This is a genomic window from Faecalibacillus intestinalis, assembly GCF_003024685.1.
Classification (GTDB): domain Bacteria; phylum Bacillota_I; class Bacilli_A; order Erysipelotrichales; family Coprobacillaceae; genus Faecalibacillus; species Faecalibacillus intestinalis.
This window is the reverse complement of the sequence record NZ_PYLQ01000015.1, coordinates 1-57,671: the sequence shown is the minus strand read 5'-3', so window position 1 is coordinate 57,671 and position 57,671 is coordinate 1. Positions and strand designations below refer to the sequence as shown.

The following is a 57,671-nucleotide window of genomic DNA, read 5'->3' as shown; positions in this document are numbered from 1 at the left end:
TGTTGCTCATTTTTTAAAAGTGCATCAATATGCACGTCTTATTGGAAAATTAGAGCATTTAGAAAAAAGAGAACAAGAAATACTCGAAGTAGCTGCTATTGTTCATGATATAGCTTGTCCAATGTGTCGTGAAAAATATGGAAATTCTGCAGGATATTTACAAGAACAAGAAGGACCAGCTTTAGTAAAAGATTTCTTAAAAAATTATTCTTTAGATAAAGCTTTTATTGAACGTGTGGCTTATTTAGTAGGACATCATCATACGTATAAAGATGTAGATGGTTTAGATTATCAAATTTTATTAGAAGCTGACTTTTTAGTAAATGGTGATGAATCGAATTTAACTAAAGAAGCTATCGAAAAAATGAAAAAGAATGTTTTTAAAACAAAAACAGGAATAGAACTATTAAATCATATTTTTGAATTATAAAATATGTTATAATGAAAGTCCTTGGCAGGGGCGTGAAAAAGCAATGTGAAAACATTGTTTTTTCTTTTTAAGAAATAATTTTGTTTTTTATAAAGGCTTTGTTATAATAGTCGCAAAGGTAGGTAGAAAAATGTATAAATTAATAGCATTAGATTTAGATGGAACATTAACAGATAAAAATAAAAATATTTTAGAAGAAACAAAACAAGAACTTATTAAATTAGCACAAAAAGGTGTTATTATTGTTTTAGCTTCTGGAAGACCAACAGCTGGTATCTTTAAAGAAGCAAAAGAATTAACTTTAGATCAAGTAGGAGGATATTTATTATCTTTCAATGGAGCAAGAGTATTAGATTATAAAACAAATGAAGTTGTCTATGAACAAACATTATCAAGTGAAATAGCACATGAAATGTATGATCGAGCAAAAGCCTTTGGTTTATCTCCGCTTACATACAATGCAACTGAAATCATTACAGAAGATATAGGAGATCATTGGATTCAATTAGAAAGCTTTACAACAAAAATGAATATTAAACATGTTCAAGATTTTAAAAAAGAAGTGAACTTTGATGTCAATAAAGTATTAATTACTGGAGAACCAGCATATGTTGCTCAAATTCTAGATGACTTTAAAAAACCTTATGAAGGTAAAATGTCTATTTATAGAAGTGATCCTTATTTTATTGAATGTATGGCAAATGGAATTGATAAAGCTGCTTCTTTAGATGTTTTATGTAAGAAATTAGGAATTAAACAAGAAGAAACAGTTGCTTTTGGTGATGGTTATAATGATTTATCATTAATTGAATATTGTGGATATGGTGTTGCTATGGAAAATGCTGTAGATGAAGTAAAAGAAAGAGCAAACTACATTACTTTATCTAACAATGATAATGGAATTGCTTATTGTTTAAAACAATTAGAAGAAAAAGGACTTATTTAAACTCTTAAGAAATTAAGAGTTTTTTAAAATGATAAAAAAACAAATCGCTTTTCATAGCACAGAAATAGAAGAAATGTATACCCTTTATCAACAAGCATTTCCAAAAAATGAACAAATGGATTTAACTCGATTATTTGATGAATTACATTTAGGCGCTATTTATGGTTATTATCAAGAAAATCAACTTGTAGGTTTTGCTATTTTATGTATTCAAAGTCAAATAGCGCATATTTTATATCTTGCTGTAAAAAAAGAATATCGTGATCAAGGTATAGGAAGCTATATTCTTAATGATCTAGCAAAACAATATGATTCTAAAAAGATTATTGTAGATATTGAAAAAATTAAAGATACTTCTAATAAAGAACAAAGAATAAAAAGAAAACAATTTTATTTAAAAAATGATTTTAAAGAAACAGATGTCTTTTATACTTGGCAAGGAGAAGATTATGTTATTTTAAGTAAAAATGGAATTGTTCAAAAAAAAGAATTTTGGAATTTTTGGGATTCCTTAAAGAAGGAGAAAAAATGAAGTTAGTTGCACCTAAACTATCCTATATAGAAAAAACAAGTTTTGAAGAATGTTTAAAAAAAATGAAATTTCAAGATGTTCATATTGATCAAAATATTCAACAAAGAACAATAATTCAAGATTTAACTTTTGATGGTTGTCTCTTTGAAAATATTGATTTTACTAAAGTTTCATTAAAGCATCTTGATTTAATAGATGTTACTTTTGATAAATGTGATCTATCAAATCAAAATTTTGATCATCAATATTTAAATCGTGTACAATTTAAAAACTGTAAATTAACAGGAACTTCTTTTATTGAAACAAATTTAAAAGATGTTTTATTTGATCATTGTCAGGGACGTTATAGTAATTTATCATCAAGTCAATTGTTAAATGTTATGTTTGATCATTGTGATTTACAAGAAGCATCATTTTATGATGCAAACTTTAAAAAAATACAATTTAATGAAACAAATTTAATACAAAGTGAACTTGCTTCATTACATCATAAAGGATTAGATTTATCTACATGTCAAATACAAGGGGCAATGTTTGATCTAGCAAGTTTAAAAGGATTGATTATTAATGATTTTCAAGCTGTAGATTTAATAGGGATCCTTGGTGTTAAAGTAAAATAAAAATGTTGTCATTTGGCAACATTTTTATGCTATATAAGCAAGTAATAATTTTAAAGTATTTTCTACAGCTTGAAGATGTGTTCTTTCCATACCATGACTAGCTGCTACACCTGGGCCAATTAAAGCGCCTTTAATATTTTGACCACCACGTAAAGCGGCTGAAACATCACTGCTGTAATAAGGATAAATATCAATAGCGTATTGTAACTGATGTGTACTTGCAAGTTCAATGAGTTTAGAAGTTAAATCATAATCATAAGGGCCACTACCATCTTTAGCACAAATACTGACATCATATTCACTACAAGCTAAATCTTCACCAATACACCCCATATCTACAGCAATCAATTCATCAATATTAGGATGAATATAACTACTTCCGTGTCCTACTTCTTCATAAGTAGAAATAATAATAATGAGATTATGTTTGGGTTTAATATGATTATTAGCTAAATGCTTAAGCATTCCAAATAAAATAGCGACAGATATTTTATCATCTAAAAAACGTGATTTAATAAAACCAGATTCTGTAATTTCAGTTTTAGGATCATAAGCAATATAATCACCATTTTGAATACCTAAAGCTTGTACATCTTCTTTATTTTTAACTACTTCATCAATTCTTACATGCATATTTTCACAATCTCTTGGTGCACTTTTAGCATCTTTATAAACATGAACAGCAGGATAATTAGAAAGAATTGTTCCTGTATAACATTGACCATCTCTTGTATGAATACGACAATATTCACCATCCAATGTAGGAATAATTGGACCACCAACATTTGTAAAAGCTAATGTACCATCACTTTTAATACTTCTTACCATTAATCCTAAAGTATCAACATGTCCACAAAAACCAATCGTATAATCATCTTGACCTTCAACATAAATTTCAAGATTTCCTTTATGCGTTTTCTTTGTTTGAAAACCTAACTTTTCAGCTTCTTTTTGACAATAGTGAATTACTTTCTTACTATAGCCAGAAGGGCTATCTATTGCCATAATATCCTTTAAAAAATCTAATATATATTTATTCATATCAATTCCTCCATAGGTATTATAACATATTAAATTGTATCTATTTTTATACATTTTAATTGACAAGTATGTTGGACTTTGTTATTCTTGAAAAGACAAAATAGAAGAATTGGTAGAGGTGCATGAATCAAGAGTAATTGTTGATAATGTTTGGTGACAGTCAACAATGAAAGGGAAACGTGCCGAAGAAAATAACAGCACCAAATGTTATTTATCTGGGAAATTATAAAATATATAATTTCTTGTCACTTTTTAGTGGAGAGCTATCTTGTATGTAAAGTACTTTGATATTCTCAAGGTACTTTTTTTATGGAGGAAAAGAATGAATTATGTAAAGACAATATGGGCTTTATTACCGCCTGTAATCGCAATTATTTTTGCTTTAAAAACAAAAGAAGTTTATATTTCATTACTCATTGGAGTTGTTTCAGGAACTTTATTACTGACAAATTTTCATCTTGTTGAAAGTTTAAATTTATTGTTTGATACAGTTGTTAATTGTTTAAGTAAACCTTCTAATATTGGAATTTTAATATTTTTAGTAATGTTAGGAATTATTGTAACTTTAATGACTAAAAGTGGAGGAAGTCAAGCTTATGGAAAATGGGCTAAAAAGAAGATGAAATCTTCTAAACAATCTTTGTTTTCTACTTTTATTTTAGGCGTTGTTATCTTTGTTGATGATTACTTTAACTGTTTAACAGTTGGAAGTGTTATGCGTGAAATTACAGATGAATTTAAAGTTTCAAGAGCAATGCTTGCCTATATTATTGATAGTACGGCAGCACCTGTTTGTATTATTGCACCTATTTCATCATGGGCTGCAGCTGTAAGTGGTTATACCTCAGGGGATGGTTTTCAATTATTTTTAAATACAATTCCTTTTAATCTTTATGCTCTTTTAACAATTGTCATGGTTTGTTATGTTATTGGCAGTGAGTTTCATTTTGGAAAGATGAAAAAACATGAATTAGCTGCTCAAAATGGCGATGTTTGTTTTGGGGATGATTCTTATCAGACAAATGAAGAAATTTCTTATAATCAAAAGGGGAAAGTTCTAGATTTGATTTTACCTGTTATTGTTTTAATTATGAGTTGTATTATTGGGATGATTTATACTGGGGGATTCTTTGATGGAAAAGATTTAATTACTGCTTTTAGTCAATGTGATGCTTCAAGAGGGCTTGTTTATGGTACATTTGTTACTTTGATCTTTGTCTTTATTTTATATATTCCAAGAAAAATTATTTCTTATAATGAATTTGTAGAATGTATTCCTGAAGGTTTTAAAGCAATGGTTCCGTCTATTTTGATTTTGGTTCTTGCATGGTCTTTAGGAGATTTAGTTTCTAATCAGTTACAAGCAGGAGCATTTGTTTATAATACGTTACAATCTGCTTCTATTTCAACAGCTATTTTACCAGCATGTTTATTTATTGTTGGGGCAGGTCTTTCTTTTTCAACAGGGACATCTTGGGGAACTTTTGGTATTTTGATTCCGATGGCAACTTCTTTATTTCCAGAAGGATCAACAATGTTGGTGATTTCCATTGCTTCCATTCTTGCAGGTGCCGTTTGTGGTGATCATATTTCACCTATTTCAGATACGACAATTATGGCTTCTACAGGGGCAAAGTGTAATCATCTTTATCATGTAACCACTCAAATTCCATATGCCTTAGTTGTCGCAAGTGCTTGTTTTATAGGATATCTTGTTGCTGGATTTACACAAAATGTATTATTAACACTATTTGTTGCTTTTGTTTCATTAAGCATCATTATTTTTGTAATTCGTCTTTATCAAAAAAAGAGTTCATAAAAACATTTGAACATCAAAATATATTGTGGTATAGTGTTGCGGGTGATAAAAATGAAAAAGAGTAAGATATCTTTAATAATGAAAATCATTGCAGTAGTCGCATCTCTTTATGGAATGTTACAATCATTAGATCATTGGATGTTTTTTACGTATTTTACGAATTTATCCAATATCTTTATAGATATTATGTTAGTGATCTTCATTATTTATGATCTAAAAAAAGTAAAATATATACCACAAGGGATGTACCTTATTAAATTTATGGCAACGATTTCCATTACATTAACGTTCTTTGTTTATATGTTGTTACTTGCACCAACGAATAGTCAAGGATTTATTGGTGCCTATTTAAATAATGGAGCAGGAAGTTTATGTGTACATTTTATTACACCAGTTCTTGCTATTATTGATTTTCTATTATTTAGTGAACACTATAGACCAGATGAAAAACATGTTTATTATTCAGTAGTACCACCACTTGTTTATGTAGGTTATGTGATTGTTTTAGGAAATGTTTTTCATATAAGATGGTACAAGGATATGTTGGCTCCTTATAATTTTTTAAATTATGGTGCACCAACAGGATGGTTTGGATTTGATTTATCTTTATTAGGTTCAAAAACATTAGGTATTGGAACTTTCTATATGATTGTTGTTTTATTAATTATTTTTATTGGTTTAGGTACTTTATTTTTAAAATTAAAGAGAACAAAGAAAGATTTATATTAATCTTTGTTAGAATAATTAAAAGATTGTAATAATTTGGGATTACCCCTTTTATTACAATTTTTTTGTTATGATACACAGGCAAAAATGATATTATTTTAGTTTTTTGAAAAAAACAAAAGAAAAAATTGAATTGTGATAAGATAGTAAGGATTTATAGAGGGGGAAATTTATGGATATCATGGTTGTCTTTCAAACAATGTTAAAATTGTTTTTATTACTTATTTTAGGATTTGTTTTATTTAAATGTCATATTTTTGATGAATATACAAATAAAAAAATATCAGCTTTAATTGTCAATGTTGCTTCACCAATGTTGATTATTAGTTCTATTGCGGGGGTTGAAGGAAGTAATAAAAGTATTGTCTTTTTAATGATAGGTGCAGGTATTTTAATGTATATCGGTTTTATTATTTTAGGGAAAATCATTAATCGAATCTTTCCATTTCCTAAAAAAGATTGGCCTGTTTATGAATGTATGGTCGTTTTTGCGAATACAGGATTTATGGGATATCCTGTTTTATTAGATGTTTTTGGACAAGAAGCTGTTTTCTATGCATCACTTATTCATATGGCTTTTAACTTTTTTGTGTATACATACGCTATTATGTGTCTAACAAAAGGAGACGATAGTGAATTTAAATTAAATTTTAAACAATTATTAACACCAGGAATTATTTTGATTTTTGTAGGAATATTTATTTACTTATTCGATATTCAACTTCCTAGTGTACTTATGGATACGATTAATAGTGTTGGTTCACTTACAGCTCCACTTTCAATGATGATGATTGGTTCATCATTAGCTGTTTATCCTATTAAAGATAGTTTTACAGATTGGCGTAGTTATGTCTTTGCTTTTGTTCGTTTAATGATTGTTCCTTTTGTAACAATGATCATGTGTCGTTTATTACACATTGATGCTTATTATGCTAATATTACAATTATTACAAATGCGATGCCAGTAGGATCAATGGTTTTAATGCTGGCAACACAATATAATGCAAATGTAAAAATCGTTACAAGAAATATTGTTGTTTCAACTTTATTATCAGTGATTACAATTCCAATTGTTGTCGCAACAATGTTATTATAGGAGAAAAATATGAATTATAAAATTTATGATCAATTGCCTCAAGAAGCAAAAAAAAATAGAATTAAAGTTTTTATGGAAGAACAAGGATTTAAAGATGAATTTGATGATTTAGATGAAGTATGTAAACATCTTGTTGTTTTTGATCATCAAAAAGCAATTGGAACGTGTCGCTATTATTATGATGATCCTTTACAAGCAAATGTTATTGGAAGAATAGCAGTGATTAAAGAATATAGAGGTAAAAAGGTAGGACAATATATTGTTAAAACTGCTTGTTCTTTAATTCAAGGAAATGTTTGTTTACATGCGCAATTACAAGCTAAACCTTTTTATGAAAAATTAGGCTTTAAAGCTTATGGTGAAATAGATTATGATGAATTTTGTCCACATACTTGGATGAAAAAAGAGATGTGAAAACATCTTTTTATTATGTCAATAATTGACAATTGAAAGAGCTTACGCTACAATTTAGACAAAGGAGACACATAGTCTCATTATTTAATGATTTAATATGGTACAATAAGTCTCAATTAAGAAAAAGAAAGGAAAAATTCAAATGAAAATCAAAAAAATATTTTTATCAATGTTGTTGATGATCGTAGCTATATGCTTTTGTCCAACAAAAGTATTTGCGACAAGTACGATAGAAAGAACAACAACATTAGACGTAAGCAAATTTATTCAAGATGAGGAAAATAAAGAAGAAGGATGGAGTTGGAATTCAACTACAAATACATTAACATTAACAAATGTGAATTTTAATACGGGTGATAACATGAGCATTGTTTTACCATCTGATAGAGATATACATATTGTATCAAATGGAAATAACAAGCTTATATCTAGCAAAACAGTCATTTATGGCAAAAAGGATGGTCCGGGATTTATTATATTTGGTGGCAATGGATTATTAGAATTAAACTCTAAGAAAGAATTACCAACAATAGATGCTAATGATCTTTTATTTGAAAGTGGAACAGTTAATGCTATTGGAGGCAGCATAATTACTATGCAAACTATAAAAGTTGACGGTGGATATGTCAAAGTTGATACCTCACAGGTAAGTGACGATGGTTGGACAGATGGACTCTATGCATGTGGAAGTATCGAAATATCTAGTGGGACAGTAGATATTATTTCAAACAGAGTAGGTATATTTGCTACAGGAACAGGACATCCAAATCCAACGACAGGAATAAAGATAACTGGAGGGAATATTGATGTATCAGCCAAATTATATGGAATGTGTTCAGGAAATAATACATACAAAAAAGACGTTTACATTGAAACAACAGGTACAATAGATTTTAAAGACAGTTCAATAGGTATAGCGTTGGCAAATGGAAATTTAACAATAAAAAAAGGAAACATTATTTTAAAAGAAGGCAACCAATTATATGTGAATTCTAAAAGTAACACGCAAGGAACAGTAACAATTGAAAAAGCTGATTATACAAAAGTTAATGAAGCAAAATCAAAAGTACCAGCTGATTTAAGCGTTTATACGGATGAATCGGTAAAAGCATTACAAGATGCTTTAGCAGCTGTTGTAGAAGATAAGGATGTTACTGAACAAATTGCTGTTAATGGTTATGCAACATCAATTGAAAATGCTATTGTAGGTTTAAAATATAAACCTGCTGACTATACAAAAGTCAATGAAGCAAAAGCTAAAGTACCAAATGATTTAAATATCTATACAGATGAAACAGTAAAGACATTAAAAGATGCTCTTGCTTTAGTAGAAGAAGGAAAGAATATTACGGAACAAACAACAGTAGATGGTTATGCAGATGCAATTAATAAAGCTATTGAAGGACTTGTAAAGAAAAATATTTCTTATAAAGTTATTGAAGGTGAAGGAGAAACTTTTGTTAAAGAAAGTGGAAAAGATATTTCAATAAGAATAGATCATGAATATACAGAAAATGTAAAAGTAGAAGTAGATGATCAAGAAGTTGATAAAGTACATTATAAAGTAACAAAAGGTTCTACAATTATTACTTTTGATGATATGTATTTAAATACACTTGCTGTAGGAACACATCATGTAAAAGTAACATTTAAAGATGGTTATGCAACAACAACTTTAATCATTAAAGAACAAACAAAAGATAATAATGAAAAGAAAGATACCATATCAAATAATCAAGAAAATGTAAAAGCTGAAAATAAACAAGAAGTTAAAAAGGTAAATACAGGTGATAATACAAATATTATAGGTATTACTTTATTATTGGTAGGAAGTTTGATAGTTTTAATTTATTTAAATAAAAAGAAAACAGCTTAATTAAGAAGATATCGTCATAGTAGGCGATATCTTTTATTAGGTATATTAATAGATATAAAAAATCTTTGACAAATAAATGATGAAGTGGTTTAATACAAATAAATACAGTGAAAAGAAGTAGTAGATGATCAAAACATAAGTAGAGAGCTTTTGGTTGGTGAAAAAAAGTTATGTTTGATGATTGAATTCCTCTTGGAGTAGAGTATTGAAGTAAGTAGATATCTCCGGGAACACCCGTTAACGTGTATGAGTATGTAGGTACTTAGTAAGGTTATTATTGTGAAATAATAACGAAGTAAGGTGGTAACGCGATGGTCTCTTTCGTCCTTATGGGATGAAGAGACTTTTTTATTAATATATGGGGGAAATAAAAATGGAAAAAAGAATTACAGGACATACAGAATTATTAGGTTTAGTAGCAACACCAATTAGACATTCTAAATCACCAGTGATGCACAATGCTGCTTGTCGTGCTTTAGGATTAGATTATGCTTATTTAGCTTTTGATATTCAACCAGATCAATTAGAAGATGCGGTTAAAGGTTTCAAAGCTTTAAATGTAAGAGGATGGAATGTATCTATGCCTTATAAAACAACAATTGGACAATATTTAGATCATATTACACCAATTGCTAAAATGTGTGGCGCTATTAATACTGTTATTAATGATCATGGTGTTTTAACTGGAACTATTACAGATGGAACAGGTTATATGACAGCTTTAAAAGATCAAGGAATTGATATTATTGGTAAAAAGATGACAATTGTTGGTGCAGGTGGAGCAGCTACTGCAATCGTCATGCAAGCTGCATTAGATGGTGTTAAAGAAATTAGTATTTTTAACATTAAAGATGCTTCATGGGAACGTGCTTTAGAAAATGTAGAAAAAATCAATTCACAAACTCAATGTAAAGCACAATTATTTGATTTAAATGATCATGAAACATTAAGAAAAGAAATCAATGAGTCAGTTATTTTTACAAATGCAACAAATGTAGGTATGGGTAAATTAGAAGGGAAAATGGTTTTACCAGATACTTCTTATTTAAGAAAAGATTTAATTGTTTCAGATGTTATTTATATGCCAGAAAAAACAAAATTATTAGAAGAAGCTGAAAAAATAGGATGTAAAACAATTAATGGTCTAGGAATGATGCTTTATCAAGGAGCTGCTTCATTTAAATTATGGACAGATCAAGATATGCCAATTGATGTTGTAAAAGAAGCTTTAGACTTTTAAAATGTTATGCAGTGCATAGCATTTTTTTATTTGACAAATAGAATATTTTATTATACTGTTGATATATCAACTAATGGAGGCATACTATGATTAAAATTGTTGCAGAAAATTATATTAAAGAAGAATATCAAGAAGAATTTTTAAAACTTACAAAAGAACTTATTATTTTAAGTAGAGAAGAAAAAGGAAATATCTCTTATCATCTTTATCAAGATATTAATGATGATAGTCATTTTACTTTTATTGAAGAATGGCAAAACCAAGAAGCAATTGATGAACATAATCAAACAAAACACTTTACAACAATTGTTCCTCAAATCAAAAGCTTTGCTTCAAAACCTTCAAGAGCAATTAAATATAAAGAGGTGCAATAATGAATACATTAGAAACAATTTTTACAAGAAAAAGTGTTCGACAATTTAAAAATCAAAAAGTAGATGAAAAAGACATCAAAACAATCTTAAAAGCAGGAATGTCAGGGCCAACATGTGTTAATTCAAAAGATTGGTCATTTATTGTAATTGATGATCAAGAAGTTTTAAAACAAATGTATGAAGCGAATGGTGTACCAGCGAAACCATTACTTGAATGTGCTTTTGCTATTTTAATTTGTGGAGATTACTCAAAAGCATTTAAATTCTCTAAAGATTATTTTGCTGTAGATGGTTCTATTGCTGGACAAAATATGATTTTAGCAGCTTGGTCTTTAGGTATTGGAAGTGTTTGGCTTGGTACATGGCCACAAATGGATCGTGTTTTTGCCCAAAGTAAATTGTTTGATTTACCAAATGATCAAATTCCTCATTCAATTATTGCTTTTGGTTATCCTCTAGATGAAATTAAAGAGAAAGAAGAATATTATGATGAATCTGTTGTTCATTATAATAAGTGGTAAAAATGGTTAAAGAAATTATTAAAGATGAATTCTTTTTAAAACAAAAATCAAAGTCATGTACAAAAGAGGATTTATATATCGCCAATGAATTATTAGAAACAATTCAAGCTTACAAAGAACAATGTGTTGGTATGGCAGCGAATATGATTGGATATTTAAAAACAATGATGGTTGTTTTAGATCAAAATAAATATCTTATTTTAATTAATCCTGTTATTTTAAAAATAAATGGAAAAACGTATCAAACAGAAGAAGGTTGTCTATCATTACAAGGTGTAAGAAAGACACAAAGATATGAAAGTATCAAAGTAAGTTATTTAGATCAAAATTTTAAAAAGAAAATTAGAACGTTTAAAGGGTATACAGCTCAAATCATTCAACATGAGCTTGATCATTTTGAAGGAAAAATCATATAAAAAATCAGCAATAGCTGATTTTTTTAATGACATATTTCTTCAACAAGTTGATTAATTGCCTCTTGATTTTCATCTTTATAAGTAGATTTAATTGTGACCGTATTTTCACAAATAGTAACATTTTTCATTGGAGTAAGCATTTCTTTCATCACTTTATTTGCAAGAGGAGCCCAAGAACCATTTTCAATAAGTCCAACAGTTTTATTTTGATATCCTTTATGTTGTAATCTATGTAAGAAATCTTCCATTGGACTAAAAACACCACCATCATAAGTAGCTCCGGCTAAAATCATTTTAGAATATCTAAAAGCATCTTCAACTGCTTCAGCCATGTCATCTCTTGTAAGATCAGTGAAGGCAACTTTAACACCTTTTTCTTTTAATAAATCAACTACTTTTAAAGCCACTTCTTTGGTATTTCCATGGATAGAAGCACTTGCCACTAAAACCCCTTCATCTTCACTTTGATAACTACTCCAAATTTGGTATTTATCAATATAATATCCTAAATTATCTTTTAAAATAGGACCATGTAAAGGACAAATCATTTTAATATCTAAAGTGCTGGCTTTTTTTAATAAAGCTTGTACAGGAGCACCATATTTACCAACAATATTAAAATAATAACGTCTTGCTTCACAAGCCCAATCTTCATCATGTGATAAAGCCCCAAATTTACCAAAGCCGTCTGCTGAAAATAACACTTTTTCAGTTGTTTCATATTCTACCATGACTTCTGGCCAATGAACCATTGGCGCCATGATGAATTTTAAATGATGATTTCCTAAATCTAATTCTTCTCCTTCTTTAACCACAATACATCTTTCATCTAATCCTTCAATATTAAAAAATTGAGGAAGCATCGCTTTTGCTTTGGCACTTAAAACAAGTTTTGCTTCTTTATACTTTTCTGTAAATAATTGAATATTTGCGGAATGATCAGGCTCTAAATGAGAAACAATCAAATAATCAGGAACACGTTCCTTTAATTCCTTATCTAAATTATCAAACCATTCTTTTGTCTTTCTTGCATCAACTGTATCCATAACTGCAATCTTTTCATCTAAAATAAGATAAGAGTTATAACTAACCCCATGAGGTACAATATATTGACTTTCAAAAAGATCAAGTGTTGTATCATCAACCCCAATATATTTAATAGATTCACTTATTGTTATATTATTCATAAAAATCCTCCTTTTTTATGTATTATATCACTAATATAAAGGAACAAGATATAAATTATTGATTATGTTAATTTTTATCATATCAATTCTTACAAATTGTAATTTGAAATTATAATGATACAATAAAAATAAATATATATATTTAGATGTTTGGAGGATAAGTATGAAAAATATATTTGAAGTATCTCCTGAAAGCCATTATAAATTTGAATTGAAGAAATTAGGAAATATTAAAAAAGGAAGAGAACATTTAGGAGAAGAAATGCTTGTACTTGTTTATTGATTGTTAGAATATTGTATGAATGATGTTTTATTTAAGAATTTTGGAATTGAAAAAACAGATGAAATCTTTAAACAAGCTAGTTATCTTATAGAATGTGAATTTGCGAAAAATGCTTTACCTCTTGACGTTGATGAAAGTACATTTATTAGTACGCTTGTGCAAGCATTAGAAACATTAAAAGTCGGTATTTTGAGACTGGAAAACTTAGTACTTTAGAAACACTTTTAAAAGTAAAACTAGGAAGTTTATCAAAAATTCTAGAAGAACAATTATCAAATATAAGCATTGAACAATTAGATGAATTAGCAGTTAATATTCTTAATATTAATAGTGAAGAAGATGTTATGAAATTACTTCATTAAAAGGGAAATCATGTTTCACTTTTTTTATAATAAATTTTATTTTTTAGCACTTTAGTGTTGACAGTGCTAAAAATATGAATATAATAAAATTAGCACTAGGGATAAAGGAGTGCTAAAGGAGAGTGATAACATGGATATCGAAAAATTTACAGCCAAGATGCAAGAGGCAATTCAAAAAGCAAGTCAATTAGCATTAAGTTATAAGCATCAAGTAATTGACATTGAACATGTATTGTATGTTTTATTGAATGATAGTAGTGGTATTTTTCCAAGGGTGTTATCTAAGCTAAATAAAGATAAAAATCATTTCATTCAAGTATTAGAACAAAGGTTTCAACAAAAGCCGACACTTGAAAATATTGATGTCAATAGCATGAGAATAAGCTATAGCTTAAATGATTTACTTGCAAAAGCAAATAATCAAATGACATCGTTTAAAGATGAATATATGTCAGTAGAACATGTCATTATGGCATTATTTGAAATAAATGAAAATTGGATCAAAGATTTATTGAACCAAGAAGGTATGAATAAAAAGGATACAAAAAAGGTAATTTTAGAAATGCGGGGTGATCATATGGTAGATAATCCAAATCCAGAAAATACTTATGAAGTATTAGAAAAATATGGACGTGACTTAACAAAAGATGTGGAAAATGGAAAATTAGATCCAGTTATTGGGCGTGATGATGAAATTCGTCGTGTGATTCAAATCTTGTCACGTAAAACAAAAAATAATCCAATTTTAATTGGTGAACCAGGTGTTGGTAAAACAGCCATCGTTGAAGGATTGGCATGGCGTATTTATAAAAATGATGTACCAATTTCTTTACAAAATAAAACTTTATATGAACTTGACTTAGGTTCACTTGTAGCAGGTGCTAAATATCGTGGTGAATTTGAAGAAAGATTGAAAGCTGTTTTAGGTGAAATTAAAAAAGCAAATGGAAATATCATCTTATTTATTGATGAAATCCATCAATTAGTAGGTGCTGGTAAAACAGATGGTGCGATGGATGCCGCTAACTTATTAAAACCAATGTTAGCTCGTGGTGAACTTCATTGTATTGGAGCAACAACCCTAGATGAATATAGACAATATATTGAAAAAGATGCGGCTCTTGAAAGACGTTTCCAAAAGGTACAAGTTGATGAACCAACAATTGATGATAGTATTGCTATCTTACGTGGTTTAAAAGATTCTTTTGAAAGACATCATGGGGTTAAAATCAATGATAGTGCTATTATTGGTGCTGTTAATTTATCACAAAGATATATTACCGATCGTTTCTTACCAGATAAAGCAATTGATTTAATTGATGAAGCTTGTGCTTCTATTCGTATGGAAATTGATTCTTTACCAGAAGAATTAGATGGTATTACACGTGAAAAGAATCGATTAGAAATGGAAAGAATTTCTATTGAAAAAGAAGATAGTAATGAAGATAATGTAAAACGTTTAAATGATATTAAAGAACGTATTGCTTCTTTAACTGAACAAGAAACAGCATTAAAAGCAAAATGGAAAGAAGAAAAGTCTTCATTAGATCATATTAAAGAATTAAAGAATCAAAAAAATAAACTTGTAGCTTTACAAGATAAATATATGCAAGAAGGTAATTTACAAGAAGCTTCTAAACTTCAATATGGTGATATTCCAAAAATCACCAAAGAAATTGCTGATCTTGAAGCAAAAGAATCGGATGATGCTTTACTTCAAGAAAAAGTAACTGTTGATAATGTCTCAGAAGTTATTTCAAGATGGACAGGTATTCCAATGAATAAATTAATGGCTTCTGAAAGAGAAAAACTTTTAGCCTTAGATGATACATTAAAAGTACGTGTTATTGGTCAAGATGATGCAATCACTAAAGTAACAGATGCTATCTTACGTAGTCGTGCTGGTATCAATGATGAAGAAAAACCAATTGGTTCCTTCTTATTCTTAGGTCCAACTGGGGTTGGTAAAACAGAAGTGGCTAAAGCATTGGCTGAACAATTATTTGACACTGAAAAGAATATTGTACGTATTGATATGTCTGAATATATGGAAAAATTTAGTGTCTCACGTTTAGTAGGTGCTCCACCAGGATATGTAGGTTATGAAGAAGGAGGACAATTAACAGAAGCAGTAAGACGTCATCCTTATAGTATTGTATTATTGGATGAAATTGAAAAAGCACATCCAGATGTATTTAATATCCTACTTCAAGTTTTAGACGATGGTCGTATTACAGATAGTAAAGGAAATACAGTGAGCTTTAAAAATACAATTATTATTATGACAAGTAATATTGGTTCTCAATATTTATTAGAAGGTAATAATGAAGAAAACAGAAAACTTGTAAAAGAAGAATTAAAAGTGCACTTTAAACCAGAATTTTTAAATCGTATTGATGAAATTGTTATGTTCAATTCATTAGATGGTTCTGTAGTAAGAAAAATCATTGATAAATTTATTGGTCAATTAGTTCATCGTTTACAAGATAAAAAGATTACAATTTCTTTAACTGATCAAGCTTATCAAATGATTCAAGAAGAAGGATTTGATCCAATCTATGGAGCAAGACCATTAAAGAGATTTATTCAATCTCAAATTGAAACAAAACTTGCTAAAGAAATTATTAAAGGAACAGTTCATCAAGGACAACATGTAGAAGTTGATTATCAAGATGGATTTGTTTTAAAAGCTCAATAAGGAAGTAGTATAAAAGCTACTTCTTTTTTTATAAAACTATTTTGTATTTAGAAAGAAAATAATAACTAATTAAGTACGAGAAATCGTACTTTTCTTTTTGAAATTGTAGGAATATAAATAAAAATGTAAAATTGTTTTTTCTTGGGGAAATATTATGCTAGAATATGTTGGGGTGAAAGACGATGCAAAAATATTTTATAAATGAAAATATCGAATTAAATAAATCTTTCAAAATAGAAAGTAGTGATCAACATCATATAGAAAAAGTAATGCGTAATAAAAATGGTGATCAAATTATTTGTGTAGACTTAAAACATATTCAATATTTATGTTCAATTGAAAATGTTCAAGAAGGTACAATTTTACCAATTGAAAAATTAGATATTAATAATGAATTAGATGTAGAAGTTACACTTGTTTATGCTTTACCTAAAGGAGATAAATTTGAATTTGTTTTACAAAAAGCTTGTGAGTTAGGAGTTCATCACATTATTCCATTAAGTTCTAAAAGATGTGTTGTTAAACTTACTAAAGACAAATTCAATAAAAAACTGCCCCGCTATCAAAAAATATTAAAAGAAGCAAGTGAACAATCAGGAAGAAATAGAATACCTTCAATAGAAGAAGTAAAAACAATTAAAGAATTAAAACCCTATTTAAAAGATTATAATTTAGTGGCTTATGAAGAAACTGCTAAACAACATGAACATGGTGAATTATTTCATACTTTACAACAATTAAAAGCAGGAGATCAATTATTGATTATTGTTGGTTGTGAAGGTGGCTTTGATGAAAGTGAAATTCAAGAATTAAATGAGATGGGTGTTAAATGTTGTTCATTAGGTAACCGTATTTTAAGAAGTGAAACAGCACCACTTTATTTAATGAGCGTCATTGGTTATTCAAGGGAGCTTACAAAATGATTAAATTATTAAAGAAATATGGGGTAGAGTTAAAATTAAAAAAATGTGATTTGTTTCGTCTTATTGAAGGACAAAAAGATACTTTTCTTGAAGATGGTTTTGCTTTTAAAATGACAAATGAAGAAGAAATGTTTAAATATGAAGTGATTTTAAATGGTATTTATAATAAGACAAAAATAGAAGGGGAATATAAGAAATTTGTTTATGAGACACAAGATGCTATTCAATATTTAAATTATGAAGAAAAACAAAAAATGTTTAATAGTATTATTAGTGAAACGTTAAAAAATTTAAAACTCATGAAAGCTGATCAACAAATTATTTTAATTCCTTATTTAGAACCTTTTATAAATGAAAGATATTTAAATAATTATATGTTATTAACATTAAAACAACATCAATTGTATGTTAAAAATTATCAAAGAAATATAGAAATTCCTTATCAACTTTATGGTTTAAAAGTATTACGTTCTGCTTTTTCTTCTTTAAAAGGAATAGCTGAAGATGAAAATTATGAATATTATTATTATGATGGTTTAAAGAAAATCTATATTTTTGATAAGAAAGAATATGGTTTAGTAGATAGTTTTCCAATAGTTGATAAATATTTCCAAGGAAATACATCTTTAGATGATATAAGAGAAGTTATGACTTATTATAAACAACCTCAACAATTTATAAATCAATTACATGAATTAAATTATTTAAGTGATAAAGTACATAAAAAAATTATGAAAAAATTAAAGTAGGTGAAAGAATGAAAGTTGCATTCCATACATTAGGATGTAAAGTTAATTCCTATGAATCTCAAGCAATGTTAAATATGTTTGAAGAAGCAGGATATGAAGAAGTTGATTTTAAAGAAGTGGCAGATGTTTATGTTGTTAATACATGTACTGTCACAAATACAGGAGATAGTAAATCTCGTCAAATGATACGCAAAGCAATTCGTAAAAATCCTCAAGCAACCGTTTGTGTTGTTGGATGTTATAGTCAAGTAGCACCTCAAGATATTGAAGCAATTGAAGGTGTAAGTATCATTTTAGGGACACAATTTAGAAATGAAATTGTTGATTTAGTAGAAAAGTATCAACAAACACATGAAAGAATTGTGAAAGTTTCTGAAGTTAAACAATTAAGAAAATTTGAAGATTTAAATATTGATCGTTTTTTACATACAAGAGCTTATTTAAAGATTCAAGATGGATGTAATAATTTTTGTACATACTGTATTATTCCTTATGCTAGAGGAAGAGTGCGATCTAGAAAACCAGAAAGTGTTATTAAACAAGCAAAGGAATTAGTAGCTAAAGGATATGTAGAAATTGTTTTAACAGGGATTCATACAGCAGGATATGGTGAAGATTTAGAAAATTATAGTTTTTATGATTTATTAGTAGATTTAACAAAAATAGAAGGATTAAAGAGACTTCGTATTTCTTCTATTGAAACAAGTCAAATTACTGATGATATTATTGATTTAATTTCAAAATCTAAAATTATTGTGGATCATTTACATGTACCGCTTCAAGCTGGATGCGATGAAACACTTAAACGTATGAATAGAAAATATAATTGTGAACAATATTATGAAAAATTATCAAAAATTAGAAGATTGATTCCTGATATTGTTTTTACAACAGATGTCATTGTTGGTTTTCCTGGAGAAAGCGAAGAAGAGTTTGAAAAAACTTATGAATTTATTAAAAAAGTAGGATATACACAACTTCATGTTTTCCCTTATTCTATGCGTAAAGGAACACCTGCAGCTCGCATGGTACAAGTTGATGAAAAAATTAAACATGAAAGAGTTAATCGTTTGATTGCACTTTCTCATGAATTAAATGAAAATTATGCAAAATCTCAAATTGGTAAAACTTTAAGAGTTCTTTTTGAAAAAGAAGATCATGGATATTATGTGGGACATGGAGATAATTATTTACTTATAAAAGTACAAAGTGATGAACAATTGATAGGACAATTGAAGAATGTTATAATTGATTCATATGATGAAATGTTAATTGGAAGAGTGGTATAATGAAACGATTAAATGAGTTGTTTGATATTGATAATGATATGAAAATATATTCAATTCATAGTGATTCAAGATATGTAAAACCCTATTCTATATTCTTTTGTATTGAAGGATTGAGTGTAGATGGACATCGGTATGTAGATGATGCTATTTTTCAAGGAGCAAAAGTTATTGTTCATAGCAAGGATATAGAAAAACAACCAGGCATTATTTATATTAAGGTAGCAGATGCTTTAGATGAATTAAATAGAGTTTCTAATGTATTCTATGATTATCCAAGTAAGAAAATGCGTGTTGTTGGAGTGACTGGAACAAGTGGTAAAACAGTTGTTGCTTCAATGGTTAAAAGTGTGATGGACCATTATTGTAAAGCAGCTTACATGGGAACAATTTCTTTAGAGTATGATGGGGTAGAAGAACAGTGCCCTTATACGACACCAGAAACTTTATATGTACAAAAGAAATTGTTTGATATGGCAAGACGTGGTGTTAAGGTTGTTGCCATGGAAGCAAGTAGTCATGGTTTGGCACTTAAAAGAATTGATGCAGTCGATTTTAATATTGCTGTTTTAACAAATATTTCTGATGAACATTTAGATTTTCATGGAACTAGAAGACAATATATTGAAAGTAAGAAAAAATTATTTTCAATGTTATCTACAAATTCGATTGCTGTTTTAAATAAAGATGAAGAAGTTTTTGCTGAATTTAAAGCAGCTACGAAAGCAAGAATTATGACTTATGGTATTAAAAATGAAAGTGAAATTATGGCTAAAAATATAGAACTTTATATTGATCATAGTGAATTTGATCTTTCATTAAAAGGGAATCTATATCATATTGTTTGTCCAACAATTGCTGATTTTAATATTTATAATGTTCTAGCAACGGTAGGAGTACTTGTTGGTTTAGGATTTGATGATCGCATGATCATTGAAGCCATTAGTGATTTAAAACCAGTTAATGGAAGAATGGAGCTTATTCCTAATAAACATAAAATTACGATTATTGTCGATTATTGTTGTCATACAAAAGATTTTGAAAATGTTTTTAAATTTGCAGATCGTGTTTCTAGAGGAAATATTATTGCTGTTTTAGGAGCACCAAGTAAAAGACATATGGCAAGAAGAAAGAAAATAGGAGCATTGGCCAATAGATATTTAGATCATGTGATTTTGACTGAATTAGATGATCGAGGAGAAAATATTGAGGAAATTTGTAAAGAAATCCAAAGTGAAATTACAGATATTCCAAGTATTATCATTCCTAATCGTGCAGTGGCTGTAGAACAAGCTATTGAACAGGCAAGTCCAGGAGATGTTGTTTTATTATTAGGAAAAGGTCATGAAAAATTTATTGCCTTAGAAGTTGGTCAAAGAGAGTATGAAGGAGATAAAGCGATAGCATTAAAAGCTATTAAAAGAGTATACGAAGGAGAAGGAGAAAATGAACTACAACAAAATGATTGATCATACTGTTTTAAAAGCAGATACACCTTTAGAAACAGTTAAAAGAATTTGTGATGAAGCAATGGAATATGGTTTTGCAAGTGTTTGTATTAATCCATGCCATGTTGCTTATTGTGCAGACTATCTAAAAGATAGTGATGTCAACGTATGTACAGTTATTGGTTTTCCATTAGGAGCTAATACAAGTGCAGTGAAAGCATTTGAAACAAAAGATGCGATTGCTAATGGGGCTGATGAAATTGATATGGTAATGAATATCGGAGCTTTAAAAGATAAAAATTATGATTTAGTAAGAGATGATGTTAAAGCGGTAGTTGAAGCTGCTAATGGAACATTAGTAAAAGTTATTTTAGAAACTTGTTTACTTACAGAAGATGAAATTAAAAAAGCATGTGAATTATGCGTAGAAGCAAAAGCTGATTATGTAAAAACAAGTACTGGTTTTTCAACAAGAGGGGCTACAATTGAAGATGTTAGAATCATGAAAGAAGCTGTTCATGGAAAAGCAAAAGTAAAAGCTGCAGGTGGTGTTAGAACACCTGAAGATATGGTGAAAATCGTTGCTGCTGGAGCTGATCGTATTGGAACAAGTGCAGGATGTTCTTTAGTTAAAAAATAAGTTGGATGTAATTTTAATTTTTTAATGTTATTTACAAAATATAGGTATAAAATGAAAAATATGTAAATGGTATTCGAAATGAATATCATTTACTTTTTTATTCCAAAAATAATATATAACTAAAGAAGAAATGAGGGATTATATGGGAAATACACCAAAGAAAATAAAAGTAAGAGGTGCAAAAGTACATAACTTAAAAAATATCAATGTTGATATACCATTAAATCAAATAGTTGCTATTACAGGTGTTTCAGGGTCAGGAAAATCATCACTAGCCATGGGTGTTCTTTATAGTGAGGGTTCAAGAAGATACTTAGAATCTTTATCAACTTATACAAGAAGGCGTATGACGAGTGCTACGAAGGCACAAGTAGATGAAGTTCTTTATGTTCCTGCGGCTTTAGCACTTCACCAACGACCAGCTGTTCCAGGTATTCGTAGTACGTTTGGAACAGGGACAGAACTTTTAAATAGTTTAAGACTCATGTATTCACGTCTTGCTAAGCATTGTTGTAAAAATGGCCATTATATTGAACCAACTTTAAATGTGGCGTCTGAAAAAGAAATCATCTGTCCAATTTGTAAAGAAAAAATACATGCACCAAGTGCTGAAGAGTTAGCTTTTAATAGTCAAGGAGCTTGTCTTAAATGTGGTGGAACAGGAATTGTTAGAACTGTTGATATTGATTCGCTTGTTCCTGATAAAACACTTACCATAGATGAAGGAGCAGTCGTTCCATGGAACTCATTAATGTGGACTTTGATGACAGATGTTTGTCGTGCTATGGGAGTAAGAACAGATGTGCCTTTTAATCAATTAACTGATGAAGAAAAAAATATTGTTTATTATGGACCGGCGGAAAAGAAACATATTTTTTATAAGGCTAAAAATACAGATCATGCAGGAGAAATGGATTTTACTTATTTTAATGCAACTTATACAGTAGAAAATGCTTTATCAAAAGTTAAAGATGATAAAGGAATGAAAAGAGTTGAAAAGTTTTTAAAAGAAGAAATTTGTCCAGAATGTCAGGGAACACGTTTATCAAAAGAAGCAAGAAAACCTTTGATTAGAGGAATTGGTTTAGATAAAGCTTGTCAAATGCCATTAAATGATTTAGTAGAATGGGTAAGAGGTATTCCAGATTCAATGCCTGATGAAATGAAGCCAATGGCTCGTGAAATCTGTGATTCGTTTTTAGATGTTTCTAAAAGGCTGTTAGATTTAGGATTGGGCTATCTTTCTTTAGATAGAGCTGCTTCTACACTTTCAACAGGAGAAAGACAACGTATGCAACTTGCTAGAGCAGTAAGAAATCGTACAACAGGTATTCTCTATGTTTTAGATGAACCTTCTATTGGATTACATCCTTCTAATATTTATGGACTTATAGGAGTCATGAATGATTTAATTCATGATGGAAATTCTATTTTATTAGTAGATCATGATACTGAAATTATTAAAGAAGCGAATTGGCTCATTGAAATGGGACCAGAAGCAGGAAAAAATGGAGGTTATGTTTTTACGGAAGGAACAATAGAACAAATTAAAAATGATAAAAAGTCAATGATTGGGCCATTCCTTACAAATCATTATGATGAAAAAATGCGTCCAATATCTCCAATTGAACAACTATTTGAATTTGGAAAAATTCATCTTTCAACAAATCAAATACATACAGTCCATCCTTTAGAAGTAGATATTCCTAAAGGAAAATTAACGGTTGTTACAGGAGTGTCAGGTTCTGGAAAAACAACGATGATTCTAGAAAGCTTGTTACCAGCGATTCAAACTAAAATCAATGACTCATCATTACCTGATCATATTAAAGATGTTCAAATGGAAGGAATAGAACATATTAAACTGATTGATGCTTCACCTATTGGTATTAATATTCGTTCGACTGTTGCTACTTATATTAATGTTCATGATGAACTTAGAAAAAGATTTGCCAAAACAGAAAGCGCTAAGTCTAAGGGGTATAAAGCAGGAGATTTTTCTTATAATACAGGAAAGCTTAGATGTCCAACTTGTGATGGAACAGGGACATTAAGTTTGGATGTACAATTCTTGCCAGATGTTCAGGTGACTTGTCCTGATTGTCATGGTTCTAGATATAATAAAGAAAGTTATTTTATTAAATATAAAACGTCAAAAGAGAAAGAGTATTCTTTACCTGAATTGATGGAAATGGATGTGAGTTTTGCTAAAGAAGCTTGTCAAGATTTAAAAGGTGTTTATCGAAAACTGGAAGTATTAGAAAACTTAGGTTTAGGATATTTGACATTGGGTGAGGAAACACCAAGTTTATCTGGTGGAGAGGCACAACGTTTAAAACTTGCAAGTGAAATGAGTAAGTCTCAAAATGATTCAATTTTTATCTTTGATGAACCTACGATTGGATTACATCCTTTAGATGTTCAAATATTAGTTAAAGTTTTTCAATCACTTGTAGATCAAGGTGCGACAGTCGTCGTCATTGAACATGATCGTGATGTGATGAAAAATGCGGATTATATAATTGATATGGGGCCAGGTGGTGGTCGAGATGGTGGAATGATTGTAGCTACTGGTAGTGTTGAAGAAATAAAAAATAATATAAAGAGTATTACAGGTAAATATTTATAAAAAAATAGAAGTTCAATGTGAACTTCTATTTTTGTCTTGCTGAAACAATAAAGTGTAATGCAAAATATGCCACTTCATCTTCAGTAAATCTTTTATGATAAATAGATTCAATAGCGTCATTTAAGATTTCTGCCATTGCAAATTCTTTAGGATGTCTTTCTTTAATCTTTGCAGTTAAAGGATTTTCGATTTGACTATCATCTAATAATCGATCAAGTGCAGGTGTTAAATGTAATCCTAAAGAAACAAGTAATTTTTCATTATTTCTTAAATCTATACCTTTTTGTTTAAATAAAGAATCTAAAGTGTTTTGTAGAACATCAATAATTTCATCATCTAATAAATTAACACCAGCATTAAATTCAACATCTAATACGTTATTTTTAGATAGGTACATTGAAATAAGTGCTAATTCTGATTCTGGAAATTCAATATCAAATTTTTTACTAAGAATATTACAAATTTCAACTGCTGAATCATAGTTAGTGTTTGCTTTATATGATGTGATTTGTCCTTGACTTAAAGGAATGTAATTGTTTGTTTTGATTCTAAGTATTGCAATTGCAAGATGTACAACGAGATTTTGCGTAAATTGTGGAGATAATGTTAAATGATTTTTCTCAATTACTTCATTTACTGCTTCGCGACATACTTGTTTTGATAATTCTAAATCTTTATCAGCAGCGCTTGATAAAGCTTGGTTTGTTAATGTCATAAAAAAGCCTCCTAAAATGTCTACGTAAACTATATACTAAATCAATTAGAAAAGCTAGGAAAAAATAAATATTATTTATAAGAGCATATGATTGGATTTTAGGAATGATTCCTGTTATACTAAACTTGTAAAGTAATTATGTAAGCGCTCATCATTTTCTTTAAGTTTTTGTTGTCTATGCAAAATGTAAGTGCTATAATTATGAAGGAATTTTGATTTAGGAGGAAATAAACAAAATGGCTTTAACAGATAAATTCAATGAAGAATGGAACGGATTTAAAGGAAGACTTTGGAAAGAAGAAGTAAACACTCGTCAATTCATTCAAGATAACTATAAACCTTATGATGGAGATGAATCATTTTTAGCTGGTCCTACAGATGCTACTAATAAACTTTGGGGAAAACTTCAAAAATTACAAAAAGAAGAAAGAGCTAAAGGTGGAGTATTAGAATGTGAAACTAAAGTAGTAAGTGGACTTACTGCTTATGGTCCTGGATATATCGATGAAGAAATGAAAGATTTAGAAAAAGTTGTTGGTTTACAAACTGACAAACCTTTAAAAAGAGCTTTCATGCCTTATGGTGGTATCAAAATGGCAGAACAAGCTGCTGCAACTTATGGATATGAACCAGATGAAAAATTACATGAAATTTTCACAAAATATCATAAAACACATAACCAAGCAGTATTTGATGTTTATACACCAGAAATTAAAAAAGCTCGTCATAATAAAGTAATTACAGGTTTACCTGATACATACGGACGTGGACGTATTGTTGGTGACTATCGTCGTGTTGCTTTATATGGTGTTGATTTCTTAATTGAACAAAAAGTAAATGATTTCAATCATTGTGGTAGTGGATCAATGACTGAAGACATTATTCGTAAAAGAGAAGAAATTGCTGAACAAGTAAAAGCATTAAAAGGTATGAAAGAAATGGCTGCTATCTACGGATATGACATTTCTAAACCAGCTAAAAATGCTCATGAAGCATTCCAATGGTTATACTTTGGATATTTAGCTGCAATCAAAACTCAAAATGGTGCTGCAATGTCAGTTGGACGTATTTCTACTTTCTTAGATATCTATGTAGAAAGAGATTTAGCTAACGGAACATTAACAGAAGAAGAAGCACAAGAATTAGTAGACCATTTCGTTATGAAATGTAGAATGGTTAAATTTGCTCGTATTCCTTCTTACAACCAATTATTCTCTGGTGACCCAGTATGGGCTACACTTGAAGTTGCAGGTTTAGGAACTGATGGACGTTCAATGGTTACTAAAAACTGTTTCCGTTTCTTACACACATTAGAAAATATGGGTCCTTCACCAGAACCAAACTTAACTGTATTATATACAAAAGCATTACCAGAAAACTTCAAACGTTTTGCTGCTAAAATCTCAGTAGATACTAGCTCAATCCAATATGAAAATGATGATGTAATGCGTCCTGTATGGGGAGATGATTACTCAATTTGTTGTTGTGTATCAGCTACTCAAACTGGTAAAGAAATGCAATTCTTTGGTGCACGTGCTAACTTAGCTAAATGTTTAACATATGCTATCAATGGTGGTATTGATGAAAAAACTAAAGATCAAGTGGCTCCAAAATATCGTCCAATTACTTCTGAATACTTAGACTATGATGAAGTTATGGAACGTTATGACCAAATGATGGAATGGTTAGCAGATCTTTATGTTAATACATTAAACTTAATTCAATATATGCATGATAAATATTATTATGAAGCTGCACAAATGTCATTAATTGATACTGATCTAAAACGTACTTTCGCAACTGGTATTGCTGGATTCTCACATGTAGTAGATTCATTAAGCGCAATCAAATATGCTAAAGTTAAAACAATCAGAGATGAAGATGGTATCGTAGTAGATTATGAAGTTGAAGGTGACTTCCCAAGATATGGTAACGATGATGATCGTGCTGATGATATCGCTGTATGGTTATTAGGTGAATTCTTAGCTAAAATCAAAAAACATCATACTTATAGAGATTCAGAACCAACAACTTCTATCTTAACAATCACTTCAAACGTTGTTTATGGTAAAGCTACAGGTTCATTACCTGATGGACGTAAAGCAGGTGAACCATTATCACCAGGTGCTAACCCATCTTATGGTGCAGAACAAAATGGTTTATTAGCTTCATTAAACTCAGTTGCTAAATTACCATATGAATGGGCATTAGATGGTATTTCTAATACTCAAACAATCAACCCAGATGCTTTAGGACATGATGAAGGTGAAAGAGTTAATAACTTAGTACAAGTTATGGATGGATATTTTGAACAAGGTGCTCATCACTTAAATGTTAACGTATTTGGAACTGAAAAATTAATTGATGCTATGGAACATCCAGAAAAAGAAGAATATGCAAACTTCACAATTCGTGTATCTGGATATGCTGTTAAATTCATTGACTTAACTCGTGAACAACAATTAGACGTTATCGCAAGAACTTGTCATGAACATATGTAATCAATAACTTAATCAAATAATGAAAACAACCTCTTATGAGGTTGTTTTGTTACGGAGGAAAAATGGAAACAATTGGTAGAATTCATTCAATAGAAAGCTTTGGATCAGTCGATGGTCCAGGAGTACGTTATATTTATTTCTTACATGGATGTCCTTTAAGATGTCAATTTTGTCATAATCCTGATACATGGGGTTCAAAGAAATACGAAGAATATACTCCTGAAAAAGCGCTTCAACAAGCAATGAAATACAAAACATATTGGGGTAAAAAAGGGGGCATTACGATTAGTGGTGGAGAACCTTTAGCTCAAATCGATTTTGTTTTAGAGTTATTTAAACTTGCTAAAAAAGAAGGAATTAATACGTGTATTGATACCAGTGGAGGATGTTTCACGAGAGAAGAACCTTTCTTTTCTAAGTTTAATGAACTTATGGAGTATACAGATTTATTACTTGTAGATATTAAAGAAATTAATAATGAAAGACATCAGCTTTTAACAGGAAGAAGTAATGAAAATATTCTTGATATGGCAAGATATTTATCTGAAATTGATAAACCAATTTGGATTAGACATGTTCTTGTTCCTGAAAGAAGTGACTATGATGAAGATTTAATTGAATTAGATCATTTTATTTCTACACTTTCAAATGTTTATCGTGTTGAAATTCTTCCTTATCATACTTTAGGTGTATTTAAATGGGAGGAATTGAATATTCCATATCAATTAGAAGGAATTAAACCTCCAGTTAAAGAACGTGTAGAAAATGCAAAAAGATTATTACATGTAGATCGTTATACACGTTATTTAGATAATTAATGAAAAAAGAGTTCATGAATTTAGATTTATCATCTAAATCATGTAACTCTTTTTCAATTTATAATTGCATATTTACTTTATAATTAGAGTTGTTTAAAATAAGAGTAAAGGAAAAAAAGGAGATTATAATAATGAAATTAGGAGCAATTGAAGCAGGTGGAACTAAATTTGTAGTTTGTATTGGAAATGAAAAAGGAGAAGTTTTAGAAAGAGAATCATTTCCTACAGAAGCACCTGAAAAAACAATGGAAAATGTTTTTAAATTCTTTGATGGAAAAGAAATTGAAGCATTAGGTGTAGGAAGCTTTGGACCGATTGATCCAGATCTTACAAGTCCAACTTATGGTTATATTACAACAACACCTAAACCAGGATGGAACAATTATAATATTATGGGTGCTTTAAAAGAAAGATATGATATTCCTATGGCTTTTGATACAGATGTCAATGGGGCTGCTTTAGGCGAAGCAACATTTGGTGTGGCAAAAGGATTAGACAGTGCCCTTTATCTTACAATTGGAACAGGAATTGGTGGAGGAGCCGTTGTTGGTGGTAAACTTGTACACGGGTTACTTCATCCAGAAATGGGACATATGAAAATGATTGTAAGAGAAGATGACACATATTCAGGTAAATGTCCATATCATGGAACATGTTTTGAAGGTTTAGCTGCTGGTCCTGCTATTGAAGCAAGATGGGGAGTAAAAGGAAGTGAACTTCCAGAAGATCATCCAGCATGGGATTTAGAAGCTTATTATATTGGACAAGCGATGGCAAATTATATTTTAACTCTTTCACCTAAGAAAATTATTCTTGGTGGTGGTGTTATGCATCAAAAACAACTTTTCCCAATGATTCATAAATATACTCAAGAATTCTTAAATGGTTATATTCAAAAAGAAGAAGTGACTACTGATAAAATTAAAGATTATATCGTTTATCCAGGATTAGGGGATAATGCAGGGGTTGTTGGAGCTTTAGCTCTTGCCATGAGTGTAGTAAAATAATGAAGTAGAGAAATCTACTTCTTTTTTTAATAAAAAATGGAAGCGGATACATAATTTTGTTGACGGTGTGTGAAAATGGGATATGGTTGAAGGAAAAGATAAAAAAGGAGAAAGGAAATATGAAAAAATACTTTCATTTTTTTATATTGTTTAATGGTTTTAACATTAACATGATGTGGTGGATCAAGTGGAGATGACATTTCGACTTATACGTATTCAAGTGAATTGGATATCAAAAACTTAGATTCATCAGATGCTGATGATCAATGTCCATTGCGTGCTATCCATGCTGTTATTGATGGGTTGATGAAAACAGATAAAAAAGGAAATATTACGTATGGTATTGCGAAAAGTGAAGAAGTTTCAGAAGATGGATTAGTTCATACTTATAAACTTAGAAAAGATGTAAGATGGGATAATGGTGATCTTGTAACAGCTCATGATTTTGTTTATGCATGGCAAAGAATCTTTAAGAAAAAAGGCAGTTATTATTATATGTTTGCAGATGGTATAGCAAGCATTCAAGGTGCACAAGAATTATCAGATAAAATTGACGCTGGTGAAGAACTTACAGATGATGATTTAAATTCTATGGGTGTAAAAGCATTGGATGGTTATACATTAGAAGTAAAAACAACAGTACGCGTTTCGTTTTTAGATGAATTGCTTGCTTTTCCACCATTCTATCCAATTAATGAAAAATTTGCTGAAAAACAAGGAAGTAAATATGGTAAAAGTGCTAAAACAATTTTAGGTAATGGAGCTTTTAAGATGATTAATTTGGAACCTGGATCAGTAGCTGAATTTAAAAAAAATGAAAACTATTATGATCAAAAACATGTAAAACTTCAAAGACTTGTGATGAAACTTGTCCAAGAACCTAAAGTAGCTGCACAAGCTTTTGAAGCAGGTGAAACAGATTATGCGCCAATTAATTCTGATTTAGTTGATAAATATAAAGAATATGACTCTTTTAAACAAGTTTATGATGGTTTTTTATTTTATATCTCAATAAATTTTAAAAATGAAGATCTTGCAAATTTAAATGTAAGAAAAGCCATTTCATATGCTATTAATAGAAAATATTTATGTGAAAATGTTTTAAAAGATGGTTCACAAGTTGTTAAAGGATTTATTCCTTCAGGCTTAGCTACAAGCCCATGTGGTGTAGATTTTAGAAAAGATTCTGGTGATTTTACGTTTTATGATAAGGCGCAAGCTCAAGATTTGTTGAATGAAGGGTTAAAAGAATTAGGAAAATCTGAAATTACATTAAGAATTACTTATGGTACAGATAAATCACCAATGGATGTATTTGCAACTTATTTACAAAATGCTTTAAGTAAATTAGATGGTATTAAAGTAGAAATGGTAGCTACTACTAAACAAGATCGTATCTACAACAAACAAAAAAATGGTGATTTTGATTTAGCTGTAACACGTTGGGGACCGGATTATGGAGATCCAACAACATATCTAACAATTGCTTTATCAACGAATAGTAATAACTATGGCAAGTGGGCAAATAGTGAGTATGATCAACTTGTAAATCAAGTCGGTGTTGAATCAGATGTTGAAAAGCGCTGGCAAGAAATGAAGAATGCAGAAAAGATATTATTAGATGATTATGCGTGTATTCCTGTTTTTGAAAAAGGAGCTGCTACTTTACAAAATATGAAGGTAAAAAATCTTGTGATTAAACCATGTCGTATAATTTCTTTTGAATATGTAGAAAAAACAGAATAATTTTAAGAAAACATAATACAGTAAAATGTGTTATGTTTTTATTATGTATTGAAAAAAATATAACATTAATAAATTAAATACATTGTATACAAATATACAAAAAACTATTGACTTTTAAACCTATATAAACTATGATGATGTTAATAAATCGATAGATTGTATACAATATGTCGATTTATTGCACAAAAGATAATTTAAGAAGGGAAGAGAGAATATGAAAAAACTATTATCAATGGTGCTTTGTGCTATGATGGCTCTAACTCTTGCTGGTTGTGGGGGATCAGGAGGAGATTCATCTACTTACACTTTCTCAAGTGAATTAGATATCAAAAACTTAGATTCATCAGATGCCGATGACGGATGCTCATTTACAGCAATGCATGCTGTTATTGATGGGCTTATGAAAACAGATAAGAAAGGTAATGTCGTAAATGGTGTTGCTTCATCTTCTGAAGTTTCAGATGACGGGTTAACTCATACTTACAAAATCAGAAAAGATGCAAAATGGGCTAACGGTGATCCTGTTACTGCAAATGATTTCGTTTATGCTTGGCATAGAATCTTCCAAAAGAAAGGTCAATATTACTACATGTTCTGTGATGGTATTGCAAGTATTGTAGGGGCACAAGAAATGTCAGATAAAATTGACAATGAAGAAGATATTACAGATGCAGATTTAGATGCAATGGGTGTTAAAGCTATCGATGATAAAACATTAGAAGTTACTACAACTACTCGTGTTTCATTCTTTGATGAATTAATGTCATTCCCATGTTTCTATCCAATTAATGAAAAGTTCTGTGAAAAACAAGGTGATAAATATGGTAAGAGTGCTAAAACTATTTTAGGAAATGGTGCTTTCACTATGACAAACTGGGAACCAGGTTCAGTAGCTGAATTTGAAAAAAATGATAAATATTATGATGCTAAAACAGTTAAAATTGACAAATTAGTAATGAAATTAGTTCAAGATCCAAAAGTTGCTGCTCAAGCATTCGAAGCTGGTGAAACTGATTTTGCTCCAATCAACTCAGACTTAGTTGATAAATACAAAAAAGATGATTCATTCAAACAAATTAATGAAGGTTACTTATTCTATATTTCAGTAAACTTCCAAAATAGTGATTTAGCTAACTTAAATGTAAGAAAAGCAATCTCACTAGCAATCAACAGAAAAGACTTATGTGAAAATGTTTTAAAAGACGGTTCACAAGCTGCTAAAGGTTTCGTACCTTCAGGATTATCAATTTCTCCAGAAGGAAAAGATTTCCGTGATGAAGCTGCAACATATACTTCATATGACAAAAAAGCTGCACAAGCTGCTTTAGATGAAGGATTAAAAGAATTAGGAAAATCTGAAATTACTTTAAGATTAACTTATGGGACAGATGAATCTCCAATGGATGTATTTGCAACTTATTTACAAAACGCTTTAAGTAAATTAGATGGTATTAAAGTAGAAATGGTAGCTACTACTAAACAAGATCGTATCTACAACAAACAAAAAAATGGTGATTATGACTTAGCTACAACTCGTTGGGGACCTGACTATGGTGATCCTACAACTTACTTAACAATGGGTATTTCTACTAATGGTAACAACTACGGTAAATATACAAACAGTGAATTAGATGCATTAATGGATAAAGTTGCTAATGAATCTGATGCTAATACTCGTTGGCAAGAAATGATTGATGCAGAAAAAATTATGATGGATGATTTATGTTACATCCCAGTATTTGAAAAAGGTACTGCAACTTTACAAAATAAAGATGTAAAAGGTTTAGTAATTAGACCTGTAGGTGTTCCATATACATTCCAATATGTATCAAAATAGTCGATAAAATCAACAGAAACACAATATTTCGGTATTGTGTTTCTTCTTAAAAAAGAATAAAAAATTATGTTGTCTTCCAATTAATATAAACACCAAAATGAAATGTAAAAAAAACAATTGCTCTATTTTATTTTTGAATGTAGATTGAAAAATATATTTTTTGTATAAACAATAATACAATTTTGTATACAAAGTTCGTCTTTTTTGTTGACTTCTATAACGCATTGTACTAATATTAAAGCATAAATTTTTATTGTATATGTATTAGTGTATACAAAGGCGATTTATAGAAGGGAAGAGAAAAAATGAAAAAATTATTATCTATGGTACTTTGTGCTATGATGGCTCTAACTCTTGCTGGGTGTGGGGGATCTAGTGATGATTCATCTACTTACACTTATTCAAGTGAATTAGATATCAAAAATTTAGACTCATCAGATGCCGATGACGGATGCTCATTTACTGCATTACATGCAATTATTGATGGGCTAATGAAACCTGCTAAAGATGGTACTACTACATATGGTATTGCTAAATCTTCAGAAGTTTCAGAAGACGGTTTAACACACACTTATAAATTAAGAGATGCTAAATGGTCTAATGGTGATGCTGTGACAGCAAACGATTTCGTTTATGCATGGCAAAGAATTTTCAAAAAGAAAGGAAACTACTATTACATGTTCTGCGATGGTATTGCTAGCATCGCAGGTGCTCAAGAATTATCAGATAAAATCGATGCAGAACAAGATTTAACTGATGAAGACTTAAACAAATTAGGGGTAAAAGCTGTAGACGACAAAACGTTAGAAATTACTACAACTACAAGAGTTTCGTTCTTTGATGAATTAATGTCATTCCCATGTTTCTATCCAATTAACCAAAAATTCTGTGAAAAACAAGGTGATAAATATGGTAAGAGTGCTGATTCTATTTTAGGTAACGGTGCTTTCACTATGACAAAATGGGAACCAGGTTCAGTAGCTGAATTCGAAAAAAATGATAAATTCTATGCTGCTAAAGATGTAAAAATCGACAAATTAGTGATGAAATTAGTTCAAGAACCAAAAGTTGCTGCTCAAGCTTTTGAAGCAGGTGAAACTGATTTCGCTATTATCAACTCTGACTTAGTTGATAAATACAAAAAAGATGAATCATTCAAAAATATTTCTGAAGGATTCTTATTCTACGTTCAACCAAACTTAGAAAATGCTGATTTAGCTAACTTAAATGTAAGAAAAGCTTTATCATTAGCTATCAACAGAAAAGATTTATGTGAAAACGTATTAAAAGACGGTTCACAAGCTGCTAAAGGTTTCGTACCTTCAGGATTATCAATTTCTCCAGAAGGAAAAGATTTCCGTGATGAAGCTGCAACATATACTTCATATAACAAAAAAGCTGCACAAGCTGCTTTAGATGAAGGATTAAAAGAATTAGGAAAATCTGAAATTACTTTAAGATTAACTTATGGTACAGATGAATCTCCAATGGATGTATTTGCAACTTATTTACAAAACGCTTTCTCTAGCTTAAAAGGATTAAAAATTGAAATGGTTGCTACTACTAAACAAGATCGTATCTACAATAAACAAAAGAAAGGAGATTTCGATTTATCAGTAACTCGTTGGGGACCTGACTATGGTGATCCTACAACTTACTTAACATTAGCTTTAACTGACAACAATAACAACTATGGTCATTGGTCAAATGCTGAGTATGATTCAATCATGGGAAAAGTTAGCAGTGAAACTGATGCTAATGCTCGTTGGCAATTAATGATCGATGCAGAAAAAATTATGATGGATGATTTATGTTACATCCCAGTATTCGAAAAAGGAACTGCTACTTTACAAAATACAAAAGTTAAAAACTTAGGTATTAAACCAGTTGGTGTTCCATATACATTCGAATATGTATCAAAATAGTTCAATCTAAAAAAGAACATAGAGAAGACAACACAATATAGTATTCTGTATTGTGTTTCTTTTTTAAATAAATAAAGGAGGAAAAAAGATGAGTAATTCAACCTTAAAATATATCGGAAAACGTTTAGTTATTTCGTTAATTACTTTATTCGTTATTTTAATGGTATTATTTTTAATGGTTAAATTTTTACCAGGTTCTCCAATTAACAATGAAAAATTAAGTGTTTCAGCCAGAGCTGCTATTGAAGCACAATATGGATTGGATCAACCAATTCCGGTTCAATTCGTACGTTATATTCAAAATATGTTAACAGGGGATTTCGGGGTATCATTTAACTTATACAAAGATATGCAAGTATCTTCTTTAGTAGGAAGTGCTGCAAAATTATCTATGATTTATGGTTTATGTGCAGTTATTATTGGAACAGTTATTGGTATGTTCTTAGGGGTATTTGCTGCATTACATAAAAATACAATTTGGGATACAATTGCTACAGTAATCTCAGTAATTGGGGTTTCAATCCCATCATTCGTATTTGCAATGTTAATTTTATTATTATTTGCATCTAAATTACGTTTATTACCAACTTCATACAGTTCTTCAAATGCTGTACGTTCTTCAATTATGCCAATTTTAGCTTTATCTGTTGGTGTTATTGCAAACGTTGCACGTTTTACTCGTACTGAAATGGTATCAGTTTTAACAAGTGAATATATGACGCTTGCTAAAGCAAAAGGATTAGATCGTAAAACTTTAATTTTCAAACATGCTTTACGTAATGCTTTAATTCCAGTTATTACAATTTTAGGACCTATCTTAGTTAACTTAATGACAGGTACTATGGTTGTTGAAAAGATTTGTTCTGTTCCTGGATTAGGTAAATTATTAATTAATAGTATTTTATCAAATGATTACAACATCATTTTAGCTTGTTCATTCTTATATGCTGCAATGTACATTTTCATGATGTTAATTATTGATATTTCTTATGGAATTATTGATCCAAGAATTAGATTAGGAAAGGATGATTAATAATGGATTTAGAAAAGATTGAATTTTTGCCAGACGATTTTGAATTCGTTGGAGATAAACAAGACATTACTAAAGACGTTGTTGCTCCATCACTTCCTGCTTGGAAAGATTCTTTAAATCGTTTTAAAAAGAATAAAGGTGCCGTTATCGGTTTAATTTGTATTTTAGTTATCGCAGTATTTGCAATTTTTGCACCAATGTTTTCATCATATAAATTTGATGCAATCAATACAAAAATTGCAAGTATTTCGCCATGTGCTGAACATTTCTTTGGTACAGACACTTATGGGCGTGATTTATTTGTACGTGTTTGGACAGGTACAAGATATTCATTATTTATTGCTGTAGTCGCAATCTTCATTGACGTGATTGTAGGTATGACATATGGACTTATCTCTGGTTATTTCGGAGGTAAAGTTGATTCAGTAATGCAAAGAATTCAAGAAATCATAAACTCTATCCCAACTTTAGTAATATTAACATTGTTATTAATGGTGATGAAAGCATCATTATTCACAATTATCATGGCTTTATCATTTACTGAATGGATTGGTATGTCACGTATTACAAGAGCTCAAGTTTTAAGAGTAAAAGAAGAAGAATTCGTTTTAGCTTCACGTACTTTAGGAGCTAGTAACTTATTTATTATCTTTAAAGAAATTTTACCAAATATTTATAGTCAAATGATTATTATGATTATGATGTCTATTCCAAATGCTATCTTCTATGAAGCATACTTGTCTTTCGTTGGTTTAGGTTTACCAATTCCAATGGCTTCATTAGGTACATTAATTAATGATGGATTTAACTCAATTACTATTTACCCTTACATGATGGTAATTCCAGTTATTATTTTCTCTATCTTAATGTTAAGTTTCAACTTATTTGGTGATGGACTTCGTGATGCACTTGATCCAACTATGAAGGAGATGTAATTATGGCAGAAAGAGAAAAAATATTAGAAGTCAGAGATTTAAATATCTCTTTTAAAACTGATAGTGGAACTGTTAATGCAATTCGTGGTGTTAACTTAGATTTATATAGAGGTGAAACAATTGCTATCGTTGGTGAATCTGGATCAGGTAAGTCAGTTACTACTAAAGCAATTATGGGTATCATGGCTGGAAATGGTTCAATTGATGGTGGTTCTATTAACTACACTTGGACAGATGAGAATACAGGTGAAAGAATCACAAAAGACATTTGTCAATTAAGTGAAAAAGAAATGCAAAGCGAAATCCGTGGTCGTAAGATTGCAATGGTTTTCCAAGATCCAATGACATCATTAAACCCTACAATGACAATTGGAAATCAAATCATGGAACCAATGATTCATCATTACAATACACCAAAAGAAGAAGCTTATAAAAAAGCAGTTGAATTATTACAATTAGTAGGTATTACTAATGCTGAAAAACGTATGAAAAACTATCCTCACCAATTATCTGGTGGGATGAGACAAAGAATTGTTATCGCAATTGCTTTATCTTGTGATCCTTATGTTTTGATTTGTGATGAACCTACAACTGCATTGGATGTTACTATCCAAGCTAAAATTCTTGAATTAATTCAAGATATTCAAAAGAAAAAAGATTTATCAGTTATTTATATCACACATGACTTAGGTGTTGTTGCTAAAGTAGCTGATTATGTAAATGTTATGTACGCTGGTAAAATCGTAGAAACTGGAACAATTGATGAAATTTTCTATGATCCACGTCATCCATATACTTGGGGATTACTTTCATCTATGCCTGATTTAGATACAGATGATGATGAATTATATACAATCCCAGGTACTCCACCAAACTTAGCACATGAAGTAAAAGGTGATGCTTTTGCTCCACGTAATAAATATGCTTTAAATATTGATTTAAGACTTGAACCACCAATGTTTAAAGTACCTGGTAGTACAACTCATAAAGTTGCTTCATGGTTAATGCATGAAAAAGCACCTAAGGTTGAAATGCCAACTGAATTAAAAAACAGATTAGAAAAAATGAAAAAGGAGGGTGTTGAATAATGGAAAAGAAAGAACCTATCCTTGTCGTTAAAGATTTAAAACAACATTTTAAAATTAATCGTAACTTTACTGTAAAAGCGGTAGATGGTATTTCCTTTGATATTATGCCAGGTGAAACTTATGGTTTGGTAGGTGAATCTGGTTCAGGTAAATCAACTACTGGTAGAAGTATTATTCGTTTATATAAACCAACTTCTGGATCAATTGTTTTCAACGGAAAAGAAATTGGTGGAAAATTAAATAAGGAAACATCTAAAGAATTACATACAAAGATGCAAATGATTTTCCAAGATCCAATGGCTTGTTTAAATCCAAGAAAGAAAGTTATTGATATCATTGGTCAAGGTTTAGATATTCATAAATCTTATTCATCTATTGAAGAAAGAAATGAAAAAATCTATGAAATGCTTGAACTTGTTGGTTTATCAAGAGAACATGCTTCACGTTATCCACATCAATTCTCAGGTGGACAAAGACAACGTATTGGAATTGCCAGAGCTTTAATTATGAATCCTGATTTAATTATTGCTGATGAAGCTATTTCAGCGTTAGACGTTTCTATTCAAGCGCAAGTTGTTAACTTAATGAAAAAGATTCAAAAAGAAACAGGAATTGCTTATTTATTCATTGCTCATGACTTATCAATGGTTAAATATATTAGTGATAAGATTGGGGTATTACACCTAGGACATTTAGTAGAAACAGGAACTACTGAAGAAATCTTTGATAATCCAATTCATCCATACACAAAATCATTATTAAGTGCTATTCCTCATCCTAATCCACGTGTAGAAAAAGTACGTAAATCATTTACTTATGATTATAAAGAAAGTGGAGTCGATTATACAAAAGGTACTGAACATTTAGTAGATGGAACTCATTATGTTTTAGCTACTGATGAAGAATTTGAAAAATGGACAAAAAAATAGTTTAGGAGGCACTTAAGAAGGCAACCTAAAATATTATAAGAAAATATTCAAAAAAAGAGAACAAATGCGAAATGTTGTTCTCTTTTTATATAAATAAAAAATATTACAAAATAAAAAGGCTGTTATGAAATTATTTATTGAATTTCGTAACAACCTTTTTTGATAATTTCTTTCAATTTTTATTAATAATAATTGTGAAATTGAAAGCTTTTTTCGATTTGATTGTAAATGCTTACAGAAGATTGACTTACAAGTTGTTGTTAATTATGATGAAGATGTCTTCTAGATAAGAAGATAATTAATTTGTATCTTTTAACCGGTGAAAAGAGGAAATATGATGATTATTGACAAAATGAAAATATTAGACCATTTAACAATTCAAGAAAAGTATTTAGTGGATTATATAATAAATAATCAAGAAGATATTTTAAAAAAGAATATTAATGAACTGGCAAAATTAAGTTATACCAGTAGTGCAACAATTTCTAGGTTGTGTAAGAAACTGGGCTTTAATGGATATAAAGAATTTAAATATCAATATGCAGCTGAATATTCTCATTTACTTGAATTGAAAAATGATTTTAAAATTGAACCTTTTTCAAGTGAGAGTTCAATTGATGATGCTTTAAATAAAATCGAACTTTTACATAAAAGAGCGATAGAGTATACAAAAAGTTTACTAGATAGACAAGTTATAGAAAGAATTTATCAACTTATTAAAAATGCTAAATATATTGAAATTTATGGAACTGGTATTAATTTTTCTTTAGCAGAAATTTATAGTTTAAATTTTGAAGAAGAAGGGGTTATTTCTAAAGCATATAACAGTTTAAATCCAATGCATCTTCAATACTTAAAGCAAAGAAAACCAAATGATACAGTTTGCATTTATTTAACACATACAGGTCAAAATAAGGAAATGTTAAAAATAGCAAAGGATATTCGCAAATTTCATGCTAAATCAATTGTGATTTGTGATCATAAAAAAAGAGAAATTTGTAAATATTGTGATGAAACAATTGTAATTATGACCACTCAAAATACAACTGAACTATCTAATGCTGTTTATATTGCTTCTTTACAGTATGTTTTTAATATATTTACTTCGTTAAAATTGATAAGTAATTATTCTTATTTAGAAGAAACAACGAAAGCAGTTGATAAATTTAAAATGGGAGAATGATTATGAATAAAAGTTTTCTATGGGGTGGTGCTGTTGCTGCTAATCAATACGAAGGTGGCTATCAAGAAGGACATAAAGGATTAAGTGTAACCGATGTTATGTCAGCTGGTGATGTTGATCACCCTCGAGAAATTTCTTATGAAATATTAGATGATAAATATTATCCTAACCATTATGGAATTGATTTTTATCATCATTATAAAGAAGATATTAAATTATTTGCTGAAATGGGCTTTAAATGTTTCCGTTTAAGTATTTCATGGCCACGGATCTATCCTCAAGGTGACGAATTAGAGCCTAATGAAGAAGGGCTAGAGTATTATGATCATGTTTTTGATGAATGTTTAAAATATGGAATAGAACCTATTGTTACTTTATCTCATTTTGAAATGCCTCTTTATTTAGCAAAAAAATATGGTGGTTGGAGAAATAGAAAATTAATTACATTCTTTGAAAGATATGCGATTACATGTTTTAAAAGATATAGCAAAAAGGTCAAATATTGGATGACATTTAATGAAATTAATAATCTTATAGATACCGATAATCCTTTTAATGCTTGGACTGGAGCAGGTGTTTTATATGAAGATAATGAAAATATTGAACAAACAATGTATCAAATATCTCATTATCAGTTTGTTGCAAGTGCTAGAGCAGTTCAAAGAGCCAAAGAAATTAATGCCTCTATGCAAGTAGGTTGCATGTTACATTTTGGCCCAATTTATCCTTCTTCTTGTAATCCACAAGATATTCTTGCAGGAATTAAAGCAATGGATAAGAGGTATTTCTTTAGTGATGTTCATGTAAGGGGATATTATCCAACCTATACTTTAAAAAAGTGGGAAAGGAGTAATATTCAATTAGATATAACTGATGAAGATTTAAAAGATTTAAAACGAGGTACTGTGGATTATATAGGGTTTAGTTATTATAAATCAACGATTGCTGAATATGATAAAATACAAGACTTTATTGAAGTACAAAATCCATTGTTAAAGAAAAGTGATTGGGGTTGGGCTATTGATCCTACAGGATTAAGGATTATTTTAAATGAAGTTTATGAAAGATACCAAAAACCAATGTTTATTGTTGAAAATGGTTTTGGAGCTTATGATAAATTAGAAAATGGAATCATTAATGATGATTATCGTATTGATTACTTAAGAAACCATATTTTAGAAATGAAAAAAGCAATTGAGTTAGATGGTGTAGAAGTCATGGGATATACTCCTTGGTCAGCAATTGATATTGTAAGTGCTTCTACTGGTGAATTGGCAAAAAGATATGGATTTATCTATGTTGATTTAGATGACCAAGCTAAAGGTAGTGGAAGAAGATATCGAAAAGCTTCTTTTGAATGGTATAAAAGAGTTATTTCATCAAATGGTGAAATTTTATAGGAGATAAATAATATGAACAAATTTATAAATGAAACATTAGTTATTTATATATCGAAGTTTACAAATACAAAAGTTATAAAGGCTTTAAAGGATGGAATGATGTTTTCTTTACCGTTTTTAATGATAGGATCATTGTTCCTGTTGATTGCCAACTTACCAATTGAATCAGTAAGTAAAGTAATTAGTGAAAGTGGAATAGGAGATGTATGTTCTCAAGTATATTCTTCTACGTTTTCATTAATGGCCTTCTTTACAGTAATAGGAATTACTTATTCTTATTTGAAGAATGATCAAGTAATAACAGCTATAAATGGCGCTTTAACTGGTTTAGCAGCTTTTATTTTATTAACTCCATCTTCTAAGGTATTAGACAGTGGGGAATCAGTTACAGGAATTATTTCTAAAGATTGGACTGCTGGTCAAGGAATGATTTGTGCTATTTTAATTGGTTTTTTAGTTGGATATATTTATTCTTTATGTGTAAAAAAAGATATTAGCATTAAAATGCCAAATGGTGTGCCTAGTGGTGTTGCAGATTCATTTTCGTCACTATTACCAACTGGAATTATTATTACTATTTGTGCAATTATTTATGCTATATGTCACTTTATATTTAATACAACATTTGCAGAACTTATTTATTCGGTAATTCAAATTCCTTTACAAGGAATTACAGATTCGTTCTTTGGTGTTATTATTATGACAGTTGTTATGTCTTTATTATGGTGGACAGGCGTCCATGGTGGTTCTATATGTGGAGGAATTCTTTCACCGATTTTACAAGCAAATATGGCAGCTAATCAAAAAATTATAGATTCAGGATTGCCTCTTACAATTCAAAATGGTGGACATATTTTTACACAACAATTTTGGGACAATTTCTTATGCATGTCTGGTGCTGGAATTGTGATTGGGTTAGTGATTTATATTACATTTTTTGCCAAATCAAAGTCATTACGTAGCTTAGGTAAATTATCCATTGTACCTAATATCTTTAACATTAATGAACCAATTATTTTTGGGACACCAATTGTACTTAATATATATTTATTAATTCCATTTGTTCTTGTTCCTTTAATTATAGGTATAAGTAGCTACTTATTAATGTATATGGGAATTTTACCATTATTTAGCGGGGTTATGGTTCCTTGGACAACACCACCAATTATATCAGGACTTTTGATTGGTGGATGGCGTGTCGCATTATGGCAATTTGTGATGATTGTTGTATCTTTTGTTATTTATTTACCATTTATTAAAAAAATAGATACTTTGGAATTAAATAAAGAAAATCAAAAGTAACTTATAAGAAATACAAATATTTAATCTTAATATCAAAAAGTCGTGAAAAATCACGGCTTTTTTTTGTAATGCTATTAAGTTAATACTTTTGCTTTATTTATTGTTTAAGAAATCTACACGATTTTTGTTACTGCTTATTTAGAAGCAGTGCTTTTTAAAATATGAAGTAATATTTCGACTTGTTTTTCCATCATTGTTAAGGAACAATATTCATAAGGTCCATGATAGTTAAAACCACCTGTTCCTAGATTAGGACAAGGAAGTCCCATAAATGTTAAACGTGCACCATCTGTACCACCACGAATTGGTGAACAATAAGCATCCAAACCATTTTCTTTAATGGCAGCTAAAGCTTGTTCAACAATGAACATATGATTTTTTAGAGCTTCTTTCATGTTTAAATAACTTTCTGTAATCGTTACTTCAATAATTTGATAACCATATTTTTTATTTAAGAATTCTGCAATGTCAATAAATTCTTGACATTGTTTTTTTGCTTGTTGTAAGTCATGATTTCGAATTATATAATCCATTGTTGTTTCTTCACAAGTTCCTTGAATAGCATGAAGATGATTGAAACCTTCATAGCCTTCAGTAGATTCAGGACGCATATGAACTGGTAATAATGAATCAAATTCATAAGCAACACGTGTAGAATTAATCATTTTATTTTTAGCACTTCCAGGATGAATACTTCTACCATGAATATTCACTTTTGCTGAAAAAGCATTAAAGTTTTCATATTCAACAATGTGAATATCTCCTCCATCAATTGTATAGGCATAATCAGCATTAAAGTATTTCACATCAAAATGATTACTTCCACAACCAATTTCTTCATCTGGTGTAAAAGCAATTTGTATATCATTATGTTTAAATTCAGGATGTGTGTGTAGATATTCAACCATTTGCATAATGATCGCAATTCCTGCTTTATCATCAGCTCCTAATAAAGTTGTTCCATCTGTAGTAATTAAATCATGATGAATAAGATGTAAGAGTTGAGGATATTGTTCAGGGTCTAGATAAAGTTTTTTATCTTCATTTAAAGTAATTTTTTGTCCTTGATAATTTTTGATAATTTGTGGATGAATATCTTTACCACTTGCATCAGGGGAAGTATCCATATGGGCAATAAAACCTATGACATCTCCTTGATGATTATTATTACTAGGAATTGTTCCATAAACAACACCATATTCATCTATTTTTGCGTTTTCAATTCCTAATGATTGAAGTTCTTCAACAAGATATTTTCCTAATTTTAATTGTTTTGATGTTGAAGGAACTGTTTGTGAATTTTCAACAGATTGTGTATCAAAACTGACGTAATTTAAAAATCTTTCTTTAATTTCCATTTGTCTTCCTCACTTTCTTCATTATTATACAACGAAAAACTATGAACTTCTATGAAATACTTTACAAATCAAAAAATGTATGTTACCATACAATTCGTAGCCGAACAATATAGGAGGAGTTATATGTATAGAGATCCAATTGGACATCGTATTAAGACTCTAAATAATCTTATGAGAAAAACAATGGATAAGCAGACGGGACGTCCTGATCGTGCAACATTAATGCATTGTTGGATTATTGGTTTTGTTGAAGAAAGAGAGTATATAGGTCTTGATACATTTCCTAAAGATATAGAAAAAGAATTTTCAATTAATCGTTCTACAACATCAGAAATGTTGAAATTGATGTGTAAAAATGGAATGATTACAAGAGAAGAAGTGGATTATGATGCAAGATTAAAGAAGATTGTTTTAACAGAAGCTTCAAGGCAACACAATCGTAATATTGAAGATAAGATGAGAAAAATGCATCAACAATTAATTAAAGATTTATCTGATGATGAAATTAATGCATTTATTAAAATTTCAGATAAGTTAATTAATAACATTAAAGAAGGTTTATAAATATTCATAAGTTCGGTAATGAATAGGAAAGGAAGTAAATTATGGTCAAAACTTTAATGAAACAAATTAAAGAATATAAAAAAGATTCTTTACTTACAATGTTATTTGCAACATTAGAAGTTGTTTTAGAAATTATGATTCCTTTACTTATGGCAAGTTTAATTGATAAAGGAATTGAAGCGGGAAACATGTCAAATGTCACAAAATATGGGGCTTTGATGTTTGTTATTGCCCTTGGAACATTATCTCTCGGTTTTTTAGCAGGAAATCACGCAGCAAAAGCTTCTACAGGATTTGCTGCTAATTTAAGAGATGCGATGTATACTAATATTCAAACATACTCATTTTCAAATATTGATAAATACAGTACAGCTGGACTTGTAACACGTCTTACAACAGATGTTACAAATGTACAAAATGCCTATCAAATGATTATTCGTATGTGTATTCGTGCACCAATGAATCTTATTTGTGCCCTTGCAATGGCGATGATGATCAACTTTAAATTAAGTATGATTTTCGTTGTAGCGATTGTTTTCTTAGTAGCTGTGCTTGTAACAATTATGTATCATGCTACAAAATACTTTAATGATGTTTTTCCTAAATATGATACTTTAAATGAAAGTGTTCAAGAAAACGTTGTAGGTATTCGTGTTGTTAAATCTTTTGTTAGAGAAAAATATGAAAATGAAAAATTTAGAAAAGCAGCACAAAATATTTATAAATTATTTGTTAAAGCAGAATCTGTTTTATCTTATAATAGCCCAGCAATGTTAATTGCTGTCTATGGTTCAATTTTAATGCTTTCATGGTTAGGTGCTAAAGCGATTGTAGGAGGAACCCTTACAACAGGTGAACTTACAAGTTTATTTAGTTATGTAATGAACATTATGATGTCATTAATGATGCTTTCAATGGCATTTGTTATGATTACCATGTCACTTGCTTCAGGAAGACGTATTGCTGAAGTTATTAATGAACAATCTGATTTAGTATCTCCTCAAGAAGCTTTAACTGAAGTAAAAGATGGTTCAATTGATTTCAATCATGTTGTTTTTTCTTATAAACATGGTAGTGGAGAAGCTGTTTTAAAAGACGTTGATCTACATATTAAAAGTGGTGAAACAATTGGTATTATTGGTGGTACGGGAAGTGCTAAAAGTAGTTTAGTTAATTTAATTTCACGTTTATATGATGTAGATGAAGGTAGTGTTGTTGTTGGTGGACAAGATGTGCGTAATTATGATCTTGAAGTTTTAAGAAATGAAGTTTCTGTCGTATTACAAAAGAATGTCTTATTCAGTGGAACAATCTTACAAAACTTAAGATGGGGTAATGAAAATGCCACAGAAGAAGAATGTAAAGAAGCTTGTCGTTTAGCTTGTGCTGATGAGTTTATTGATCGTTTTGAAGATGGTTATAATACGTATATTGAACAAGGTGGTTCAAATGTATCTGGTGGACAAAAACAACGTTTATGTATTGCTAGAGCATTACTTAAAAATCCTAAAATCTTAATTTTAGATGATTCAACAAGTGCAGTTGATACTGCTACAGATGCAAGTATTCAAGAATCATTTAACGAACGTATCCCTGATACAACTAAAATTATTATCTCTCAACGTATTTCATCAGTACAAAATGCAAGTCGTATTATTGTTTTAAATGATGGAGTAGTTGATGGATTTGATACACATGAAAATTTATTAGAAACAAATGAAATTTATCGTACAATTTATGAAACACAAATGAAAGGAAAGGAGGAAAAATAATGAAAGAAGGAACAATGAAACGTTTACTTAAGATGTTATGGAGTAAATATAAGATTCATTTAATTGTTGTTGTTTTATGTATTATTGGAAATGCTTTATTTAATGTTCAAGGAACAATGTTTATGCAAACATTGATTGATGATTATATTGTTCCTTTATTAAAGAGCTCTTCTCCTGATTTTAGTGGATTATTACATGCTTTAATTCGTGTAGCTTGTTTATATGCTTGTGGGGTTGTATGTGCCTTTACCTTTAACCGTATTATGGTTTATGTAACACAAGGGTTCTTAAGAGATTTAAGAATTGATATGTTTGAACATATGGAATCTTTACCAATTCGTTATTTTGACAGAACTCCTCATGGAGATACAATGTCAGTCTATACAAATGATATTGATACCTTAAGACAATTGATTTCACAATCTATTCCACAACTTATTTCAAGTTGTATGACTATTGTGACAACATTTGTCTCAATGATTATTTTAAATATTCCTTTAACTGTGTTAAGTATATGTATGCTTATGATCATGCTTGTTGTATCAAGAAAACTTGGTTCTTTATCAGGAAAATTCTTCGTTAAACAACAAAATGATTTAGGTAAAGTTAATGGTTATATTGAAGAAATGATTTCAGGTCAAAAAGTTGTTAAAGTGTTCAATCACGAAGAACAAGCTATTGCTGATTTTAGAAAATTAAATGATGAATTAAGAGAAAGTGCTTATCAAGCTCATAAATTTGCGAATATCTTAATGCCAGTTACGGTTCAATTAGGAAATGTTTCTTATATTATTTGTGCCATCGTAGGAGCAATTCTTGCTTTAAATGGACATTTCTCACTTACAATTGGGACACTTGTTGCTTTCTTAACACTTAATAAAAGCTTTAATCAACCAATTGGACAAATTTCTCAACAAATCAATGCTGTAGCGATGGCACAAGCAGGTGCAGGACGTATTTTTGATTTATTAGATCAAGAAAGTGAAGACGATCAAGGTGTTGTGACTTTATGTCGTGTAGAAACTGTTGATGGAAAAATGGTTGAAACAGATAAAAGAACTGGACATTGGGCTTGGAAACATCCACGCAAGGATGGACAAGTTGAACTTGTAGAAATGAAAGGTGATATTCGTTTAGAAGGTGTTGATTTTGGTTATTTTGATGATCGTATGGTTTTACACAATGTTGATGTTTATGCTAATCCTGGTGAAAAGATAGCCTTTGTTGGAGCGACAGGTGCAGGTAAAACAACGATTACTAACCTAATTAATCGTTTCTATGATATTCAAAAAGGATCAATTACTTATGATGGTATTGATATTAAATTGATTAAAAAAGATGATTTAAGAAGATCATTAGGTGTGGTATTACAAGATACACATTTATTTACTGGAACAGTTATGGATAATATTCGCTATGGTCGTCTTGATGCTACGGATGAAGAATGTATTGAGGCAGCAAAACTTGCTAATGCTGATTTATTTGTAAAACATTTACCAGAGGGTTATCAAACAATGCTTACAGGAGATGGAGCTAATTTATCTCAAGGACAAAGACAATTATTAGCGATTGCCCGTGCTGCTGTTGCTAATCCTCCTGCACTTATTTTGGATGAAGCAACTTCTTCTATTGATTCTCGTACAGAAAAACTTGTACAAGATGGTATGGATAAATTAATGCATGGTAGAACAACACTTGTTATTGCCCATCGTTTATCAACAATTAAAAATAGTGATTGTATTATGGTCTTAGAACAAGGACACATTATTGAAAGAGGAAATCATCAATCACTTATTAAAGAAAAAGGTAAATATTATCAATTATATACAGGAGCTATTGAAATGGATTAATCCATCAATAGCTTTTTATATTTTTTGGACTAAATGTCCATTGAAAGAAGAAAAATTGAAAGATAAAATAAATATAAGAAATGAGACATTTGTGAGACAAATTTGAAACAAACTTGAGACAAATATTGAGTACATACATGTTATAATCTACTTGTAATAAATCTAGATGACGTTACTTCAACTCAATAGAAAGTAGGTAATGTGTATGATACCCATCAATAAGGTAACCTCTGATAGTGCATGTCGGACATTCTTAAGTAATGATGTCAGTTTTGCATCTTTTTATAATGCAGCTATATTTGAAGGAAAATAAATCATTCATCCTGAAAGGTTGGTACGTTTTGAATTTGATATTTCTTTTATTATCAATGATTCAAAAAGAATAGAGGATAAAAAAAGAAGAAGAGATATTGTTGTTAAAAGTGATATTAATGGAATCTACTGTATACTAGGAGTAGAACATCAAAGTAGTGTTGATCAAGCAATGGTGGTTAGATGTGCCATCTATGAAATGTTGGAATATTTAAAACAGTTAGAAAATAAAGAGTATAAAAGATTAGTACCACAAATCATGGTTGCCTTTTATACAGGACCAAAGAAATGGAATGTACCTGTAAAACTCAGTGATTATTTTGAAATACCCGAAGAATTAAAGAAATACTTTAATGATTGGAAAATCATCTTAGTAGATGTTAAAGAAATGGATACAAGTAAGATCAAAGATGAACAAACACGCTATTTTATAGAAGCCATTCAAGCAATGTATAAGGGAGACTATATAAAATTACATCAAAAAAGAAAGATGAATACCAATAATTTGATTTATGCAGCGATAATTACAGGGAGTTTGGATATGATTAAAGATATTGTAGAAGGAGATGAGATGGATATGTGCGAAGGAATGGAAAGAATGGCAGAAGGATTTAGAAGTGAAGGACGTGAAGAAGGTATTCTTGTTGGAAGAAATGAAGGTAAATTAGAAGAAAAACAAAATACTTTATTAATGCAATTAAGATGTAAGTTAGGAGATTTATCAAAAGAAACAGAAAATACGATAAGAAGTAGTACGATGGAAAAACTAAATAAGCTTACAGTATCTATTTTTGATATACAAAGTGAAAATGATGTTTTAAAGTTAATTCATTAAACAAAAAAAAGAAATCATGAAAAGCAATGATTTCTTTTTAAATATTATTTTAAAGGAACTAATAATTGAATTGATTTTTGTAAATTATGTACATCAATAGGAAGATGTGTGCCTTCTTCACCATCTATATCCATTGTAAGATCTTGATCACAAGTAATGTGAATATGTTGTCCTTGAATATAATGGATAAAAGGACTCTTATCGTGTTTACCAAAACGATAATCTTTAATGAGTGCAATTAAATCTGTGATTGAACATCTTTTTACAATCACTAAATCTAATTTACCATCATTGATATCTGCAAAAGGAATAATACCATCGAAACCACCAACACGATTAGTGTTTGTAATTGCAAACATATAAGCATCTTCTTCAAAAGATTCATTATCTACAGTTACATTTAAATGAAGATTTGTTGATAATTGTTGAGGAAGTTGTGTCATTCCTTTAAAATAATAAGCTAAAGGACCAAATTTTTTCTTTTCTTCTTTTGATACAACAAACGAAATATCAGAAAACATTCCCGCTGCTGCTACATTAATAAAATATTGGTCATTGATTTTCCCAACATCACTAGAAATAACGTTGAAATTTTTAATCATTTCCACAATACCATTTACTGAACTTGGAATATTTAAATAATTAGCAAAATCATTAACGGTACCTGCTGCTAAAATACATAAAGGAATTTTTTTATGACTATCAACCATTCCAGAAATAACTTCATTTAAAGTACCATCACCACCAACAGACATGATAAAATCATATTGATTTTCATCACAGTCTTTTGCTTTATAATAGGCATCATCTTTTTTTTCTGTATAAAATATTTCAAAATGTTCTACAATGTTTTGTAATGTTAATTGACCAATAATACGATCTAGTTTATTTTGAATAATATGTTTTCCAGATGATGGATTTATAATAATAAGACAACGTTTCATGTTATTACCTCACTTAAATATACTATATACATTTTAAAACAATTAAAAAAGATATACAATCATTGTTTCAATGATTATAATAAAATAGAATAAGCAAAGGAGTTTATTATGGCAAAATTTTATGCAGTAAAAGAAGGAAAAAAACCAGGAATTTATATGTCATGGGATGAATGTAAAGAACAAGTTAATGGTTATTCAGGAGCAGTTTATAAATCTTTTACAAGTGAAGATGAAGCAAAAGCATTTATTGGTAAAGAAGTAAAAAAAGTAAGTGATGATTTAACTTTACTTGCTTATGTTGATGGTAGTTATAATATTAAAACAAAAGAATATGGCTATGGTTGTGTTTTAATTGAAGGGCAACAAGTTATTCAACAATTATTAGGTAAAGGGAATATTCCTGAGTATTCTTCAATGCGTAATGTTTCAGGAGAAATTCTTGGGTGTATGAATGCTATTGCTTATGCAATTGATCATCATTATGAGTCTATTTGCATTTATTATGATTATGAAGGTATTGAAAAGTGGGCTACGGGTCTATGGAAAGCAAATAAGGAACAAACTCAAAATTATGTTAAAACAATCAATGATATGAAAAAGAAGATAGATATTTATTTTCAAAAGGTTTTAGCACATAGTGGGGATTATTATAATGAAGTTGCTGATGGGCTGGCTAAAAAAGCAGTGGGTATAAAAAAATAAAGCTTGAAAATTAAGCTTTATTTTTTTTAGCAATAATATTAATAATAATATAAACAACTAGAACAATAGCAAAAATCCATAAGAAATCGCTTTTGATATATTGAGCATCACCAGACCAACATCCAAACCATTCTCCACATTTTTTAACAAGAATAGCAAGTGCATAAGATAATGTACCACATCCAATAACACTTAATAAGACTTTCACAATTTTATTAAGAATCTCTTTAAATAAAATAATAGAGATAAAACATACAGCTGTAACAAATACATTAATAACAAAATGCATATAATTTCCTCCTTTAGATACCTTAATAAAATAGCATAAAATCAAGGTAAATGCAATAAAACGTGAACTAATAGATAAATTATGATAAAATATTTTTGGAGGATTTTAATTATGAAATTACTAACAGTATGTATCCCTTGTTATAACTCAATTATGGAAATGCATAAAGCAATTAACTCATGTCTTTTAATGAAAGATGAGGTAGAAGTTTTAATTGTTGATCGTCATTCACATGATGAAACTTTACAAGTTGCTAGAGAATATGAAGAAGCTTATCCAGATACCGTTAAAGTTATTACAACTAAAGAAGATGTTCCTTTTTTAAAAACAGCTTTAAAATATAGCGAAGGACTTTATTTTAAGATACTTCAATGCTTTGATTATTTAGATCAACCATCACTTGTAAGTGTTGTAGAAACAATTCGTGATTTTATTCGTATTCAAGCAAATTTAGATGTATTACTTACAGATTATAAATATGTAGTTCCTCAAAAAAAAGAAAAAAGAGTTTCATATAAAAATATTTTTCCAACAGAAACTATTTTTGAATGGCATAATATAAAAGCATTTCATAAGCATTTTCAAATAGATTTAGGATCAGTTATTATTAAAACAAGTACTCTAAGAAAAATAAAAACGGATGAAGAAAATATTTTTTATAATGAGTTAACCGTTTATGGAATAATTCCTTATATTAAATCAATGTATTATTTAAATGTACCATTTCATTGTTATGGATCACATCGAAAAATTCATATTTCTAAATCAAATAGCTATATAGATTTAATGAAAAGTTTATGGGATTTATATGATGTTTATTCATTAAAGAGTAGAAGACAAAGAACTTATGTTATTGAATATTTATCAAAGGTCTATGTGCTTACTGTTTATTTATTATTAAAATCAAATCAAAAGGAACAAATTGAATTATTAAATGCATATTTAGGATTTAATGATCCTAAATTATACAAAGCACTTACAAAACGTGTTTATGGATTTTTATTAAGTAGTAATAATCAAAAATTATATGATATGTTAATTAAAATATTTGAAAAAGTATATAAATTAGAAATAGAGGAATAGAATGAAGAAGAAATTATTATTTGTTATACCCTTAAGTTTATTTGTTTTAGATTATTTATTGATTTATTTTCAAATCATCCAACCATTAGATTGGATGATTTATCATTTAGTACAAAATTTAAGATGTGATTTTATGACATCCTTTTTTAAACTTTGTTCAACATTAGGAAGTACATGGTTTTATGTTTTATTAGTTGTAGTATTAATGTTTTTAAAAGATAAAAAAGAACTTTTGATAGGTATCCATTTACTAATAGGACAAGGAATAAATAGACTTATTAAATATATTATTAAAAGACCAAGACCTCCTCAAAGATTACATTTAGTAAAAGAAACGAATTATAGTTTTCCTAGTGGACATAGTATGTCAGCAATGATTGGTTATGGATTATTGATTATAGAAGTTTATCAAAGTTCTTTAAAATATAAAAAACTTATCATGACATTATTAGCAATGATGATTTTATTAATAGGTTTAAGTAGAATTTATCTAGGTGTACATTATTTTTCTGATGTTATAGGTGGCTTTTTGCTGTCTTTAAGCTATTTATTATTTATTTATTATAATACCTCACTTTATACATAGAATGTGTAAAGGAGGTTTTTTTATTGGATATTGATATCATTAGTGGTTTATATCATTATGGTTTGACCATTATAAAATATGAACAAGATTATTGTTTAGTAGATTTAAAGACTCAAGAAGTTTATGAAAAAATGAGTATTTATTATATAAAAAGATTATTAAGAAGTTGGAATAAGCATCGTAAAAATATAGAGAGTGTGATATAATGGAAAAAAGTTTGAGGTGGTTTAAAATGAGGACAGTAAAGAATTATGTAGGAATTATTTTGTGTGCGTGTGTTATTATTTTTATTTATAAAACATTTGATATTTCATTGTTTTCCAATATTTTATCAGCTTTTATTCCTTTAATAGTAGGAGCAATACTTGCTTATTTTTTACAACCATTGGTTTATAAATTTGAAATGTTTTTAGATTCTTTTCAAAATAAAAAGCTTATTAAATATAGTCATACAATTTCTTCTATTTTTGTTTTTGTTGTCTTTGTTTTAATTATTGTTGTTTTAATGATTGCAATCATTCCAGCACTTGTCAATTATGTTGTCAATATTGCGGATAATTTAACCTTGTATATTAAAAACTTTGAAAAAACATTGGAAACTTATTTAGGAAGTAATCTTGCCAGTGAAGTTATCATTAAGATAGATGAAATGGTTGTTAAATATGTTAATTCAATTGAAGCTATTGATCCTATTGCGACACTTGGGACTCTCTTTAAAGCAGGAAGTACGATTATTACAGCTGTTTTAGGTTTGATTTTTACACCTTATGTTTTAATTGAAGCAAAAAAGCTTGTAGGTATCTTTGATCGTTTATGTTCACTTTTTATGTCAAAAGAAAAAATAGAACTTATTCATGATTATGCAGTACGCTCACATCGAATCTTTGGACAATTTATTTATGGTAAATTCTTAGATTCGTTAATTATTGGAATTATCGCATTTATTGGACTCGCTATTTTAAAAGTAAAATTCTTCCCAATTCTTGCTGTCTTTATTTTGATTACGAATATGATTCCTTATTTTGGACCATTTATCGGTGGGTTTCCTGCTGTTCTTGTAGCCTTGATGACAGGAGATTTATTCCATGCTTTAGCGGTCTTAGTTTTTGTCTTTGCTTTACAACAATTTGATGGTTTATTCTTAGGACCAAAGATTCTAGGAGATGTTGTTGGTATTTCACCATTTTGGGTTTTACTTTCTATTACCGTCTTTGGACATTTCTTTGGCTTTATTGGAATGTTCCTTGGAGTACCAATGATTTGTGTCATTCGTATGCTTTTTAATGATATCATTGACTTTCGTAATAAAATGAAAGAATTAGATACATAGATTGTATTTTAAATAAATATTTGTTAGGATAATAGAGGCTTTGTCCTCGTAGCATAGCTGGATAATGCAATCGCCTCCTAAGCGTAGAGCAGTATCTAGCCTAAATGAGCTATAACGGGCAGAAAAAAGATGTGGCGCTTTAGCTCAGCTGGATAGAGCATACGCCTCCTAAGCGTAAGGTCATGGGTTCAAATCCCATAAGTGCCGCCATTTTTATTGGTTTTTCTATTAAAAATAGGATGTTTGATAGGTATTATTGCTTATTGAATATCCTTTTTTCTTTCTAACAAAGTGCGGAACTTTTCTTGACTTTTTATCTAACAAAAATAGGGCTTTTCTAACAAACTAGATAACATATTAGAAATTAAAAGGGACTAAGTAAACAATTTAATAAGCAAAGGAGATTCAAAATGGATCTCCTTTTTTCATATAAAGGAGGTGATAAGAATATGGATAACGTGTTACTTTATTTTTCATTGAAGCATGAAGGAGATTTTAAAAAAATATATGAATCTTTAAAGGCAAAAGAACCTGTAGATGAAAATGAATTTATTAAATTAAAAAGAGTATTGAAAACAAAATACGTAACAATACTTGATAGTAATTATCCTGATTTTTTAAAGCAGGTTTCATGTCCGCCATTTGTGTTATTTTATGAAGGCAATCTAAAACTTGCTAAAAATTTAAAGGTTGGTGATGCTTTTATCTATTCTGCTTTTAATGATAAAAGATATCTAAGTACTGTTGAGCCATCGACAGATAAAGGAAAATTTTGTTTTGATTATATAATTGCTTGTGAAAGTCATGATGAATTTTTCAATATAAGGGAGCATGTAATGGATAAGAAAGTTCCATTAAAAGACTACAGTAAAAATACAAAACATAAACAACAAGAAAGATAGCATATAAAAGTCATCATAGTAGATGGCTTTTTTACATAGCCAATCATTGATTGGCAAAAAAGAAAGGAGGTCAATTTAATGCTATATATAAAGATAGGAGTGATTACAAATGAGCGAAGTAATAGCAATTGCAAATCAAAAGGGTGGTGTAGGTAAAACAATGACATCTGTTAGTTTAAGTGCATGTCTTGCATTAAATAACAAAAAGGTATTGCTGTTAGATTTAGATCCACAAGGACATTCAACAAAGGCATTTGGATTTTATGACAGTACACAATATCCTTTATCTATGAAGGATGTTATCGTATCAGTTATTGAAGATATACCACTTGATAGAGAACAACTAATACTTCACAGTAATGAAAATGTTGATATTGTTCCATCAAATATTTCTCTTGCAGGAATAAATTCTAAATTAGAAAGTGCTATGTGTAGAGAAACGGTATTGAAAAGATTTATTGATACCGTAAAAGATGATTATGATTATGTCATTATAGATACAAATCCATCATTGGATAATCTACCTATTAATGCTCTTACTGCTTCAGATAAAGTTGTTATAACTGTACAAGCAGAACCTTATGCAGTTGAAGGTATGGCTGACTTATTAAGATCAATTAATATGGTTAGAAGAAACCTTAACCATGATTTAAAAATTGAAGGTGTGTTGATTACGATGACAAATGAAAGAACCAATCTATCAAAGAAAATCACACATGAAGTTAGAGAAAACTTTGGAGGGCATATCAAGGTATTTGATACAACAATTCCAAGATGTACAAAGGCAGCAGAAAGTACAGGAATAGGAGAAAGTATATTTCAATATGATCCAAAAGGTGCAGCAACTAAAGCTTATGAAGCTTTTACAAAGGAGGTCATCTTAAATGCCGAAAAAGAGCATAAACGACATAAGAGTTCCTACGTACGATGATTTATTTACCAATGAAGAACAAAGACAGGAGGCAAAACTAGAAAAGATAATGGAAGTTCCTGTTGAAGATATTCAGGAGTTTAAAAATCATCCGTTTAGAGTTAGAAATGATGAACAAATGTCTGAACTTGTAAAAAGTATTTCAGAAAATGGTATTTTAGTTCCTGTTCTTATAAGACCACACCCAAATGGTCATGGATACGAAATGATTTCTGGTCACAGAAGAATGAATGCAGCAATGGTAAATGGTCAAGAAAAGATACAGGCTATTGTAAGAGAACTTACTGATGATCAAGCAACAATTATTATGGTTGATTCAAATATACAAAGGGAAAATATCTTACCAACTGAAAGAGGATTTGCTTATAAGATGAAATTAGATGCAATGATTAGACAAAGTGGGAGACCTAAGGATAATGGTTCCCAAGTTGGGAACCATTTAAAAGGTAAAAAATCTATTGAGGTACTTGCTGAAGAAGAAAGAAAAAGTAAAAATCAAATTCATCGATTTATACGTTTAACAGAATTAATTGAGCCGTTACGTGATATGGTCGATGGTATAAGAAGTGATGGAAAAAAGATTGCATTTAATCCTGCTGTGGAACTTTCATATCTTTCAAAAGAAAATCAACAACTTGTGGTAAAAAATATTGAAGGACTTGATTTAACACCGTCACATGCTCAAACAATAAGAATGAAGGAGTTATCAAGAGAAAATCGTCTAGATGAAAATGTTATTTATTCAATAATGACGGAAGAAAAAGCGAATCAGAAAGAAAAATTGTCGTTTAAAATGGAGGATATTAATGAATACTTTCCAAAAAACTATACGCCTAGAGAAAAAAGTGAAGTTATATTGAAACTTTTAAAAGGATGGGCAAAAAGAAGAAATAAAGAGCAAGAAAGATGACAGTTACATATATAACTGTATTTTTTGTACATTTTATTTCAGCAGACTTAGTGAAGGGGGAGTCTGTTTTTTGTGGGGAAATGTGACTCGGTTTTCCCCTAAGAACCCCTTTCCTGTTATCTTACTGGGAAAAGTAATATTTAGTATAGAAGAGAAAAATAAACAATTTTTATTTTATATATGTGAATAATTATATAAATTGACAATRAAAAAGCTTACATAGTAAAATTTAATAAAGATAAAATGGAGGTGAATTCTTGTGAGGTCTTTGAAAAAGTATATATATCCAACACTATCAGATAGAGTGTATGAGATATTGGGCGAAAATTATTTTTTGATTTTGTACCCAGTTTTGTTGTTTTTTATCATTGCTGAAAAATATCTTAATATAATATCCTTCGATGGTTTAGTTTATTTTACATTACTTTTGTTGAGACGAAAATTAGTTTATCTCGATTTTCATTTTAAGAAGATATCTATTATTTTTTGGACGATTACTCTGCTGTTATCTGGATTAAGTTTTTCTTTCTTCAAACAAGCAAATTACTTATACATGACGAAAGCATATGTAGAGTGTAATGTTTTGGAAACAAAAGAGTATTCGCTCGTTCGTCGAAATAAGGGATAT

General features: G+C 29.5%; 54 protein-coding genes, 1 tRNA gene, 1 riboswitch and 1 other annotated feature (1 of these 57 running past the window's edge). Of the genes, 49 read left to right on the top strand and 6 right to left on the bottom strand.

The window, feature by feature from the left end; all coding sequences use genetic code 11:
* The 4 genes from C7U54_RS10290 to C7U54_RS10275 all read left to right on the top strand — a co-directional run.
* Positions 1–430, top strand: partial view of an HD domain-containing protein gene (locus tag C7U54_RS10290; protein ID WP_022002325.1) — the 3' portion only. It extends 62 nt beyond the left edge of the window; 430 of the gene's 492 nt are visible here — the last part of the coding sequence; the start codon falls outside the window, past its left edge; its stop codon occupies positions 428–430.
* 130 nt (positions 431–560) lie between these two features.
* Positions 561–1,376: a Cof-type HAD-IIB family hydrolase gene (locus tag C7U54_RS10285; protein WP_022002324.1), complete on the top strand. Its 816-nt coding sequence runs from the start codon at positions 561–563 to the stop codon at positions 1,374–1,376.
* A gap of 28 nt (positions 1,377–1,404) precedes the next feature.
* Positions 1,405–1,908 carry a GNAT family N-acetyltransferase gene (locus tag C7U54_RS10280; RefSeq protein ID WP_107030246.1) on the top strand — a complete coding sequence of 168 codons (504 nt, stop codon included), beginning with the start codon at positions 1,405–1,407 and terminating at the stop codon, positions 1,906–1,908.
* Positions 1,905–2,528: a pentapeptide repeat-containing protein gene (locus C7U54_RS10275; RefSeq protein WP_022002322.1), complete on the top strand. Its 624-nt coding sequence runs from the start codon at positions 1,905–1,907 to the stop codon at positions 2,526–2,528. Before C7U54_RS10280 ends, C7U54_RS10275 begins: the two co-directional genes overlap by 4 nt.
* A 24-nt stretch (positions 2,529–2,552) precedes the next feature.
* On the opposite strand, the gene C7U54_RS10270 is transcribed toward C7U54_RS10275, so the two are convergent.
* Positions 2,553–3,569 carry a M42 family metallopeptidase gene (locus tag C7U54_RS10270; RefSeq protein ID WP_107030245.1) on the bottom strand — a complete coding sequence of 339 codons (1,017 nt, stop codon included), beginning with the start codon at positions 3,567–3,569 and terminating at the stop codon, positions 2,553–2,555.
* 105 nt (positions 3,570–3,674) lie between these two features.
* Positions 3,675–3,843, top strand: a riboswitch (Lysine riboswitch).
* A gap of 48 nt (positions 3,844–3,891) precedes the next feature.
* On the opposite strand from C7U54_RS10270, the gene C7U54_RS10265 reads away from it, so the two are divergent.
* The 9 genes from C7U54_RS10265 to C7U54_RS10225 all read left to right on the top strand — a co-directional run bounded on the left by C7U54_RS10265 (position 3,892) and on the right by C7U54_RS10225 (position 12,051).
* Complete coding sequence (locus C7U54_RS10265; RefSeq protein ID WP_022002320.1) at positions 3,892–5,388, top strand: Na+/H+ antiporter NhaC family protein; 1,497 nt, start codon at positions 3,892–3,894, stop codon at positions 5,386–5,388.
* A gap of 51 nt (positions 5,389–5,439) precedes the next feature.
* Entirely contained in the window at positions 5,440–6,117 is a 678-nt protein-coding gene (locus C7U54_RS10260) for a Pr6Pr family membrane protein (RefSeq protein ID WP_107030244.1), read from the top strand.
* Positions 6,118–6,286: 169 nt separating this feature from the next.
* Complete coding sequence (locus tag C7U54_RS10255; protein ID WP_022002318.1) at positions 6,287–7,210, top strand: AEC family transporter; 924 nt, start codon at positions 6,287–6,289, stop codon at positions 7,208–7,210.
* 9 nt (positions 7,211–7,219) lie between these two features.
* On the top strand, positions 7,220–7,624 hold the full coding sequence (locus C7U54_RS10250) for a GNAT family N-acetyltransferase (protein WP_107030243.1): 405 nt from the start codon (positions 7,220–7,222) through the stop codon (positions 7,622–7,624).
* 142 nt (positions 7,625–7,766) lie between these two features.
* Positions 7,767–9,500: a carbohydrate-binding domain-containing protein gene (locus C7U54_RS10245; protein ID WP_107030242.1), complete on the top strand. Its 1,734-nt coding sequence runs from the start codon at positions 7,767–7,769 to the stop codon at positions 9,498–9,500.
* Between the two features lie 98 nt (positions 9,501–9,598).
* Positions 9,599–9,832, top strand: a binding site (T-box leader).
* 41 nt (positions 9,833–9,873) lie between these two features.
* On the top strand, positions 9,874–10,740 hold the full coding sequence (locus C7U54_RS10240) for a shikimate dehydrogenase (RefSeq protein WP_107030241.1): 867 nt from the start codon (positions 9,874–9,876) through the stop codon (positions 10,738–10,740).
* A gap of 86 nt (positions 10,741–10,826) precedes the next feature.
* Complete coding sequence (locus C7U54_RS10235) at positions 10,827–11,114, top strand: putative quinol monooxygenase (RefSeq protein ID WP_032089782.1); 288 nt, start codon at positions 10,827–10,829, stop codon at positions 11,112–11,114.
* On the top strand, positions 11,114–11,635 hold the full coding sequence (locus C7U54_RS10230; RefSeq protein WP_107030240.1) for a nitroreductase family protein: 522 nt from the start codon (positions 11,114–11,116) through the stop codon (positions 11,633–11,635). Before C7U54_RS10235 ends, C7U54_RS10230 begins: the two co-directional genes overlap by 1 nt.
* Before the next feature lie 2 nt (positions 11,636–11,637).
* Complete coding sequence (locus tag C7U54_RS10225; protein ID WP_107030239.1) at positions 11,638–12,051, top strand: peptide deformylase; 414 nt, start codon at positions 11,638–11,640, stop codon at positions 12,049–12,051.
* Between the two features lie 23 nt (positions 12,052–12,074).
* Here C7U54_RS10225 and C7U54_RS10220 read toward each other — a convergent pair whose 3' ends face one another.
* Positions 12,075–13,238 carry an FprA family A-type flavoprotein gene (locus C7U54_RS10220; RefSeq protein ID WP_107030238.1) on the bottom strand — a complete coding sequence of 388 codons (1,164 nt, stop codon included), beginning with the start codon at positions 13,236–13,238 and terminating at the stop codon, positions 12,075–12,077.
* A gap of 298 nt (positions 13,239–13,536) precedes the next feature.
* On the opposite strand from C7U54_RS10220, the gene C7U54_RS10215 reads away from it, so the two are divergent.
* The 9 genes from C7U54_RS10215 to C7U54_RS10175 all read left to right on the top strand — a co-directional run bounded on the left by C7U54_RS10215 (position 13,537) and on the right by C7U54_RS10175 (position 24,256).
* The gene (locus tag C7U54_RS10215; RefSeq protein WP_146137628.1) at positions 13,537–13,737 is read left to right on the top strand and encodes a hypothetical protein; all 201 of its coding nucleotides are present in this window, start codon (positions 13,537–13,539) and stop codon (positions 13,735–13,737) included.
* Entirely contained in the window at positions 13,686–13,883 is a 198-nt protein-coding gene (locus C7U54_RS15570) for a DUF4351 domain-containing protein (protein WP_107030252.1), read from the top strand. The genes C7U54_RS10215 and C7U54_RS15570 overlap by 52 nt, the downstream gene beginning before the upstream one ends.
* A gap of 130 nt (positions 13,884–14,013) precedes the next feature.
* Positions 14,014–16,581, top strand: a complete 2,568-nt coding sequence (clpB, locus tag C7U54_RS10205; RefSeq protein WP_107030236.1) for an ATP-dependent chaperone ClpB — start codon at positions 14,014–14,016, stop codon at positions 16,579–16,581.
* A 182-nt stretch (positions 16,582–16,763) separates the two neighbouring features.
* Positions 16,764–17,504, top strand: coding sequence for an RsmE family RNA methyltransferase (locus C7U54_RS10200; RefSeq protein ID WP_022002493.1), 741 nt, complete (start codon positions 16,764–16,766; stop codon positions 17,502–17,504).
* On the top strand, positions 17,501–18,253 hold the full coding sequence (locus C7U54_RS10195) for a hypothetical protein (RefSeq protein WP_022002492.1): 753 nt from the start codon (positions 17,501–17,503) through the stop codon (positions 18,251–18,253). Before C7U54_RS10200 ends, C7U54_RS10195 begins: the two co-directional genes overlap by 4 nt.
* Before the next feature lie 8 nt (positions 18,254–18,261).
* Entirely contained in the window at positions 18,262–19,542 is a 1,281-nt protein-coding gene (gene mtaB / locus C7U54_RS10190; RefSeq protein WP_022002491.1) for a tRNA (N(6)-L-threonylcarbamoyladenosine(37)-C(2))-methylthiotransferase MtaB, read from the top strand.
* Complete coding sequence (locus C7U54_RS10185; RefSeq protein ID WP_107030235.1) at positions 19,542–21,008, top strand: UDP-N-acetylmuramoyl-L-alanyl-D-glutamate--2,6-diaminopimelate ligase; 1,467 nt, start codon at positions 19,542–19,544, stop codon at positions 21,006–21,008. The genes mtaB and C7U54_RS10185 overlap by 1 nt, the downstream gene beginning before the upstream one ends.
* A complete protein-coding gene (deoC, locus tag C7U54_RS10180) occupies positions 20,986–21,627 on the top strand; it encodes a deoxyribose-phosphate aldolase (protein WP_022002489.1) in 642 nt (213 codons plus the stop codon). The genes C7U54_RS10185 and deoC overlap by 23 nt, the downstream gene beginning before the upstream one ends.
* A 142-nt stretch (positions 21,628–21,769) precedes the next feature.
* Positions 21,770–24,256, top strand: coding sequence for an excinuclease ABC subunit UvrA (locus tag C7U54_RS10175; RefSeq protein WP_107030234.1), 2,487 nt, complete (start codon positions 21,770–21,772; stop codon positions 24,254–24,256).
* Positions 24,257–24,281: 25 nt separating this feature from the next.
* Here C7U54_RS10175 and C7U54_RS10170 read toward each other — a convergent pair whose 3' ends face one another.
* The gene (locus tag C7U54_RS10170) at positions 24,282–24,971 is read right to left on the bottom strand and encodes a BglG family transcription antiterminator (protein WP_052010826.1); all 690 of its coding nucleotides are present in this window, start codon (positions 24,969–24,971) and stop codon (positions 24,282–24,284) included.
* A 236-nt stretch (positions 24,972–25,207) separates the two neighbouring features.
* Between C7U54_RS10170 and pflB the strand changes: the two genes are divergently transcribed.
* From pflB to C7U54_RS10105, 13 genes are all read left to right on the top strand, one after another.
* A complete protein-coding gene (gene pflB / locus C7U54_RS10165) occupies positions 25,208–27,472 on the top strand; it encodes a formate C-acetyltransferase (protein WP_107030233.1) in 2,265 nt (754 codons plus the stop codon).
* Between the two features lie 62 nt (positions 27,473–27,534).
* Entirely contained in the window at positions 27,535–28,290 is a 756-nt protein-coding gene (gene pflA, locus C7U54_RS10160) for a pyruvate formate-lyase-activating protein (protein ID WP_022002484.1), read from the top strand.
* Between the two features lie 131 nt (positions 28,291–28,421).
* Positions 28,422–29,297, top strand: coding sequence for an ROK family protein (locus C7U54_RS10155; RefSeq protein ID WP_022002483.1), 876 nt, complete (start codon positions 28,422–28,424; stop codon positions 29,295–29,297).
* A gap of 225 nt (positions 29,298–29,522) precedes the next feature.
* Positions 29,523–31,043 carry a peptide ABC transporter substrate-binding protein gene (locus C7U54_RS10150; protein ID WP_107030232.1) on the top strand — a complete coding sequence of 507 codons (1,521 nt, stop codon included), beginning with the start codon at positions 29,523–29,525 and terminating at the stop codon, positions 31,041–31,043.
* A 214-nt stretch (positions 31,044–31,257) separates the two neighbouring features.
* Positions 31,258–32,880 (top strand): peptide ABC transporter substrate-binding protein, encoded by a 1,623-nt coding sequence (locus C7U54_RS10145; RefSeq protein ID WP_107030231.1) that lies wholly within the window; start codon positions 31,258–31,260, stop codon positions 32,878–32,880.
* A 305-nt stretch (positions 32,881–33,185) separates the two neighbouring features.
* A complete protein-coding gene (locus C7U54_RS10140) occupies positions 33,186–34,805 on the top strand; it encodes a peptide ABC transporter substrate-binding protein (protein ID WP_107030230.1) in 1,620 nt (539 codons plus the stop codon).
* A gap of 88 nt (positions 34,806–34,893) precedes the next feature.
* Positions 34,894–35,838, top strand: a complete 945-nt coding sequence (locus C7U54_RS10135; RefSeq protein WP_107030229.1) for an ABC transporter permease — start codon at positions 34,894–34,896, stop codon at positions 35,836–35,838.
* 2 nt (positions 35,839–35,840) lie between these two features.
* Positions 35,841–36,773 carry an ABC transporter permease gene (locus C7U54_RS10130; RefSeq protein ID WP_022001615.1) on the top strand — a complete coding sequence of 311 codons (933 nt, stop codon included), beginning with the start codon at positions 35,841–35,843 and terminating at the stop codon, positions 36,771–36,773.
* Between the two features lie 2 nt (positions 36,774–36,775).
* Positions 36,776–37,861 carry an ABC transporter ATP-binding protein gene (locus tag C7U54_RS10125; protein WP_107030228.1) on the top strand — a complete coding sequence of 362 codons (1,086 nt, stop codon included), beginning with the start codon at positions 36,776–36,778 and terminating at the stop codon, positions 37,859–37,861.
* Positions 37,861–38,790, top strand: a complete 930-nt coding sequence (locus C7U54_RS10120) for an ABC transporter ATP-binding protein (RefSeq protein ID WP_107030227.1) — start codon at positions 37,861–37,863, stop codon at positions 38,788–38,790. Before C7U54_RS10125 ends, C7U54_RS10120 begins: the two co-directional genes overlap by 1 nt.
* 337 nt (positions 38,791–39,127) lie before the next feature.
* The gene (locus tag C7U54_RS10115) at positions 39,128–39,973 is read left to right on the top strand and encodes a MurR/RpiR family transcriptional regulator (protein WP_158562247.1); all 846 of its coding nucleotides are present in this window, start codon (positions 39,128–39,130) and stop codon (positions 39,971–39,973) included.
* A complete protein-coding gene (locus tag C7U54_RS10110) occupies positions 39,970–41,373 on the top strand; it encodes a 6-phospho-beta-glucosidase (RefSeq protein ID WP_206603611.1) in 1,404 nt (467 codons plus the stop codon). The genes C7U54_RS10115 and C7U54_RS10110 overlap by 4 nt, the downstream gene beginning before the upstream one ends.
* A gap of 12 nt (positions 41,374–41,385) precedes the next feature.
* Positions 41,386–42,675: a PTS sugar transporter subunit IIC gene (locus C7U54_RS10105; protein ID WP_107030224.1), complete on the top strand. Its 1,290-nt coding sequence runs from the start codon at positions 41,386–41,388 to the stop codon at positions 42,673–42,675.
* Positions 42,676–42,809: 134 nt separating this feature from the next.
* Here the strand turns inward: C7U54_RS10105 and pepT are convergent, their stop codons facing one another.
* Positions 42,810–44,033, bottom strand: a complete 1,224-nt coding sequence (pepT, locus tag C7U54_RS10100; RefSeq protein ID WP_107030223.1) for a peptidase T — start codon at positions 44,031–44,033, stop codon at positions 42,810–42,812.
* Positions 44,034–44,156: 123 nt separating this feature from the next.
* Between pepT and C7U54_RS10095 the strand changes: the two genes are divergently transcribed.
* The 4 genes from C7U54_RS10095 (at position 44,157) to C7U54_RS10080 (ending at position 49,366) form a co-directional block, all read left to right on the top strand.
* Positions 44,157–44,597 (top strand): MarR family winged helix-turn-helix transcriptional regulator, encoded by a 441-nt coding sequence (locus C7U54_RS10095; RefSeq protein ID WP_107030222.1) that lies wholly within the window; start codon positions 44,157–44,159, stop codon positions 44,595–44,597.
* A gap of 41 nt (positions 44,598–44,638) precedes the next feature.
* A complete protein-coding gene (locus C7U54_RS10090; protein WP_107030221.1) occupies positions 44,639–46,369 on the top strand; it encodes an ABC transporter ATP-binding protein in 1,731 nt (576 codons plus the stop codon).
* Complete coding sequence (locus C7U54_RS10085) at positions 46,369–48,219, top strand: ABC transporter ATP-binding protein (protein ID WP_107030220.1); 1,851 nt, start codon at positions 46,369–46,371, stop codon at positions 48,217–48,219. Before C7U54_RS10090 ends, C7U54_RS10085 begins: the two co-directional genes overlap by 1 nt.
* Positions 48,220–48,550: 331 nt before the next feature.
* Complete coding sequence (locus C7U54_RS10080; protein WP_107030219.1) at positions 48,551–49,366, top strand: Rpn family recombination-promoting nuclease/putative transposase; 816 nt, start codon at positions 48,551–48,553, stop codon at positions 49,364–49,366.
* A 44-nt stretch (positions 49,367–49,410) separates the two neighbouring features.
* On the opposite strand, the gene C7U54_RS10075 is transcribed toward C7U54_RS10080, so the two are convergent.
* Positions 49,411–50,310 (bottom strand): diacylglycerol/lipid kinase family protein, encoded by a 900-nt coding sequence (locus tag C7U54_RS10075; protein ID WP_107030218.1) that lies wholly within the window; start codon positions 50,308–50,310, stop codon positions 49,411–49,413.
* 108 nt (positions 50,311–50,418) lie between these two features.
* Here C7U54_RS10075 and C7U54_RS10070 point away from each other — a divergent pair, with 108 nt between their 5' ends.
* Positions 50,419–51,012: a ribonuclease H1 domain-containing protein gene (locus tag C7U54_RS10070; protein ID WP_107030217.1), complete on the top strand. Its 594-nt coding sequence runs from the start codon at positions 50,419–50,421 to the stop codon at positions 51,010–51,012.
* A gap of 10 nt (positions 51,013–51,022) precedes the next feature.
* On the opposite strand, the gene C7U54_RS10065 is transcribed toward C7U54_RS10070, so the two are convergent.
* A complete protein-coding gene (locus C7U54_RS10065; RefSeq protein ID WP_022000886.1) occupies positions 51,023–51,301 on the bottom strand; it encodes a hypothetical protein in 279 nt (92 codons plus the stop codon).
* A 111-nt stretch (positions 51,302–51,412) separates the two neighbouring features.
* On the opposite strand from C7U54_RS10065, the gene C7U54_RS10060 reads away from it, so the two are divergent.
* The 9 genes from C7U54_RS10060 to C7U54_RS14975 all read left to right on the top strand — a co-directional run.
* The gene (locus C7U54_RS10060) at positions 51,413–52,384 is read left to right on the top strand and encodes a glycosyltransferase family 2 protein (protein ID WP_162297510.1); all 972 of its coding nucleotides are present in this window, start codon (positions 51,413–51,415) and stop codon (positions 52,382–52,384) included.
* A 1-nt stretch (position 52,385) separates the two neighbouring features.
* Positions 52,386–52,970: a phosphatase PAP2 family protein gene (locus tag C7U54_RS10055; RefSeq protein WP_107030215.1), complete on the top strand. Its 585-nt coding sequence runs from the start codon at positions 52,386–52,388 to the stop codon at positions 52,968–52,970.
* Positions 52,971–52,993: 23 nt separating this feature from the next.
* The gene (locus C7U54_RS10050) at positions 52,994–53,176 is read left to right on the top strand and encodes a hypothetical protein (protein WP_022001205.1); all 183 of its coding nucleotides are present in this window, start codon (positions 52,994–52,996) and stop codon (positions 53,174–53,176) included.
* Positions 53,177–53,202: 26 nt separating this feature from the next.
* A complete protein-coding gene (locus C7U54_RS10045; RefSeq protein WP_022001204.1) occupies positions 53,203–54,300 on the top strand; it encodes an AI-2E family transporter in 1,098 nt (365 codons plus the stop codon).
* Positions 54,301–54,433: 133 nt separating this feature from the next.
* Positions 54,434–54,510 (top strand) — tRNA-Arg (locus tag C7U54_RS10040).
* 239 nt (positions 54,511–54,749) lie between these two features.
* Positions 54,750–55,202: a hypothetical protein gene (locus C7U54_RS10035; protein ID WP_143712296.1), complete on the top strand. Its 453-nt coding sequence runs from the start codon at positions 54,750–54,752 to the stop codon at positions 55,200–55,202.
* A gap of 109 nt (positions 55,203–55,311) precedes the next feature.
* Positions 55,312–56,133: a ParA family protein gene (locus C7U54_RS10030; RefSeq protein WP_107030213.1), complete on the top strand. Its 822-nt coding sequence runs from the start codon at positions 55,312–55,314 to the stop codon at positions 56,131–56,133.
* On the top strand, positions 56,087–57,043 hold the full coding sequence (locus C7U54_RS10025) for a ParB/RepB/Spo0J family partition protein (RefSeq protein ID WP_107030212.1): 957 nt from the start codon (positions 56,087–56,089) through the stop codon (positions 57,041–57,043). The genes C7U54_RS10030 and C7U54_RS10025 overlap by 47 nt, the downstream gene beginning before the upstream one ends.
* Positions 57,044–57,302: 259 nt before the next feature.
* Positions 57,303–57,671 (top strand): hypothetical protein (locus C7U54_RS14975; RefSeq protein WP_206603610.1); only part of this gene is annotated, 369 nt, incomplete at its 3' end.

What these genes read in the sequence shown, in the direction of transcription:
- C7U54_RS10185 (WP_107030235.1), top strand. Translation starts at nt 19,542, where the DNA reads ATGAAACGATTAAATGAGTTGTTTGATATTGATAATGATATGAAAATA.
- C7U54_RS10030 (WP_107030213.1), top strand. Translation starts at nt 55,312, where the DNA reads ATGAGCGAAGTAATAGCAATTGCAAATCAAAAGGGTGGTGTAGGTAAA.
- pepT (WP_107030223.1), bottom strand. Translation starts at nt 44,033, where the DNA reads ATGGAAATTAAAGAAAGATTTTTAAATTACGTCAGTTTTGATACACAA.
- C7U54_RS10125 (WP_107030228.1), top strand. Translation starts at nt 36,776, where the DNA reads ATGGCAGAAAGAGAAAAAATATTAGAAGTCAGAGATTTAAATATCTCT.
- C7U54_RS10170 (WP_052010826.1), bottom strand. Translation starts at nt 24,971, where the DNA reads ATGACATTAACAAACCAAGCTTTATCAAGCGCTGCTGATAAAGATTTA.
- C7U54_RS10035 (WP_143712296.1), top strand. Translation starts at nt 54,750, where the DNA reads ATGGATAACGTGTTACTTTATTTTTCATTGAAGCATGAAGGAGATTTT.
- C7U54_RS10025 (WP_107030212.1), top strand. Translation starts at nt 56,087, where the DNA reads ATGCCGAAAAAGAGCATAAACGACATAAGAGTTCCTACGTACGATGAT.
- C7U54_RS10065 (WP_022000886.1), bottom strand. Translation starts at nt 51,301, where the DNA reads ATGCATTTTGTTATTAATGTATTTGTTACAGCTGTATGTTTTATCTCT.
- C7U54_RS10055 (WP_107030215.1), top strand. Translation starts at nt 52,386, where the DNA reads ATGAAGAAGAAATTATTATTTGTTATACCCTTAAGTTTATTTGTTTTA.
- C7U54_RS10195 (WP_022002492.1), top strand. Translation starts at nt 17,501, where the DNA reads ATGATTAAATTATTAAAGAAATATGGGGTAGAGTTAAAATTAAAAAAA.
- C7U54_RS10235 (WP_032089782.1), top strand. Translation starts at nt 10,827, where the DNA reads ATGATTAAAATTGTTGCAGAAAATTATATTAAAGAAGAATATCAAGAA.
- C7U54_RS10060 (WP_162297510.1), top strand. Translation starts at nt 51,413, where the DNA reads ATGAAATTACTAACAGTATGTATCCCTTGTTATAACTCAATTATGGAA.
- C7U54_RS10115 (WP_158562247.1), top strand. Translation starts at nt 39,128, where the DNA reads ATGATTATTGACAAAATGAAAATATTAGACCATTTAACAATTCAAGAA.
- C7U54_RS10130 (WP_022001615.1), top strand. Translation starts at nt 35,841, where the DNA reads ATGGATTTAGAAAAGATTGAATTTTTGCCAGACGATTTTGAATTCGTT.
- C7U54_RS10120 (WP_107030227.1), top strand. Translation starts at nt 37,861, where the DNA reads ATGGAAAAGAAAGAACCTATCCTTGTCGTTAAAGATTTAAAACAACAT.
- C7U54_RS10105 (WP_107030224.1), top strand. Translation starts at nt 41,386, where the DNA reads ATGAACAAATTTATAAATGAAACATTAGTTATTTATATATCGAAGTTT.
- C7U54_RS10265 (WP_022002320.1), top strand. Translation starts at nt 3,892, where the DNA reads ATGAATTATGTAAAGACAATATGGGCTTTATTACCGCCTGTAATCGCA.
- C7U54_RS10070 (WP_107030217.1), top strand. Translation starts at nt 50,419, where the DNA reads ATGGCAAAATTTTATGCAGTAAAAGAAGGAAAAAAACCAGGAATTTAT.
- C7U54_RS10220 (WP_107030238.1), bottom strand. Translation starts at nt 13,238, where the DNA reads ATGAATAATATAACAATAAGTGAATCTATTAAATATATTGGGGTTGAT.
- pflB (WP_107030233.1), top strand. Translation starts at nt 25,208, where the DNA reads ATGGCTTTAACAGATAAATTCAATGAAGAATGGAACGGATTTAAAGGA.
- C7U54_RS10225 (WP_107030239.1), top strand. Translation starts at nt 11,638, where the DNA reads ATGGTTAAAGAAATTATTAAAGATGAATTCTTTTTAAAACAAAAATCA.
- pflA (WP_022002484.1), top strand. Translation starts at nt 27,535, where the DNA reads ATGGAAACAATTGGTAGAATTCATTCAATAGAAAGCTTTGGATCAGTC.
- C7U54_RS10230 (WP_107030240.1), top strand. Translation starts at nt 11,114, where the DNA reads ATGAATACATTAGAAACAATTTTTACAAGAAAAAGTGTTCGACAATTT.
- clpB (WP_107030236.1), top strand. Translation starts at nt 14,014, where the DNA reads ATGGATATCGAAAAATTTACAGCCAAGATGCAAGAGGCAATTCAAAAA.
- C7U54_RS10245 (WP_107030242.1), top strand. Translation starts at nt 7,767, where the DNA reads ATGAAAATCAAAAAAATATTTTTATCAATGTTGTTGATGATCGTAGCT.
- C7U54_RS10250 (WP_107030243.1), top strand. Translation starts at nt 7,220, where the DNA reads ATGAATTATAAAATTTATGATCAATTGCCTCAAGAAGCAAAAAAAAAT.
- C7U54_RS10090 (WP_107030221.1), top strand. Translation starts at nt 44,639, where the DNA reads ATGGTCAAAACTTTAATGAAACAAATTAAAGAATATAAAAAAGATTCT.
- C7U54_RS10280 (WP_107030246.1), top strand. Translation starts at nt 1,405, where the DNA reads ATGATAAAAAAACAAATCGCTTTTCATAGCACAGAAATAGAAGAAATG.
- C7U54_RS10285 (WP_022002324.1), top strand. Translation starts at nt 561, where the DNA reads ATGTATAAATTAATAGCATTAGATTTAGATGGAACATTAACAGATAAA.
- C7U54_RS10260 (WP_107030244.1), top strand. Translation starts at nt 5,440, where the DNA reads ATGAAAAAGAGTAAGATATCTTTAATAATGAAAATCATTGCAGTAGTC.
- deoC (WP_022002489.1), top strand. Translation starts at nt 20,986, where the DNA reads ATGAACTACAACAAAATGATTGATCATACTGTTTTAAAAGCAGATACA.
- C7U54_RS10135 (WP_107030229.1), top strand. Translation starts at nt 34,894, where the DNA reads ATGAGTAATTCAACCTTAAAATATATCGGAAAACGTTTAGTTATTTCG.
- mtaB (WP_022002491.1), top strand. Translation starts at nt 18,262, where the DNA reads ATGAAAGTTGCATTCCATACATTAGGATGTAAAGTTAATTCCTATGAA.
- C7U54_RS10240 (WP_107030241.1), top strand. Translation starts at nt 9,874, where the DNA reads ATGGAAAAAAGAATTACAGGACATACAGAATTATTAGGTTTAGTAGCA.
- C7U54_RS10140 (WP_107030230.1), top strand. Translation starts at nt 33,186, where the DNA reads ATGAAAAAATTATTATCTATGGTACTTTGTGCTATGATGGCTCTAACT.
- C7U54_RS10085 (WP_107030220.1), top strand. Translation starts at nt 46,369, where the DNA reads ATGAAAGAAGGAACAATGAAACGTTTACTTAAGATGTTATGGAGTAAA.
- C7U54_RS10175 (WP_107030234.1), top strand. Translation starts at nt 21,770, where the DNA reads ATGGGAAATACACCAAAGAAAATAAAAGTAAGAGGTGCAAAAGTACAT.
- C7U54_RS10075 (WP_107030218.1), bottom strand. Translation starts at nt 50,310, where the DNA reads ATGAAACGTTGTCTTATTATTATAAATCCATCATCTGGAAAACATATT.
- C7U54_RS10200 (WP_022002493.1), top strand. Translation starts at nt 16,764, where the DNA reads ATGCAAAAATATTTTATAAATGAAAATATCGAATTAAATAAATCTTTC.
- C7U54_RS10215 (WP_146137628.1), top strand. Translation starts at nt 13,537, where the DNA reads ATGAATGATGTTTTATTTAAGAATTTTGGAATTGAAAAAACAGATGAA.
- C7U54_RS10255 (WP_022002318.1), top strand. Translation starts at nt 6,287, where the DNA reads ATGGATATCATGGTTGTCTTTCAAACAATGTTAAAATTGTTTTTATTA.
- C7U54_RS10275 (WP_022002322.1), top strand. Translation starts at nt 1,905, where the DNA reads ATGAAGTTAGTTGCACCTAAACTATCCTATATAGAAAAAACAAGTTTT.
- C7U54_RS10045 (WP_022001204.1), top strand. Translation starts at nt 53,203, where the DNA reads ATGAGGACAGTAAAGAATTATGTAGGAATTATTTTGTGTGCGTGTGTT.
- C7U54_RS10155 (WP_022002483.1), top strand. Translation starts at nt 28,422, where the DNA reads ATGAAATTAGGAGCAATTGAAGCAGGTGGAACTAAATTTGTAGTTTGT.
- C7U54_RS10095 (WP_107030222.1), top strand. Translation starts at nt 44,157, where the DNA reads ATGTATAGAGATCCAATTGGACATCGTATTAAGACTCTAAATAATCTT.
- C7U54_RS10270 (WP_107030245.1), bottom strand. Translation starts at nt 3,569, where the DNA reads ATGAATAAATATATATTAGATTTTTTAAAGGATATTATGGCAATAGAT.
- C7U54_RS10145 (WP_107030231.1), top strand. Translation starts at nt 31,258, where the DNA reads ATGAAAAAACTATTATCAATGGTGCTTTGTGCTATGATGGCTCTAACT.
- C7U54_RS10110 (WP_206603611.1), top strand. Translation starts at nt 39,970, where the DNA reads ATGATTATGAATAAAAGTTTTCTATGGGGTGGTGCTGTTGCTGCTAAT.